Source organism: Corynebacterium sp. MSK032 (assembly GCF_030232065.1).
Lineage (GTDB): Bacteria > Actinomycetota > Actinomycetes > Mycobacteriales > Mycobacteriaceae > Corynebacterium > Corynebacterium jeikeium_D.
Window position 1 is genome coordinate 230686 of the sequence record NZ_JASPJR010000001.1, and the last position, 50580, is coordinate 281265.

45 protein-coding genes and 5 tRNA genes (1 of these 50 only partly in view) are annotated in these 50580 nt (G+C 59.8%); 39 read left to right on the forward strand and 11 right to left on the reverse strand.

From position 1 onward, the window contains the following. Together QP995_RS00995 and QP995_RS01000 are read left to right on the forward strand one after the other, a co-directional pair. Positions 1–1034, forward strand: partial view of an HNH endonuclease signature motif containing protein gene (locus QP995_RS00995; RefSeq protein ID WP_049190127.1) — the 3' portion only. It extends 496 nt beyond the left edge of the window; only the last 1034 of its 1530 coding nucleotides appear in the window; its start codon lies off the left edge, out of view; it ends in the stop codon at positions 1032–1034. A 68-nt stretch (positions 1035–1102) separates the two neighbouring features. After that, positions 1103–2119 carry a 3-isopropylmalate dehydrogenase gene (locus QP995_RS01000; RefSeq protein WP_284852834.1) on the forward strand — a complete coding sequence of 339 codons (1017 nt, stop codon included), beginning with the start codon at positions 1103–1105 and terminating at the stop codon, positions 2117–2119. Positions 2120–2149: 30 nt separating this feature from the next. Here the strand turns inward: QP995_RS01000 and QP995_RS01005 are convergent, their stop codons facing one another. Further along, the gene (locus QP995_RS01005) at positions 2150–2803 is read right to left on the reverse strand and encodes a mycothiol transferase (RefSeq protein ID WP_049172112.1); all 654 of its coding nucleotides are present in this window, start codon (positions 2801–2803) and stop codon (positions 2150–2152) included. A 61-nt stretch (positions 2804–2864) separates the two neighbouring features. Between QP995_RS01005 and QP995_RS01010 the strand changes: the two genes are divergently transcribed. The 3 genes from QP995_RS01010 (at position 2865) to QP995_RS01020 (ending at position 6188) form a co-directional block, all read left to right on the forward strand. Beyond that, the gene (locus tag QP995_RS01010; RefSeq protein ID WP_049172113.1) at positions 2865–4739 is read left to right on the forward strand and encodes a DUF294 nucleotidyltransferase-like domain-containing protein; all 1875 of its coding nucleotides are present in this window, start codon (positions 2865–2867) and stop codon (positions 4737–4739) included. A 40-nt stretch (positions 4740–4779) separates the two neighbouring features. Further along, a complete protein-coding gene (locus tag QP995_RS01015; protein ID WP_246821108.1) occupies positions 4780–5334 on the forward strand; it encodes a 3'-5' exonuclease in 555 nt (184 codons plus the stop codon). A gap of 65 nt (positions 5335–5399) precedes the next feature. Further along, positions 5400–6188, forward strand: a complete 789-nt coding sequence (locus QP995_RS01020; RefSeq protein WP_005509430.1) for a fumarylacetoacetate hydrolase family protein — start codon at positions 5400–5402, stop codon at positions 6186–6188. Positions 6189–6228: 40 nt separating this feature from the next. On the opposite strand, the gene QP995_RS01025 is transcribed toward QP995_RS01020, so the two are convergent. Beyond that, positions 6229–7461 (reverse strand): isochorismate synthase, encoded by a 1233-nt coding sequence (locus tag QP995_RS01025; RefSeq protein WP_070566860.1) that lies wholly within the window; start codon positions 7459–7461, stop codon positions 6229–6231. 56 nt (positions 7462–7517) lie between these two features. Further along, positions 7518–8240: an SDR family oxidoreductase gene (locus tag QP995_RS01030; RefSeq protein ID WP_284852824.1), complete on the reverse strand. Its 723-nt coding sequence runs from the start codon at positions 8238–8240 to the stop codon at positions 7518–7520. Between QP995_RS01030 and QP995_RS01035 the strand changes: the two genes are divergently transcribed. Together QP995_RS01035 and gltX are read left to right on the forward strand one after the other, a co-directional pair. Beyond that, positions 8239–8952 (forward strand): TIM barrel protein, encoded by a 714-nt coding sequence (locus tag QP995_RS01035; protein WP_241482128.1) that lies wholly within the window; start codon positions 8239–8241, stop codon positions 8950–8952. The genes QP995_RS01030 and QP995_RS01035 overlap by 2 nt on opposite strands. A gap of 56 nt (positions 8953–9008) precedes the next feature. Next, positions 9009–10496 carry a glutamate--tRNA ligase gene (gene gltX, locus QP995_RS01040; protein ID WP_048735378.1) on the forward strand — a complete coding sequence of 496 codons (1488 nt, stop codon included), beginning with the start codon at positions 9009–9011 and terminating at the stop codon, positions 10494–10496. Here gltX and QP995_RS01045 read toward each other — a convergent pair. Then, positions 10480–11889, reverse strand: a complete 1410-nt coding sequence (locus QP995_RS01045; RefSeq protein ID WP_246819689.1) for a hypothetical protein — start codon at positions 11887–11889, stop codon at positions 10480–10482. The two genes, gltX and QP995_RS01045, sit on opposite strands and share 17 nt — an antisense overlap. A gap of 283 nt (positions 11890–12172) precedes the next feature. On the opposite strand from QP995_RS01045, the gene QP995_RS01050 reads away from it, so the two are divergent. From QP995_RS01050 to QP995_RS01090, 9 genes are all read left to right on the forward strand, one after another. Next, positions 12173–12244 (forward strand) — tRNA-Gln (locus QP995_RS01050). Positions 12245–12293: 49 nt separating this feature from the next. Then, a tRNA-Glu gene (locus QP995_RS01055) sits at positions 12294–12366 on the forward strand. Between the two features lie 30 nt (positions 12367–12396). Beyond that, a tRNA-Gln gene (locus QP995_RS01060) sits at positions 12397–12468 on the forward strand. Between the two features lie 39 nt (positions 12469–12507). After that, a tRNA-Glu gene (locus QP995_RS01065) sits at positions 12508–12580 on the forward strand. Positions 12581–12656: 76 nt separating this feature from the next. After that, the gene (locus QP995_RS01070) at positions 12657–13436 is read left to right on the forward strand and encodes a tRNA threonylcarbamoyladenosine dehydratase (protein WP_284852825.1); all 780 of its coding nucleotides are present in this window, start codon (positions 12657–12659) and stop codon (positions 13434–13436) included. Further along, positions 13433–14218 carry a TatD family hydrolase gene (locus QP995_RS01075; RefSeq protein WP_246815101.1) on the forward strand — a complete coding sequence of 262 codons (786 nt, stop codon included), beginning with the start codon at positions 13433–13435 and terminating at the stop codon, positions 14216–14218. Before QP995_RS01070 ends, QP995_RS01075 begins: the two co-directional genes overlap by 4 nt. An 83-nt stretch (positions 14219–14301) precedes the next feature. Next, a tRNA-Glu gene (locus QP995_RS01080) sits at positions 14302–14374 on the forward strand. 110 nt (positions 14375–14484) lie between these two features. Then, entirely contained in the window at positions 14485–15441 is a 957-nt protein-coding gene (locus tag QP995_RS01085; RefSeq protein WP_070439677.1) for a lactate/malate family dehydrogenase, read from the forward strand. Positions 15442–15511: 70 nt separating this feature from the next. After that, the gene (locus QP995_RS01090) at positions 15512–16621 is read left to right on the forward strand and encodes an acyltransferase family protein (RefSeq protein WP_070595159.1); all 1110 of its coding nucleotides are present in this window, start codon (positions 15512–15514) and stop codon (positions 16619–16621) included. On the opposite strand, the gene QP995_RS01095 is transcribed toward QP995_RS01090, so the two are convergent. After that, positions 16615–17040, reverse strand: a complete 426-nt coding sequence (locus QP995_RS01095) for a carboxymuconolactone decarboxylase family protein (RefSeq protein WP_016422516.1) — start codon at positions 17038–17040, stop codon at positions 16615–16617. The two genes, QP995_RS01090 and QP995_RS01095, sit on opposite strands and share 7 nt — an antisense overlap. Beyond that, positions 17024–17926 carry a LysR family transcriptional regulator gene (locus QP995_RS01100; protein ID WP_016422517.1) on the reverse strand — a complete coding sequence of 301 codons (903 nt, stop codon included), beginning with the start codon at positions 17924–17926 and terminating at the stop codon, positions 17024–17026. The genes QP995_RS01095 and QP995_RS01100 overlap by 17 nt, the downstream gene beginning before the upstream one ends. 69 nt (positions 17927–17995) lie before the next feature. Between QP995_RS01100 and QP995_RS01105 the strand changes: the two genes are divergently transcribed. Then, positions 17996–18919 carry a TDT family transporter gene (locus QP995_RS01105; RefSeq protein ID WP_284852826.1) on the forward strand — a complete coding sequence of 308 codons (924 nt, stop codon included), beginning with the start codon at positions 17996–17998 and terminating at the stop codon, positions 18917–18919. On the opposite strand, the gene QP995_RS01110 is transcribed toward QP995_RS01105, so the two are convergent. Continuing rightward, entirely contained in the window at positions 18920–20110 is a 1191-nt protein-coding gene (locus QP995_RS01110; protein ID WP_049189543.1) for an MFS transporter, read from the reverse strand. It lies immediately after the preceding gene. After that, positions 20110–20835: an IclR family transcriptional regulator gene (locus tag QP995_RS01115; protein ID WP_049171587.1), complete on the reverse strand. Its 726-nt coding sequence runs from the start codon at positions 20833–20835 to the stop codon at positions 20110–20112. The genes QP995_RS01110 and QP995_RS01115 overlap by 1 nt, the downstream gene beginning before the upstream one ends. Positions 20836–20900: 65 nt before the next feature. On the opposite strand from QP995_RS01115, the gene leuC reads away from it, so the two are divergent. The 4 genes from leuC to QP995_RS01135 all read left to right on the forward strand — a co-directional run bounded on the left by leuC (position 20901) and on the right by QP995_RS01135 (position 26892). Next, positions 20901–22328 carry a 3-isopropylmalate dehydratase large subunit gene (gene leuC / locus QP995_RS01120; protein WP_049189542.1) on the forward strand — a complete coding sequence of 476 codons (1428 nt, stop codon included), beginning with the start codon at positions 20901–20903 and terminating at the stop codon, positions 22326–22328. Between the two features lie 62 nt (positions 22329–22390). After that, positions 22391–22981 carry a 3-isopropylmalate dehydratase small subunit gene (gene leuD, locus QP995_RS01125; protein WP_069358792.1) on the forward strand — a complete coding sequence of 197 codons (591 nt, stop codon included), beginning with the start codon at positions 22391–22393 and terminating at the stop codon, positions 22979–22981. Between the two features lie 48 nt (positions 22982–23029). Further along, positions 23030–24421, forward strand: a complete 1392-nt coding sequence (locus QP995_RS01130) for a 3' terminal RNA ribose 2'-O-methyltransferase Hen1 (protein ID WP_187404224.1) — start codon at positions 23030–23032, stop codon at positions 24419–24421. A gap of 2 nt (positions 24422–24423) precedes the next feature. Beyond that, entirely contained in the window at positions 24424–26892 is a 2469-nt protein-coding gene (locus QP995_RS01135; protein ID WP_284852827.1) for a polynucleotide kinase-phosphatase, read from the forward strand. Positions 26893–26895: 3 nt separating this feature from the next. Here QP995_RS01135 and QP995_RS01140 read toward each other — a convergent pair whose 3' ends face one another. Further along, on the reverse strand, positions 26896–27876 hold the full coding sequence (locus tag QP995_RS01140) for an NUDIX hydrolase (protein ID WP_172954645.1): 981 nt from the start codon (positions 27874–27876) through the stop codon (positions 26896–26898). 112 nt (positions 27877–27988) lie between these two features. Between QP995_RS01140 and QP995_RS01145 the strand changes: the two genes are divergently transcribed. Together QP995_RS01145 and QP995_RS01150 are read left to right on the forward strand one after the other, a co-directional pair. Continuing rightward, the gene (locus tag QP995_RS01145) at positions 27989–28987 is read left to right on the forward strand and encodes an NAD(P)H-dependent glycerol-3-phosphate dehydrogenase (protein WP_016422532.1); all 999 of its coding nucleotides are present in this window, start codon (positions 27989–27991) and stop codon (positions 28985–28987) included. 35 nt (positions 28988–29022) lie between these two features. Next, complete coding sequence (locus tag QP995_RS01150; RefSeq protein ID WP_049171570.1) at positions 29023–30126, forward strand: D-alanine--D-alanine ligase family protein; 1104 nt, start codon at positions 29023–29025, stop codon at positions 30124–30126. A 10-nt stretch (positions 30127–30136) separates the two neighbouring features. Here the strand turns inward: QP995_RS01150 and QP995_RS01155 are convergent, their stop codons facing one another. Further along, positions 30137–31117 (reverse strand): DUF3515 domain-containing protein, encoded by a 981-nt coding sequence (locus QP995_RS01155; RefSeq protein ID WP_284852828.1) that lies wholly within the window; start codon positions 31115–31117, stop codon positions 30137–30139. A 111-nt stretch (positions 31118–31228) separates the two neighbouring features. On the opposite strand from QP995_RS01155, the gene QP995_RS01160 reads away from it, so the two are divergent. The 16 genes from QP995_RS01160 to ftsY all read left to right on the forward strand — a co-directional run bounded on the left by QP995_RS01160 (position 31229) and on the right by ftsY (position 49468). Next, positions 31229–32185 carry a thiamine-phosphate kinase gene (locus QP995_RS01160; RefSeq protein WP_284852829.1) on the forward strand — a complete coding sequence of 319 codons (957 nt, stop codon included), beginning with the start codon at positions 31229–31231 and terminating at the stop codon, positions 32183–32185. Between the two features lie 37 nt (positions 32186–32222). Continuing rightward, a complete protein-coding gene (locus QP995_RS01165; RefSeq protein WP_070852362.1) occupies positions 32223–32888 on the forward strand; it encodes a uracil-DNA glycosylase in 666 nt (221 codons plus the stop codon). A 6-nt stretch (positions 32889–32894) separates the two neighbouring features. After that, a complete protein-coding gene (locus tag QP995_RS01170) occupies positions 32895–34421 on the forward strand; it encodes a DAK2 domain-containing protein (protein ID WP_284852830.1) in 1527 nt (508 codons plus the stop codon). A 4-nt stretch (positions 34422–34425) separates the two neighbouring features. Next, entirely contained in the window at positions 34426–36576 is a 2151-nt protein-coding gene (locus tag QP995_RS01175) for an ATP-dependent DNA helicase RecG (RefSeq protein WP_284852831.1), read from the forward strand. A gap of 24 nt (positions 36577–36600) precedes the next feature. Next, complete coding sequence (locus tag QP995_RS01180) at positions 36601–36873, forward strand: acyl-CoA carboxylase biotin carboxyl carrier protein subunit (RefSeq protein WP_049171558.1); 273 nt, start codon at positions 36601–36603, stop codon at positions 36871–36873. Next, entirely contained in the window at positions 36874–37440 is a 567-nt protein-coding gene (gene rsmD, locus QP995_RS01185; protein WP_048735471.1) for a 16S rRNA (guanine(966)-N(2))-methyltransferase RsmD, read from the forward strand. It begins immediately after the preceding gene. 45 nt (positions 37441–37485) lie between these two features. Further along, positions 37486–37959, forward strand: coding sequence for a pantetheine-phosphate adenylyltransferase (gene coaD, locus QP995_RS01190; RefSeq protein WP_016422540.1), 474 nt, complete (start codon positions 37486–37488; stop codon positions 37957–37959). A gap of 10 nt (positions 37960–37969) precedes the next feature. Then, positions 37970–38731 (forward strand): SPFH domain-containing protein, encoded by a 762-nt coding sequence (locus QP995_RS01195; RefSeq protein WP_049171555.1) that lies wholly within the window; start codon positions 37970–37972, stop codon positions 38729–38731. Between the two features lie 29 nt (positions 38732–38760). Next, entirely contained in the window at positions 38761–39321 is a 561-nt protein-coding gene (locus QP995_RS01200; RefSeq protein WP_048735478.1) for a YceD family protein, read from the forward strand. A gap of 42 nt (positions 39322–39363) precedes the next feature. Continuing rightward, positions 39364–40092 (forward strand): ribonuclease III, encoded by a 729-nt coding sequence (gene rnc, locus QP995_RS01205; protein WP_049189534.1) that lies wholly within the window; start codon positions 39364–39366, stop codon positions 40090–40092. After that, positions 40092–40955, forward strand: a complete 864-nt coding sequence (mutM, locus tag QP995_RS01210; RefSeq protein WP_049189533.1) for a bifunctional DNA-formamidopyrimidine glycosylase/DNA-(apurinic or apyrimidinic site) lyase — start codon at positions 40092–40094, stop codon at positions 40953–40955. Before rnc ends, mutM begins: the two co-directional genes overlap by 1 nt. Before the next feature lie 18 nt (positions 40956–40973). Continuing rightward, positions 40974–42434: an alanine/glycine:cation symporter family protein gene (locus QP995_RS01215; RefSeq protein WP_284852835.1), complete on the forward strand. Its 1461-nt coding sequence runs from the start codon at positions 40974–40976 to the stop codon at positions 42432–42434. Continuing rightward, a complete protein-coding gene (locus QP995_RS01220; protein WP_049171546.1) occupies positions 42424–42705 on the forward strand; it encodes an acylphosphatase in 282 nt (93 codons plus the stop codon). Before QP995_RS01215 ends, QP995_RS01220 begins: the two co-directional genes overlap by 11 nt. A gap of 256 nt (positions 42706–42961) precedes the next feature. Further along, on the forward strand, positions 42962–44278 hold the full coding sequence (locus QP995_RS01225) for an ammonium transporter (protein ID WP_284852832.1): 1317 nt from the start codon (positions 42962–42964) through the stop codon (positions 44276–44278). Between the two features lie 88 nt (positions 44279–44366). Next, positions 44367–47861 (forward strand): chromosome segregation protein SMC, encoded by a 3495-nt coding sequence (smc, locus tag QP995_RS01230; protein WP_284852833.1) that lies wholly within the window; start codon positions 44367–44369, stop codon positions 47859–47861. A 47-nt stretch (positions 47862–47908) separates the two neighbouring features. Further along, entirely contained in the window at positions 47909–49468 is a 1560-nt protein-coding gene (gene ftsY, locus QP995_RS01235; RefSeq protein ID WP_049171536.1) for a signal recognition particle-docking protein FtsY, read from the forward strand. 167 nt (positions 49469–49635) lie between these two features. Here ftsY and QP995_RS01240 read toward each other — a convergent pair whose 3' ends face one another. Next, entirely contained in the window at positions 49636–50385 is a 750-nt protein-coding gene (locus QP995_RS01240) for a hypothetical protein (protein WP_048735495.1), read from the reverse strand. Positions 50386–50580: the final 195 nt, after the last annotated feature.

Here is a 50580-nt window from a genome sequence, read left to right on the forward strand (position 1 = left end):
GGGTCCTGGCCCGGAATGTGGAGGCGACCGTAGATGCTGCAATTGATGCGGCGGCATACCAGGTCGAGGCGGATGGAGAGTCGGCGGATAATCCCGTGGAGTCGGAGGAGGTACGGGAGGTTCAAGCTGCGGCTCTCGACTACTTCGGCGATCGTATGACGGCTAAGGAGTTTATCGCAGTTGATGAACATGGTGACGCTGGAGTTACGACACTGACTACTGTCCTCGAGCGGCATCATGCAGTGGAAGCCCTTGCAATTATCGACGCAGTGGCTAAGAAGATGAAAGTGAGTCGCGCGGCAGCTTTCATGCATGCGTTACGCGGTACTTGTGAGGTGGAGGTGAATCTGGAACTCTTCCGAGTGCTCTCTCCCGGGGAGGATGGCGAACCGGAAAACACTCCAGTGTGGCTCGCTGGCGCAGGTTGGCTTTCTTCGCTGGTGGCCGAGTCTTGGCTGAAGCGGGTATCGACATTGCGGGTGCTGGGGGATAGTGCGGTTGAGGGGTATCGGCCCTCCGAGTCTCAGCGTGCATTCGTGCGTGCCCGTGACGGTGTGTGTAGTTTTCCTGGATGCGATGTCCCCGCGGAAAAGTGCGATATCGACCATATTGTGGAATTTGATCACAGCCTTTCCGGTGGTGAGCGGCAAAAGGAAGGGGTCACGCACACAGATAATCTCCATTGTCTCTGTCGAAGGCACCACAACCTCAAAACTGCCGGTATGTGGCGAGTTGTTCGAGGTGATGATGGGATCGAAGCTTGGACGTTCCTCTCTTGTGATGAAGGGCCGTTTGCGCAGTCGGAAAAAGAGCATACTGGGCATGGTCGTTACACCTTTGCCTCGCAGACTGAAAAGAAGACCGCTGCGCTGGCTGAGCACAATGAGAAACGTCGCAAATTGCATGACAATCTCCGCGGCCTAGTGGATAAGGTGCGGCGGGATATGGAAAAGGAGAGAGCAGTAGGCGGGGTGGATTGTGAAAACGATGGAGATGGTAAAAATCGCGCAGACAGTGACGGGGGTGAGCGCTAGGTTCTGCTACACTCATTTGTGTCCATATAGTGAGAAGGGTATCTCAAAAAATGACTGAGGCAGGAAAGCTGAAGATCGCCGTCATCCCGGGTGATGGCATCGGCACGGAAGTTACGGCAGAGGCACTGAAGGTGCTCAAGGCTGCTATCGGCGAGTTCGACACCACCGAGTACGACCTCGGCTCGCGTCGCTACTTGCGCAATGGCGAACTGCTTACCGACGCCGATCTCGACTCCCTGCGTGAGCACGACGCTATTCTGCTCGGTGCTATCGGTGACCCGGCGAACGTTCCTCCGGGTGTTCTCGAGCGCGGCCTGTTGCTGAAGATGCGCTTCGCGCTGGATCACCACGTCAACCTGCGTCCTTCCAAGCTCTTCCCGGGTGTCGAGTCACCGCTGAAGAACCCGGGCGAAATTGATTTCGTGGTCGTCCGCGAGGGAACCGAAGGTGCTTACACCGGTAACGGCGGTGCGATTCGCGTCGGCACGCCACACGAGGTTGCCAACGAGACCTCCGTCAATACCCGCTTCGGTGCTGAGCGCGTTGTTCGCTACGCCTTCGAGCTGGCTATGACCCGTCGTAAGAAGCTGACCCTTGTCCACAAGACCAATGTGTTGGTGCACGGTGGCGGTATGTGGCAGCGCACGGTCGATGAGGTCGCTAAGGAATACCCAGAGGTAGATGTCGATTACTCGCACATCGACGCTGTGACGATCTACCTCGTCACTAATCCTTCGCGTTTCGACGTCATCGTCACCGACAACCTCTTCGGCGACATCATTACTGATGAGGCTGGTGCAGTGTCGGGCGGTATCGGCCTGGCGGCGTCCGGCAACATTGACGCCTCTAATACCAACCCGTCCATGTTTGAGCCCGTTCACGGCTCCGCTCCCGACATTGCTGGCAAGGGGATCGCTGACCCGACCGCAGCCATTCTGTCGGGTGCCATGATGCTGCGCCACCTGGGTCGTGAGGAAGACGCTCAGCGCATCGAGGCTGCTGTGGAAGCTGACATGGCTACTCGCGGTAGTGGCCCGATCAAGACCGCTGAGGTTGGCGACCGCATTGCTGCTGCTTTGAAGTAGCGCAGTAAAAAATAGGGGGGGGGGAGAGGGCTAGGCAATCACAGTTTTGCCATCGACGGTAGTGATGTGAGTCTTACCGTCGGCGGTGTGCTCGATGAAGTCCGACGCATGTCCGACCTGGCGAAGTACATCGATGATGGTGTCAAGGGGGTATGGGGATGAGCTTCCTGCGCCGTTATCGGAATCATCCCCTCCCAGTCCTGCCACTAGCGCATCCCTCGTAATCTCCGCATGTCCCAGGTGCTGAGCCGCCTCGTGGAAGACATGCACAATCACGCCTTCGATGCTGCCGCACCACCAACGGTCCTTATCGGTAGGAATAACAGCAGGAGCACCAGCGCGGTCCACGCCTTGCAACTCCACCAGCGCGGATTCAATGGCCGCGCGGTCACGGTGGTAAATCTCCAGCCCTTCCGAAACACTGCAATGAGCAGAAAACTCCCCATCGCGATCACGGACATAATCACGCCCAAGGCAGACGCGCTCGAGCCAGTACCTCGCGGATCCGGTCACGTGTCGTAACAGCACGGCCAGGGAGTTAATGGCTGGGATGGGGAGGGTTGCGTTGAAGGTGTCGTCGTCAAGCGTCGCGACGAGTGCCGCGAGCTTGTCCATCCTGCCGAGGATGTGGGCGTCGAGCGGCCATTCGGGATTTATTGAAGCGCTGTGTGTGGAATTGGTCATAAGGTCGAGTATTCCCGCAAATCAGTCCTATTGGGAGCAAAAATAGGGGATAATTGACCCCATGACCGTCGAGCTTGCGGAAATCGCAGACTTCCTCAGCCATACTCGCCCCTTTTCGGACCTCAACGATGAAGAGCGCGCGACTATCCCACCGCTTTTGACCATGCGCTATGCCCGTCGTGGAACGGAGATTATCCGGGCGGGTGCGGATAACAACAGCTGTTTCATTATTCGCTCCGGCATGGTGGATCTCTTTGACCCAGCTGGCACGCTGTTGGACAGGCGAGATGTGGGAGATCATTTCGGCTATTCGACGCTGCTGAGCAGTGACCCTTCGCTATACACGATGACGGCAGTGGAGGACTGCGTATTCCTAGTGATCTCCAAGGAGGTTTTTGACCAGCTCAATGAGCAGTTCGTAGAGGTCCGGCGCTATTACGGCGGTGAGAACGCGCGCATTCGCGCAGTGGCATCGAAGCTGCGGAGTACTGCGGCATCGGAGTCATTGCGCACACGGGTTGCGGATCTGATGGAAACATCGCTGGTGACCTGCAGTGCTGATGCGACAGTACAAGAGGCGGCGCAGATTATGACGGAGCGGAATGTCTCCAGTTTGCTCGTAATGGAGTCTGCAGGCGCCAACCAGAGCCCGCTCGTCGGCATCATCACTGACCGTGACCTCCGTCGTCGAGTGCTGGCAGAGGCGAAGCCCGCGGCGACGCTTGTAAGCGAAGTGATGACCGGGAACCCGGAAACCATCAGTCCCGACCTGCTGGTTTTTGAGGCCATGCTGCTGATGGCTGAGCGCGGTTACCATCATCTGCCGGTGCACGACGGGACGAGAGTGGTCGGCATGATTGTCATTGGTGACCTGCTGCGCAGTCTGCACACCGATCCCGTGTACGCGACGGCGACGCTGGCGCGGAAGAGCGATATCTCGGAGATTGCGGAGATTGCTCAGAACGCGCGGCGGATTGTCGGCCGGTTTATTGACCGAGGTGATTCGGGGGAGGAGGTCGCCAAGCTGCTGACTGCCGTGGCCGATGCTGTCACCCGACGCCTGGTTGCGCTGGCGGAGGAAAAGCTTGGGCCGCCACCAGTCAGCTACGCCTTTGCGGTACTGGGTTCGCATGGGCGCGGGGAGATGGGGCTCGCGTCCGATCAGGACAATGCGCTTGTTCTCGCCGACGACTACGACGCCGACGCTCATGCTGACTATTTCGCCGCGCTTAGCGACGAGATTTGCACCAACCTCGACCGAGTCGGTTATCCGCTCTGTCCAGGGGACATGATGGCCAGCAATCCTGCGTGGAGGATGACCAAGTCGCAGTGGCTGCGCACGTTCCACGGGTGGATTACGGCACCGGAGGCAGAGGCCCTGTTACATGCACAGACCTTCTTCGACATGCGTGGGGTAGCGGGCGACGTGCAACTGGTAGAGAGCCTTCGTGCGGCCTACCTGCCGCTGGCTCAGGGGTCGCAGCGCCTGCATGCGCACTTGGCCAAGCTCGCGGCCTGGCGGGAGCCGCCGCTCGGCTTCTTCCGGGGCCTAGTGCTGGAAAAGGGCGGCGATCACGCAGAGACCCTGGACATCAAAAAGGGGGGAACTGCTGCTGTGGTGCAGATGGCGCGTCTATTTACTGTGGCGGCCGGCCTGCCACAGCTGTCGACGCGTGAACGCTTGGCGGCGAGTGCGGGTGCCGGAAGCGTGAGCCGTCAGGGTGCGCAGGATCTGGCGGATGCGTTCGAGTTCCTGTGCACGGTGCAGCTTCATCACCAGCAGGCCCAGTTCAACGCTGGCGAGCAGCCGAATAACCACATCTACCCGAAGCGTCTCTCCAGCCTGGAACGCGAGCACCTGCGCGATGCGTTTGGTGTTATCCGCAAGTTGCAGCAGAGCCTCGGGGCGAAGTATCCCATCCGGGCGATGTCGTGAGCGCGCAATGTTGAAGTTTTTCAAACCCCGCAAGAAACTCTTGGACGCACCTATCCGCGACAATGCTTGGCTCGCGGTCGATGTGGAAACCACCGGTCTGGATCCCTCCAAAGATCAGTTGCTTTCCATCGGTTGGGTTGCCGTCGAAGGCCGCGACATCGTGCTGGAAGAGTCGGGTCACCTTCTCATTCGCCCAGAGCGCGAGGAGGTGAGCGTCGGCGAGTCGGCGACGGTGCATGGGCTTACCGACGACATGGTCGCAACCGGGGTAGAGGCAGAGGTGGCCGTCGGCAAGCTGTTAGAAGCTCTACGGGGACGGAAGCTGCTGGCGCACTACGCGCGGATGGAAGTTGGTTTCCTGGATCCGTTGTGCCGGAAGTACTTTGATGCGCGCTTTGATGTGCCGGTGGCGGACACGATGACACGCGAGTACGACGCAATTCTGCGAGCCAACCGCGAGCCGGTCCGTGATGAGCTGCGGTTGTGGTCACTGTGCGACAAGTACGGCATTCCCCGTTTTAAGGCCCATCATGCGTTCAACGATGCGCTGGCTTGTGCGTTGGTGTGGCTTGCGCAGGAATCGCGCGGAGTTTAAATCGTACATGTTTGAGAGTGGGGGTCGTTGCATAATTATCGCAATGTGACGTGTACCCTACTTTTATGCGTATTGCTCGAATCGCCCACCCAGAGGGCATGTGCTTCGCGCTCGTTGAGGGCGAAGGCAATGAAGTTACTTTGCACGAAATCGAAGGGCACCCTTTCGGTCAGCTGAATAAGACAGGCCGTTCCTGGCCGCTTGCCGACGTACGTCTGCTCGCCCCAATGCTGCCGTCGAAGGTCATCGCTATTGGTCGTAACTACGCTGACCACGTCGCCGAGGTGTTCAAGAAGTCGGCAGAATCGCTGCCGCCGACGATGTTCATTAAGCCGCCGACGGCCGTCATTGGCCCGGAAGCGCCGATTCGCATTCCGGATTTCGCCACCAACGTCGAGTTTGAGGGCGAGCTGGCACTGGTTATTGGTAAGCCGTGCAAGAACGTCAAGAAGGAAAACGCTCACGATGTGATCTTCGGATACACCATCGTCAATGATGTTTCTTCCCGTGACCTGCAGTTTGCCGATGGTCAGTGGGCGCGCGCAAAGGGCATCGATACCTTCTGCCCGCTTGGTCCGTGGATCCAGACGGAGCTGGACTACAACGAGCTGCCGATCAAGGCGCACCTGACTCACGAGGGTGTTACCGAGACCAAGCAGGATTCCAACTCCAACCAGATGATTATGTCCATCCCGGAGATTATCGAGTTCATCACTGCCTCGATTACGCTGCTGCCGGGTGATGTCATCTGCACCGGCTCCCCGGCCGGTACCGCTGCGATGTTCCCGGGTGACCGCATCGAGATTGAGATCCCGGGTATCGGCAAGCTGGCCAACCCTGTGGAGCGGGCTTAAGCTGCCAGGGCTTAAGCTGCTAGGGCCTATGCGCCCTGGCTTAAGCGCCCTTAACTCCAAAAGCGCGGAGTACAGTGCCCATCTTGGCGCTGGTCTCCGTGACTTCTTCTTCTGGGTCGGAGTGCGACACAATGCCGCCTCCGGCCCATAGTCGTGCCACGGACCCCTCAGTGTCGATTTCGGCACAGCGAATGGAGACCACGAACTCACCGTCGCCATTCTCATCGCACCAGCCGACAGCGCCCGAGTAGAAGCCGCGGTTGGTCTCTACGGCCTGAATAACGCCGAAGGCGGATTCCGTCGGCGTGCCACAAATGGCTGGTGTCGGGTGCACCACCAGCGCCAAATCCAGCGCGGACAGCGACGGATCCTTCAACCGACCGCGGATATGCGTGGCCAAGTGCCACATCTCGGCGGTGCTCATCAGCTCGGGGCTGTCCGGAACATCCAGCGAACTGCACAGTGGCGCCAAGTTGTCGGCGATGTCGTCGACGACGAAGGCATGCTCGTCTAGGTTCTTGCGCGAGTCCGCTAAACGACGGGCCGACGCCCGGTCCACCTCTTCATTCCGGGACCTCGGCAGCGACCCGGCCAAGGGAAACGCCTCAACGATGTCGCCCGTACGGCGGACCAGCATCTCCGGGGAGGAACCGATGAGCAACTTGCCCTCATAATCGGAACCGGCGGGGGAGAGATCCACGACAAAGCCATCGCGGTTGGGGGATCCGTCGATCAGCCGCGATGCGAGTAGGAGCGGGTCAATCGGGGGATCGATTTCGAGTTCCACGGCGCGCGCGAGCACGACCTTTTCCAGCGCCGAGTACTCGATTGTGCGGATGGCTGCGGCGATGCGCTCAGCGTGCTCGTCGAGCGGGGGATCGTAAGCGACGATGTTGGCGTGGGGCTTCGGTGCGTTCCAACGGTAGTGCGCGGGTGGCTCCAGCGGCTGCGAGGAGCGGATGACTTCCCGGGGAACGGTCAGGGCGGCGGGCTTGTCCAAGTCGAAGGGCAATGCGCCGACTACCATCTTGTGAATGCCCGAGTGCAGTCCCTCGGCCGCGAGCCAGGGGTCGGAAAGCTGCTCTTCAATACCTTGCGTGCGGATGGAGCCGTGTGCCCGGGAGAGCAAAAAGTCCGGGGCGGTGGTCGGGCGGGACGTATCCCAGCGCGTCGAACGCTTCGGAGTCGCTGCAGGCTCGTTCGACGGGTGAGAATTCTCCTGCTTCTCTTCTTCGTTTCCGCCGCCCAGAGAGGGGTGGTTTTCCATGGACATAGCCCTAACCCGCCTCCTCAATCTAAACCCAGTTGTGCTTCAGTTTAAGGGGCAGGCTAACCCCTACCCAAAAAGGGCATACCCGCAGCGGTAATCGTCAGCTGATCGATGACTGCGCTCGCCGGCAGATTCGCGGCGTAGAGGAAGGTCTCCGCAGCCTGCTTGGCATCGAACATTGGCTCGCTGCCTGTGAACGTCCCCAACAGGTCAGTCTGCGCATTGCCAATGTCAATGCGCGTTGCCGTAATGCCATACTCGCGTCCGTCCAGGGCAAGCACATGGGTCATTCCGGCAAGCGCGCTTTTCGACGTCGCGTACGCCGCCGTATGGGCTCTCGGCACCTGCGCCGCGATAGAGCAGTTGACCAGGATTCGGCCGCCTGCTTGGTCCGCCTTCCCATCACGCCCCGGCTTCATCCGCGCGAACGCCTCGCGTGCGCATAGGTACGAGCCGACCACATTCGTATCGATGACCGCCCGGAAGTCCTCAATGTCGGTCTCTCCGAACTCTGCGGGCGTGCCTGGCAGCCCCGCATTGAGCACCGCAACATCGATGGTTCCCGTAGTCATCTGCGCGTCCTCAAACATCGTACGGACCTGCTCGGGGTCGGTGATGTCACACCTGGAGTAGGTGATGTTGTCCGCCTCGGCGGCAACGGCCTCGAGCGCGTCGATACGCCTGCCGCAGATGTGCACGTGCCAGCCATCGGCGGCAAAAGCCAGAGCAATTTCGCGACCAATGCCCGCGCCGCCACCAGTTACTACTACCGTTTTGGTCATGAGCACTATTATTAACTGTTCTACGGTCTACGCACACATGTCCCCGCACGACGCCGTCAACGCCGCGCGTGACGACGGCTACGCGGCCGTGGAATTCTGGTGGCCATTTGGCCTCGCAGTGCCCGCACCCGATGAGGTTTCCGCTTTTTGTGACCTCTTTGACGACAGCCTTGGTCTTTATGCCATGAATCTGTGGGGAGGGGACATGGCAGCGGGGCAGCGAGGAGTGCTCGATACAGATGGGCTGCCCGCGGGGCACCTGGAGGCAGTGAGCCAGATTGCGCGGGCCACTGGGCTGAAATGCTCGAACGTGTTGCTGGGGCGCTCGGGGGAGCTGACCGATTTGCAGGTGCAAAGACTGACTGAGATTACTGCCCAGCTGGAGCTCAGTGGGGTTCGCGCGTTGATTGAGCCACTGTCCGGGATGAGTGATTATCCCATTACAGATCCGTGGCAAGCCGAGGAGTTAGCTCAACAGACTGGTGCTGGTGTGCTCGCGGACTTTTACCATTTTGCAGCTAATGGCGTCGACGTGGATGCTTGGCTCACTGAGGTGGAGACTGGAAGAGTGAGCCTGCCGGCGCACGTCCAGATTGCCGATTTCCCAGGCCGCGGCGCGCCGGGCACCGGTGAGGCACCACTGCGCAGCTGGGTTGAGCGGCTGCGCGCCGCCGGATACGCCGGCGAAGTGGCCGGGGAGTGGGCTCTGTAACCCTATGCAAACCCTATGCATGCCTGCAGGTGGGAGGGCGGGTATCGTGGGAAAGCATGTCAGATGTTCGCGTACGCTTTTGCCCGTCGCCAACCGGTACCCCGCACGTTGGCCTCATCCGCACCGCCCTGTTCAACTGGGCATATGCCCGTCACACTGGTGGCAAGCTGGTCTTCCGCATCGAAGATACCGATGCCGCTCGCGACTCCGAAGAGTCTTATCAGGCAATCATCGAGGCCCTGAATTGGCTCGGTATTGACTGGGACGAGGGCATCGATGTCGGCGGTCCGCACGGTCCGTACCGCCAGTCGCAGCGCAAGGACATCTACGCCGATGTATTGCAGCGCCTCATTGACGCCGGTGAAGCGTACGAGGCCTTTTCCACCGCTGAAGAGGTTGAGGAGCGCCACAAGGCCGCGGGCCGTGACCCGAAGCTGGGCTACGACAACTATGACCGCAACCTCACCGAGGAGCAGAAGGAAGCCTTCCGTGCAGAGGGGCGCAATCCGGTGATTCGCCTGCGTATGCCGGACGAGGACATTGTCTTCGATGACCTCGTTCGCGGTCGTATCGAGTTCAAGGCCGGCCTGGTTCCGGACTTCGTTATTGCCCGCTCCAACGGTGAACCGCTCTACACCCTGGTTAACCCGGTTGATGACGCTCTGATGGAGATCACTCACGTCCTGCGTGGTGAGGATCTGCTGCCATCGACCCCGCGCCAGATCGCTCTCTACGAGTCGCTGAAGCGCATCGGTGTCGCCAAGTTCACCCCGGAGTTCGGTCACCTGCCGTTCGTTATGGGCGAGGGTAATAAGAAGCTGTCCAAGCGTGACCCGCAGTCCAATCTCTTCATCCACCGCGATAACGGTTTCATCCGCGAGGGTCTGCTGAACTACCTGGCACTGCTGGGGTGGTCTATGGACGGCGACCAGGACATCTTCACGATGGACGAGATGGTTAAGGCCTTCGATATCCACGATGTGCTGTCCAACCCGGCTCGCTTCGATCAGAAGAAGGCCGACGCTATCAACGCGGACCACATCCGCATGCTCGATCCGAAGGACTTCGAGCAGCGTCTGCGCACGTACCTGGAAAGCCACTTTGACTTCCCGGCCGACTACCCGGCGGATAAGTTCGCTTTCCTGGCAACGCTGCTGCAGACCCGTGTGAAGACGCTTTCCGACGCCTGGGACCTCTCGAAGTTCCTGGTTGTGGAAGAGGACGAGTTCACCTTCGATGAGCGCTCGGCACGCCGTAACTTCAAGGAAGACGCCGTCGCTGTCCTGGAGGCCTCCATTGCAGCTGTGGAGCCGCTCAGCGAAGAGGACTTCGTCACCGAGAAGCTTGAAACTGCACTTCAGAAGGCCCTCATCGAGGACCTGGAGCTGAAGCCACGCAAGGCTTTTGGCCCGGTGCGCGTGGCCGTGACTGGTGCGCAGGTATCGCCGCCGCTGTTCGAGTCCATGGAGCTGCTTGGTCGCAGCCGCAGCCTGGGCCGACTGCGCAAGGCGCTCGAGGTCACTCCTTTTACTGCTGCTCAGTAAAGAGCGCGAGCTGGGCTGAGCGAAGCAGGTTCGTGTAAGAGCCCGCTTCCTTGCCCACCTTCTGTGGGTCGCGGTTCAGCATATTCATGGAGGTTTCGCGGTAATCCTTGACCAGCGACCCCATGTGGTTGTTGAAGAACTCGTGCCAGTCGGTTCCCCAGTGGACCGTGCCGTCCTCGTTTCGCTTGAGCAGTGCGGCAAAGGCGTACACGAGCGGGTAGATGAACCCGTCCGGAATCGCGTAGCCGATGGGCTGGCGGTAGAACTTCGAGTACTTCTGTGGAGTCTTGCCGGTCCGCGGATTCTTCTTATTGGCCTTGTCAACAGCATCAATGCCGCCGAATTTACCGCCGCTCTTGTTGTAGAGATCGGGTAGCTCTGCGTTGATGCGCTCGAAAATATCGATGAAGTCACGCGTGAGGTTCAATGCGCTGCGGACCTTCTCGTTGTAGAGAACGACCTCTTCGGTGCGCTCATTGATGCTTTCAGTGCTGGGCTTAGTGACCTCCGGTGAGCTCATGACATCCTCGAAGCGGTCAAGCAGCTTGGCCTTGCCGGAGTAGAGGCTGGTGGGGGTCGGTGCTTCAATCTGCTTCCCGTCGGCATCCTTCGGCAGGTCAATACAAGACAGCGGAATCCACGCCATAGCGATGACATCGCCCACCTTTAGTCGACCAGTATCGTTGGTGCGCCACTGCACGTTGTCGCTAATTCCCTGAGGCAGGGCATGCTTCAGATCGTCAAAGTAGCCGGCGCGATTGAGCTTTGCTTCCGCCTTGAGCTCCGCATTGTTGTTGCGGGCGGCACAGATATCGAGCAGTGCATCGGAGAAGTCCTGCACAGTGTCCTCGTCCCGAGCACCGGGCACGAGTACCTCTACCGGAACACGGGCATCGAGCTCGGTGAGGCTTTCGTCGGCAAGCAATTCCTCAATTTCTTCCGTACGCTCCGACCAGACCTCCTTCATTTCGGACCACGTCTTGATTTTGCGGCTAGGTGGTGGAGTGAGCTTGCCCAGAACGAATAGTGCGATAGCCAGCGAGTTGTGACCGCCGTCGAGGATGCCTTCGATGCGACGGTTGCTGAAGGTGAAGCGGTAGAGATTGTCTTCACTGGTGAACTGAGTGGAGGCCAGGAGCACACCCTTGGACTTGTAGGCGAAGAGCTCCGGCGTGGTGTCGATGGTTTCCATGATGGCATCGGTGATGCGGCCGGTGCGGGACACGCGTGGGTTGGCGTCGAGGTTGAGGGCCGAGATGATTTTTGCGAACTGACGGATAGTGACAGTGCCGATGACGCGACCGATGGTGCCGTTCATTTGCTCCGTGATGTCGGAGAACTCCAGCTCGAGCGTGATGGGGGCGGTTGTTGCCGTCGTTGTTGGGGAAGTCATGGTGCCTGCCTTTCAGGTCTGGTTTTTTGGTGTGTGTCGGCTGTTTACCAGCCGCTTCACCACGAAGTGTCTCCTGAAGGGCGGATCAGCTTTGAGCTGCGATCGAATGGGCTTTCGATCTGGGACTGCGTTAGTTATATGCACTGCATTAGTTATGCATTAGTTATGCGCACTGCTGAGGTGGGCTGTGGGGAACTCGCGAATTTAAACGAGCCTTTGACCAGGTGATTTGCTCTTGTTAGCGCGAATTGGCTATATTATTCCTCGTTGCGTTCAGCAGCGATGGCCTATGGTGTAATTGGCAACACTACGGTTTCTGGTACCGTCATTCTAGGTTCGAGTCCTGGTAGGCCAGCAGTGAAGAAGTTCATTGTTGAATGTATTCACTAACTGCAAAGTTCTAAGCCCCGTTCGTCTAGCGGCCTAGGACGCCGCCCTCTCACGGCGGTAACACGGGTTCAAATCCCGTACGGGGTACAAAGATAGCGTGAAAGCGCCAGTCTTTATTGGCCTATGGTGTAATTGGCAACACTACGGTTTCTGGTACCGTCATTCTAGGTTCGAGTCCTGGTAGGCCAGCGGAATTCGCTCACTCAGTTGAGTTGGATTCAGTTCTAAGCCCCGTTCGTCTAGCGGCCTAGGACGCCGCCCTCTCACGGCGGTAACACGGGTTCAAATCCCGTACGGGGTACAAAGTTACTCCCCAGTCAGTCGGCTGGGGAGTTTTTGTTTTTTAAGCATCGAGGCGACTATGACCAGGGGCGACTATGACCAGTGAACGTTTCGCACGACTGAAGCTTCTCCTAGGGGAGGAGGGGCTAGAAACGTTGGCTGAATCTACCGTCATGGTTGTCGGACTCGGAGGCGTGGGGTCGAGTTGTGCCGAAGCTCTCGCCCGAGGCGGCGTGGGCAACCTCATCTTGATCGACGGTGATGTCGTGGAGCCGAGCAATCTCAACCGTCAGGCGCTGGCTTTTGTCTCCACGATTGGCCGGGTCAAAGCCGAGGTCATGGAGGCGATGGTTGCCGATATCAACCCGGATTGTACGACCTATGCCCGCCAGTTTTTTCTCACACGCGAAAACCTGGCGGAGACCTTCGAGCAGTTCCCGCGTCCGGATTACATCATCGACGCTATCGACGATGTCACCGGCAAGATTGAGATCGCGCAGTGGTGCGCGGAAAATCGTGTCCACCTCATTTCCGCTATGGGCGGCGGAAATAAGCTCGACCCAGCTCGGCTGACTTTCTCGAAGATCAATAAGACTAAGGTCTGTCCGCTGGCGAAGGTCGTCCGTCAGGTGTGTATCCGCCGACGCATTCGCGGTCTTGAGGTGCTGTACTCATCCGAAGAGCCAGTGAGAATTGCGGACAAGGGCAGCGGTACCAAGGCGGAAACCCTCGGTACCATGAGCTACATCCCGCCAATCATGGGGCAAATGCTGGCCGGAAAGGTCATTCGCCGTCTGCTCGGGTTCGAGGAAACCCCGCTGGCCCCGCGCATCGGCGGTCCGGCCGACGAAAACCAGCCACCAACGGAAAAATGATGCGGCTCATCGATACCCACTTTCACTACGATTTCCTGCCACCGGCTTCGCGCGAGTGCTTCAAAGCCGATATTGCGCAGGAAGGCGTGGAGATCATCGCGCAGACAGTCCGCCCCTCCGGATTTGTCGAGCTAGAGCGCGAAAATCTCCCCATGGCCGCAGTCGGCTATCACCCGTGGTATATCGACGGCAACTACGAGCGCGAGCTTGAGATATTTCGCGAGGCCCTTCCACGCACCCGTTTCGTCGGTGAGATTGGCTTGGACTTCGCGCCCCGCAGGCTTGACGACGTTCCCGCCGAGACCCAAATCCACGTCTTCACCGGCATCCTCGATGCTGTCCAAGCTTCGAGCCAGTCGCATATCCTGTCCATTCACACAGTCCGCAGCGCCGATACAGTGCTTGATCTGCTGGAACCACGCTTGGACTCCGACAAAGGGGTAGGGCTCGGTCAGAATCTCGTGCCCATCTTTCACCGTTTCGGTGGCACCAGCGATGAGCTGACCAGGCTTATCCGAGCCGGTGGCTATATCTCCGTCAATCCGCTCATGTTGCGGACCAAACGCGGACGGGCCTATGTGTCGCAGGTGCCCGTCGATAGGCTTTTGCTGGAAACTGACCTTCCGCACGAGCCTGGAAGCGGCTACGCGGCGGAGGCGGTCTCTGCCGAGGTCGTCGCGGCCTTGCGGGACACTGTCGCCGAGGTTGCGGCTCTGCGAAAAATGGATGAAGCGGAGCTTAAAAACGCACTGGCAAAAAATGTGGAAGCACTTGGAATTTAGCGCCTTGACCGGGCGATTTGCAGTTACTATCCACGTCTAGTGTATTGTTTAACAAGTCCGCAGCGCGCGGATGAAAGTTCTAAGCCCCGTTCGTCTAGCGGCCTAGGACGCCGCCCTCTCACGGCGGTAACACGGGTTCAAATCCCGTACGGGGTACAAAGATATACAGAGACAAGAGCCTTCACTCGTAATCGAGTGGAGGCTTTTGTCTTTCTGCTCACCCCTCCACCGCGGCACTGGATTTCCACAGTCCTAGTATCGAAACTATGAAACATTCAAAGCTCGTTTGTATTGGTCTCGGTCACGTCGGTTCGTATGTCCTGACATATGCCATGGAATCCGGGCTGTTCGCTGAGATTGCCACAATTGACACAGCACCAGGCGTCGCGCATGGCGAGGCTCTGGACCAATCCCAGTCCACTGGTGTTCCCGGCACGGACTATGTCAATGTGCATGCTGGCGACTACAGCGATTGTGCCGACGCGGATATGATTATCGTCGCTGCTGGTGCGTCCATTCTCCCTGATCCGGACGACCCGGATTCCCGTCCGGACCGTGCCGGATTAGCCAAGCTCAGCGGGGAAGTGGTTCGCGATGTCATGCCGGGAATCGTGAAGCATACGCACGATGCGATTGTCCTATTTATTACTAATCCGCTCGATGCGGTGGTGCACTTGGCACATACCGAGTTCGATTACCCCGCGGAAAAGCTCTTTGGCACCGGCACGATGCTAGATTCGGCCCGACTGCGGTGGGTAGTTGCCAAACAGCTCGGTATCGACCCGAAGTCAGTTACTGGCTACATGATGGGTGAGCACGGGCTTACGGCCGTCCCAATTTTGTCCACGCTGAACGTGCAAGGTGTGAGGTGGACAGAACTGGAAAAATGGCATGGCACGCAGTTGCCTTCACCGCAAGAAATTCAAGATGCCGTAGTCGGGGCAGCTTACGATGTTCTCAATGCCAAGGGCTGGACTAATGCCGGTGTTGCACGCTCCGCTTTGGAAATTGCCCGCGCGGTGATGCTGGATCAAAACAGCGTCCACCCGGTGTGTACACGCTTGGATGGTGAATACGGGTTGACGGATGTCTCGCTGTCGATGCCAGCGGTGATCGGCCGAGGTGGAATCATTCGTCGTATGCCGCCACAGCTAAACAGCTGGGAGCTGGAGCGACTGCGTGAATCTGCTCAGTACATCTTGAGCACCGTCGAGAACATGTAGAAGAAATTATGTAGATTCCACTTTTGCCGAAATAACACGGGGAAGTACTTTGCGCTCCTAAAATATTGCCATGAATTCGGCCAAGTCCACCTACGTTCCGGAGCTGACCAGCATCCGAGCCATCGGCGCGTTCGGCGTCCTGCTCACGCATGCCGCGTTTTGGACGGGCAATTACACCGGCGATTGGTGGGGGCGCCTCAACGGTCGATTCGAAATTGGCGTCACCATCTTCTTCGTGCTCAGTGCGGTTCTGCTCACAGGGCGCTGGCTCGGTTCGCCTGACGACGTCCCCGCGAACCGACCGGACTTGCGGAAGTATTTCACCAGCCGTGCGAAGAGAGTCCTGCCGGCCTACTGGATTGTGGTCACTGCGGCCTTTCTCATTCACACCGCAGACGACCCACCACCATCTGGTGGAGGGCTACAGGGCTGGTTGCGCACGATGTCGTTTACCCAGACGCTCCAATTCGGCTGGATTCACCCGGGCTTGCCGCAGATGTGGTCGATGGTGGTGGAAGTCGGCTTCTACTTGGTATTGCCGCTGGTGGGGCTTGGCATCTGGACGATCACAAAGGGGCGGCTACGGCCTGGTCCAACGTTGGCCATCATTATTGGTTTTGGCCTCATTGGCCCGGTCTGGACCGTGCTATCGCACCAGGAAAACCTGCTGCCGGTGGTGGCACGGCTGTGGCCGATGGCGTATTTCGACTGGTTCGCCATCGGTATGCTGCTGGCCTACGGTCGAAAGGTCGGATGGCGCGTTAATCTGGCCGCCAGCTGGTTGATAGCTCTGGTGCTGTTCGTTCTATCCACTACTACGCATGTGGGGCCGGCTACCTTGGTGCCAGATGATGTTGACCAGGCTTTGTGGAAGACCACGCTGTATGGCTTGTCCGCAGGCGCATTCGTGGCCCCGATTGCGCTGGGCACGGAGGTAAGGTGGCTTCGTCATCCAGCCTTGATGTGGTTGGGGGAGGTCTCCTACGAGTTCTTCCTCGTCCACGTGTTGGTCATGGACTGGGTAATGAGCTTGATGGGTTATCAGACCTTCCAGGGCTCGATGTTGGCAGTGGCAATTGTCACCACTGCCATCGCCCTGCCATTGTCGTGGCTGCTGCGCCGCATCACTGATGTACTAACGCGGAGGCCAGGGCCTGATAGCCCGTGGGCTGCCTACTGATCGTCGTCGTCAAGCGGGCCGAGCTCAGCGACGAGCACTTCCTGCGCGACCTTCATCGCGGACAGTGCGGCCGGTGCGCCACAGTAACCAGACGCGTGGACGATGGCTTCGGTGATTTCGGTGCGGGTCAGACCGTTGGCGAGAGCGCCCTTGATGTGGCCGCGCAGTTCCTCGGTGGCTCGCAGGGCCACGAGCATTCCAATGTTGAGCAGGGATCGATCACGCTTGGCCAGTCCTTCGCGGCTCCAGACAGAACCCCAGACTGTGGCGGTGATGTGCTTCTGCAGGGTCTCTCCGTCGGAGCCGGCGTTGCGAGAGAGGGCGGCATCGACGAATTCGTCGCCCATTACCTCGCGACGGATTTGGATACCGGCATCGTAGCGGTCGGAGGAAAAGAGGTCATCATTGGGATTGCTCATGCTTGCTAAGTATAGGACTAGAAATGCGGATAAATTCCGAAATGTCCCCACTAGCTTTACTGCCACGACGCATAACCACGCTGAGGTTGCGAGTAAAAACGGTGTCGGTGGGGACGATGACGATGCGCCCGAGCGTTACCTGATCGCGAATTGCGCCGCGGGCGATGATTGTCGGCGCTGCCAGCGCAATCATGCCAGCGCGCTGTGCCGAAAGGGAGCCAAATTCTCCGGCGGGTTCGGTGAGAGTGCCCAGTGCATCTTCCACCACCTGTCGGCTACCGGAACCCGGTTCGCGAATAACGAGTGGCGTCGCGCGCAGTTCTTCGACGGATATCTCGGCCCGCTCAGCCCACGGATGGCCAGTCGGCACGGCGAGGACCAATTCGTCGGTGCCGATGATTCGTTCTTCGAGGTCGTGCCGACCAGCCTCGCCCTCTACCAGCCCGAAGTCCACCGCACTGTCGGCTACTAGTTGCCGCACCTCACGGGAGTTTGCCTGCACCATCGAAAGCTTGACTGCGGGATGTTGCCGGTGGAACTCTGCGGCCCAGCCGGGGTAGTAGAGCTCAGCGACAGTGTTGGACACCGCAAGGGTGAGGTGGCGGGGAACATTGTCGGAACGCAAGCTGGCGGCAATGCCCGAAAATCTGTGGCAGGCGGCGAGGAGATCTGGGAGGGCGTCGATAAGCACTTGCCCTTTTTCTGTAGGGGAGACGCCGTAAGGGGAGCGTTCGAAGACGGTGATTCCCAGCGCTCTTTCCGCCCGTGCGATGCGTGCGGACATGGTCTGCTGGTTGGTGCCGAGCTCACGCGCGGCCTTCGAGATCGACCCCGCACGGGCGACGGTGAAAAGTGCTTCGAGTTCGGCCACAGCGGAGGGGTACATGCGTCAATGGTACCCCTCACAGAGTTTCGTGATAGCGGTGACTGCAGCAAGCGCAAATACGGTATGGGCATGACCAACTCTCCTCGCAGTGATGTGCTTGCGCCCGCCGGGCCTGCGTGGGCAGGATCGCTGATGGGCACCTCCATCTTCGCCACGCTTACGCACATTCATGATGTGCCGGTGGTTCCGGAACTGCTTCTCGTCGTGGCAGGTGGCATTCTCGGTTTCATAGTGGTCGGTTGGTTGCGATTTCGAAACCCGGCTTTTCACTCGAAGTTGCAGGCGCCGTGGGGCATGTTCGCGATGGGCATTATGTCTCTCGGTAGTGCCGCAAGCTCGTTGTTTAACGATTCTGTGTGGCAGCTGGCGTCCTGGTGGATTGGCGCGCCGCTGGCAATCTACGTCAGTCTTCGTCAACTGCGAGGATTCGAAGGCGAGCCGACTTTTCAGTGGGGTCTTGCACTGGTCGCCCCGATGGTGGCGGCGACAAGCGGCGCGCAGCTGAGCGTTGACTACGGCACGTTCTATCAGGTCTGCGCACAAATACTCTTCTGTATAGCGCTGATTACAGTTCTGCCGGTTTTCGTACGTTGCTACGTCGCGCTGTTCTCCGGCACCATGCGTATCCCCGATTCCATCGCCGGTACTGCCTGGATTCCGCTCGGATTGGTCGGTCAGTCCACGGCCGCTGCCCAGCTGCTTTTCAACCGAACCTTCGCTGTCGCTTACGGTACCACCGTGCTCATTGTCGGTGTCTTCCTCGCTGCCATTGCTTTACGACGATTCCCCCGCGCCGTAATCCGTTGGGCGGGATACAGCCCTGGTTGGTGGGGTGCAACCTTCCCCGTGGGCACTCTGAGTCTTGGTACGCACAACCTGGGTGGCACTATCGGCGCGCAGTGGCTGTACGCCGTTAGTGCCGGACTGCTGTGTTTATTGGCTGTGCACTGGGTAGCGTGCGTGGCTCGATTTGGTTGGTGGATGCGGAGCTAGCTAGTCAAGCTCGACCCGCACCCGCCCGTTGCGGTTCTGGTCTTCTCGTGGCGCAATACCCAGCGCGGCGGCGGGGAACAGAGCCGTGACGGCAAACAGCGCGGGGAAGCCCGCAGCGGCCACAATCGCACCCGAAACCGGAGGCGTTGCAGCGTAGATAATGTTCTGGAACGTGTTCTGCGTACCCATAGCGCGTCCGGACCAGAAGGGGCCTGCGTATTCAGCAACTGCGGTGAAGGCGAGTCCATTCGGGCTGACCACAGCAACGGCCAGTGCGCAGACCAGCAAAGTTCCAAGCGTGCGCCAATCAGCCCAGCTGGCAATCATCATTGCGACAGCCAAAACAAAGGTCGCACCCGAGACCCAGCGGTAGGGGCGGATGCGAGATCGCACTCGGTCAGAGACCACACCCATCAGTGCTCGCGATCCGGCACCGAGCAGCTGCGAGACCATCACAATTGTGCCCGCCGTGCCATCGGAGTACCCCACAGACAGCAACCACACCAGAATGTAGGCACCCATCATCGACTGCGGCCAGGACAGCAGCGCCGAGGCGATGTGGATGCGCACGAGGTACTTGCCGTCCCGGTAGGGGCTGGCCGTGACGGTGGGGTTCGAGGCATCAGGGCGAGGGGGATTCTTCACGCCTATCAGTACAAGCAACGCCAGCACGGCGCACAGGATTGCGGGCATCGCGAGTGCGACTCCGATGCTGTAATTCTGCGCGAGAGGGTGCAGGGTTACCGCTGATAGTGCAGCGCCGAGGGGCTGAGCCATTTGGCGAATGCCCATCGCAGTGCCGCGCTGATGCGGTGGGTACCAGCCCGACACCACGCGGCCGGATGCCGAATTCACGCTCGCCGCCGCACACCCGGCGAGAAAGAGCGTGGCCCCGAGCAGAGCCGGGCTTGACGACGAAGCTAGCGCCGCAAGCCCCGTCGTTAAGGCAGTAGAGGTCAGGCCGGCGAACAGAGCTGCGCGTTCGCCATAGCGGTCGACAAACCAGCCCCAGGCGATGAGCGTGAAGACAATACCGGCCGCCGGCATTGCTGCGACGAGGCCGGCGGCGGAGAGGCTTAAGCCGTTTTCCTGTAGGGATGGGATGAGAAAAGGCACACCCATGTGAACGACGGACGAACCGACCGCCGCGAACATGGACAGAAGAAGGACAAGGTGACGGTAAGCGGGCATTACAGTCGGGAGCTCATCTCTTCAGCGGCGCCGAGAACCTTTGCGCCCCAGCATTCGTAGGGCGACGGAGTCATGCGCTCCACGGGGCCGGAGACGGATAGGACTGCAATCATGCGCTGGTTGCTGTCGAAAACCGGGGCGGAGACGGAGGCAAGTGCGGGGTCGCGCTCACCCATGGACTCGGACCAGCCGAGACGTCGGCAGTCGTCGAGGTCCTGTTGGTTGAAGTCGGCGTCGGGAAGCATTCGCTCAGCGAGGTTGGCCGGGCCAAAGGCCAGGAGAACACGTGCGGCGGAGCCGGCGGTTAGCGGCATGCGAGAGCCAACTGGCACGGTGTTGCGCAGTCCGGTGGCGGGCTCCATGGAGGCAATACAGGTGCGGGTATCGCCGGTGAGACGGTAGAGCTGCACGGACTCTCCGGTTACCTCTACTAGCTTCGGCAGGATGTGCGCTGCGGCGTCGGCAAGCAGGTCGGTTGTGACAGGCGTGATCTCGGTGAGGCCGGGGCCCGTCGTCCAGCGGCCGTCCGGAGTGCGGGTGACAAGGCGGTGTACTTCCAACGCCGTGGCCAGCCGATGGGCGGTGGCGCGGGGCAGGCCGGTGTCGTCACAGAGCTCGGCGAGGGTGCGTGGAGTTTCTGCAACAGACTTGAGAATGAGTACCGAACGGTCGAGAACCTTAATGCCACTTAGAGCTGGCGTCTCGGATGTGCTAATCTGTCCCATGCCATGATATTAACATCTCATTCCTTGAGATAAAAGAGATATATCCGGAAGGCGGCTCACCCACTATGCGCACCACGGACACCAGCCCGAAGACTCTGGCCGAGAAAGTCTGGCATGACCACGTAGTCAAGCAAGGCGACAACGGCGAACCAGATCTGATTTATATCGATCTGCACCTCGTCCACGAGGTTACCTCGCCGCAGGCTTTTGATGGCCTCCGTCTGGCAGGGCGCAAGGTACGCCGCCCGGATTTGACCATCGCAACCGAGGACCACAACGTTCCGACCACTGTCGCCGGCGGCAAAATCAATCTGATTGAGGAGCCGACCTCTCGTACCCAGATTGCCACACTGCGCAAGAACGCCGAGGAGTTCGGTATCCGCCTGCATCCGATGGGCGACCGCGAACAGGGTATCGTGCACGTCGTCGGCCCACAGCTGGGCCTGACTCAGCCGGGCACCACCGTCGTCTGTGGTGACTCGCATACCGCAACCCACGGTGCTTTCGGTGCTATGGCCTTCGGTATCGGTACCTCGGAGGTTGAGCACGTTCTGGCTACCCAGACCCTGCCGCTGAAGCCTTTCAAGACCATGGCGGTCAACGTCACCGGCGAACTGCAGGATGGTGTTACCGCCAAGGATTTGATTCTGGCGATTATCGCCAAGATTGGCACCGGCGGTGGTCAGGGCCACGTTATTGAGTACCGCGGCGAGGCCATCGAGAAGCTGTCGATGGAAGCCCGCATGACCATTTGCAACATGTCCATCGAAGCCGGTGCCCGTGCCGGCATGATTGCTCCGGACGAGACCACCTTCGAATACCTGAAGGACCGCCCGCACGCGCCGCAGGGCGAGCAGTGGGACGAGGCAGTCGAATACTGGAAGTCCCTGGTTACTGACGAGGACGCGAAGTTCGACAAGGTCGTTGAAATCGACGGTTCCGCGCTGACTCCATTCGTTACCTGGGGTACTAACCCTGGCCAGGGCGTGCCGCTGGGGGAGACCGTGCCAGATCCGGAGTTCATCGCTGAGGACTCCGACCGCATCGCGGCCGAACGCGCACTGGAGTACATGGATCTGAAGCCGGGCACCCCGATGCGCGACGTCAAGGTCGACGTGGTCTTCGTAGGTTCCTGCACCAACGGCCGCATCGAGGACATGCGCGCCGTCGCCGACGTGCTGAAGGACCGCAAGGTTGCCGACGGCGTCCAGATGCTCATCGTGCCGGGCTCCGCAAAGGTCCGTGCGCAGGCTGAGGAAGAGGGACTGGGCAAGATCTTCGAAGAGGCAGGCGCCGAATGGCGTATGCCGGGCTGCTCCATGTGCCTGGGCATGAACCCGGATCAGCTGACCCCGGGCCAGCGTTGCGCTTCGACCTCCAACCGCAACTTCGAGGGCCGTCAGGGCAAGGGTGGTCGTACCCACCTGGTCAGCCCGGCTGTCGCCGCAGCCACTGCCGTCGCCGGTCACTTCGCAGCACCGGCTGATCTCTAACTGACTCTCACTGCCGATCTTTGTACAACAGACCCAAGCAGAACTTCTAAGGACCTTTCACTATGGAAAAGTTTGATACTCACACCGGCGTCGGCGTTCCCCTGCAGCGATCCAACGTCGACACTGACCAGATCATCCCGGCTGTCTACCTAAAGCGCGTCACCCGCACCGGATTCGAGGATGGCCTGTTCAGCAACTGGCGCAACAACGAGTCCGACTTCGTGCTCAACCGTCCGGAATACGCAAAGGGCTCCGTCCTCGTAGCAGGGCCGGACTTCGGTACCGGTTCTTCCCGCGAGCACGCCGTGTGGGCCCTGATGGACTACGGTTTCCGCGTCGTCATCTCCTCCCGCTTCGCCGATATCTTCCGTGGCAATGCCGGCAAGGCGGGGCTGCTCGCCGCACAGATGCAGCAGTCCGATGTCGAGCTGCTGTGGAAGCTGCTGGAGGCTAACCCTGGCATGGAGCTCACCGTCAACCTGGAGACCCGCACCGTCGAGGCCGGTGAGCAGGTCTTCCCGTTCGAGGTCGACGACTACACCCGCTGGCGTCTGATGGAAGGGCTTGACGACGTCTCCCTGACCCTGCGCAACGAAGCGGACATTGTGGCCTACGAGAAGAGTCGTCCGGCCCACAAGCCGAAGACGCTGTAGGTCAAAAAATGCTCTAGTCCAATCCGCGGTAGGCGTTAGACTTGCCGTATGTATCTGGCAATCACTAAACACTCTCGGCTCGGTGAATCTTCGCCTGCTGAATCGGCACGCGATTTGGGATTTATTTTGCGAAAGCATCCCGATCGCGTGCATGAGTCCGAGTTAAAGTTCGGTGTTGCCAGAGTCTTTTTCCCCACGGCTACCGATGCCGAATGCACGGCAGCCCTTTGGGTTGATATTGACCGCGATGAGCTGCTGAAACTCAAGCAGTACCGCGCTGATACGTTCAATCTGACCGGCTACATCAATGACCGGCAATGGGCCGCGTCATCGCTTATGACAGTGGCGCTGAAGTCCGTCTTCTCCACGGCGATGGTCATGGAAAAGCCCTCGCCTTACGACGAAACCCCGAGCGACCTCACCGCGACAGTCGCCGCGGTACCCGGCACCGAGGAAGAAATCCGGGCTCTGTTCGAACCGCTGGGGTGGAACGTCGCCTGCGATTTTTCGAACAATATTGCCGGCCAGAAGTTCTCACCGACGATAACGCTTTCGGGTAGGGCAACCGTCCGCGATTTGCTCAATCACCTGTATATTCTGCTGCCCGTCCTCGACGGTGGGAAACACTATTGGGTCGATGACCGGGAAATCGACAAGCTCGCCGCGCGTGCGCGGGACTGGCTACCGGAGCACCCACAGCGGGAGAGAATCCTGGGGCGCTATCTTGCGGATCAAAAAGGCCTGGTCAACGAGGCCGTCGTGAAGCTTGCTGGGGAAGCCGCTGCAATCGAACTGCCCCGCGGTGACCAGCCAGCCAAGCCACTTAATCGACAGCGCCAAGAGCGAGTACTGCGTGAAGTACTTAGCCTGCGCCCGCGCAGTGTAGTCGACATCGGCTGCGGTTCCGGCGTGCTACTGGGGCCGATGCTGGAGAATCCGCGAATCGCGCAGATCGTTGGTACCGATGTTTCTGTGGGGGAGCTTCGTAAGGCGCACAAGGCGCTGAACCTAGATCGCATGCCGGAGCGCCAAGCCGCGCGGGTTGAGCTTTTCCAATCCTCGGTCACCTATGCCGATGAGCGCATTGCGAACATGGACGTGGCAATCCTGATGGAGGTCATCGAGCACATTGATGCCGACCGGCTGCCCGCGTTGGAGAACAACGTCTTTGGGCTCGCACGCCCGCAGTATGTCATCGTCACCACCCCAAATAGTGACTACAACGCTTGCTACCCAAACCTAGAGCCTGGACAGTTCCGGCACCTCGATCACCGTTTCGAGTTCAGCCGCGCGGAATTTCGTCAGTGGGCCAGGGGCGTGGCCGAGAAGTTCGGTTATCTGGTGGACTTCGACGGTATTGGGGACGTGCACGAAACTTACGGCCAACCTACACAAATGGCGGTCTTTTCCTACGACTTCACCGCAGCAGAGGAGAGCTAACTATGAGTACCATCTCACTTCCTAACCTCAGCTTGGTCATGCTGGTCGGTGTCTCTGGCGCTGGAAAGTCGACGTTTGCGGCACGGCACTTCGGCCCGTTTGAAGCCGTATCCTCGGATACTTGTCGCGGCATTGTTTCCAACGATCCGAATAACCAGGCGGCGACGGCGCCTGCTTTTGAGCTGCTGGAGACGATCGTCGGCAAGCGGCTGGAAGCAGGCTTACTCACCGTGGTCGATGCGACGAATGTGAAACCGCAGGACCGCGCCCGGCTCGTGAAGCTGGCGCGCAGACACCATGCGCTCAGTGCTGCTATCGTTTTGAATCTTCCGTTGGCGGAGGTGAAGGAGCGGCACAGGCAGCGCACTGACCGCAACTTCGGAGTAGAGGTGTTGGAGCGCCAGCACCGTGACCTGCGCCGAGGGCTCAAGCACCTGAAGCGCGAGAAGATTCACAACGTTTTCATCTTGAATTCCGCGGAGGAAATCGACAACGTCACCATTGAACGTGTGCCGCTGAAGGTCGATCGCAGCGATCTCCACGGCCCTTTCGACATCATCGGCGATGTCCACGGTTGCTTCGACGAGCTGACCGCACTGCTGGAGAAGCTCGGCTACGAGCTCTCGGCGGATGGCAGCAATGCTCATCACCCAGATGGCCGCAAGGCCATTTTCGTTGGTGACCTCGTTGACCGCGGCCCCAATAGCCCAGCCGTCTTGAAGCTGGTCATGGGGATGGTCTCGGACGGCAATGCTCTCTGCGTGCCCGGAAACCACGACTCTAAGTTGGTGCGCGCCCTCGACGGCCACAACGTCACCACGGGCCACGGGCTGGCCGAAACGCTCACTCAGCTCGCAGGCGAAAGTGAGGAGTTCCGGAAGGACGTCCGCGACTTCATCGACCACCTGCCTGTGCACTACGTGCTTGATGACGGAGCCCTGGTCGTAGCCCACGCGGGACTGCCTGAGCACCTCCATGGCAGGGCCTCTGGAAAAGTCCGCGAGTTCGCGCTCTACGGTGCGACTACTGGCAAGCTCGATGAAAATGGCCTGCCAGAACGTCTGGATTGGGCGGCGGACTACCGCGGTGCCGCCCGTGTTGTCTATGGCCACATGGAAGCGGACCGTCTGCGCTGGGTCAATAACACCATGTGCATCGACACCGGTTGCGTATTCGGCGGTAAGCTCTCTGCACTGCGCTATCCCGAACTAGAGAACGTGCAGGTCGATGCAAAGCAGACGTGGTGGGAGGCCCCATCCCGCAAGACCACCAACCGACCGGAGTCCGAGCTGCGTATCACTGACGTGTTAGACGTCGATGGTATCCAGACTGGGCGCCATGGACGCATCCGCATTGATAGTGACCGCGCGGCTGCAGCGCTGGAAACCATCAGCCGTTTCACGCTCGCGCCCGAGGGAATTCCTTACCTGCCACCGACCATGTCACCGGCGCCGACCTCGCAGCGAGAGGGATTCCTGGAACACCCGGAGGAGGCATTCCGCTACTACGCTGAACACACTGACCAGGTCATTTGTCAGGAAAAGCACATGGGTTCCCGAGCTGTGCTCTGCCTGATTCGGCCAGGAGCAAAGACCCGTTTCGGTGCTAGCACCTACGCATATACCCGGACGGGGCGTGCCTTCTTCGACGGTAAGAATCTAGCACTCGACGAAATGACCAAGGCCGCAGAGCGCGCCGGGCTTTTCGACCAATTCGGCGACTGGGTCCTGCTCGACGGCGAAGTATTGCCTTGGAATCTCAAGGCGCAAGGGCTTATCGACGACATCTATGCACCCACTGCTGCCGCCGGTATTGGTGCTGCCAGACAGCTCGCGGCCGCTCTGCAGGCAGCTACCGGCAGGAGAATAGAGGTCGGCGGTCCCGCTCCAGAACAGACTCTGGACGAGCTCGAGAAGTTCCGCGCTGCTTACAACCGCTATGTCGACAGCGACAACAAGATTCAGTTCGCACCCTTCCAAGTGCTGGCAAGTGAGGATGCCACCTGGCACTACAAGCCGCACTCATGGCACTTGGATATCGCGAACCAGCTGGTAGCAGCTGACAGTAAGATCTACCGGCAGACGCGCTGCTTCGTCCTCGACCCCAGTGACCCGGAACAGGTGGAGGCCGCATCGCAGTGGTGGTTGCAACTGACAGAGTCGGGCGGGGAGGGGGCCGTCGTCAAGCCAATGGAAAACGCGGCAGTGGACCGCCAGGTGCAGCCCGGCATGAAGGTGCGGGGGCGGGAGTATCTGCGCATGATTTATGGGCATGACTACCTGCACCCGCAGCGTCAAGAGCAGTTGAAGCGGCGAAATCTGCAGCACAAGCAGTCATCGGCGCTGCGCGAGTATGCCCTCGGCATTGAGTCGCTGGAGCGTCTAGCGGCGGGCGAGCCTCTGCATCGAATCCACGTCCCTGTCTTCGGCGTGTTGGCGCTGGAGTCAGAGCCGATGGATCCGAGGTTGTAGGGGTTACTTCACCGGCAGCGCCGAGGCGTAGTAATCAGCCGTGGTCATCACACCGTCGTTGAAGCCCAGCACCCAGGCAGAGCCCTTCTTGCACAGGATTTCCTCGTCGAAGGGCAGGGTACCCTCAGCGGACCAGGCGGCAAGCAGGTCTGGGATGGTGATGCCCTGAGAGCAGATGACGCTGACTCCGCCTAGCGCGACAATGTCTTCGAATGCCTTCTTGGACTCAACCTGGTTGGCAATCCAGTGCTCGTCGCCAAGCCGTTCGTCGACTGTGACCTGCATGCCCAGCTCTGCGGCGAGTGGCGCGACGGTGTCCTGGCAACGCACGGGCTCGGCGGAGTAGATCCGCTCGGGGCGGAAGCCTTCCAGGGCAGAGACGAGCAGTTCCGCTTGACGACGTCCCTTCTTATCCAGTGGTCGCAGTGCATCATTGCCGTTCCAGTTGGTGCGACGGTGCGCACGCCCATGGCGAACCAGAATGAGACGGGTGTCCGGTTCCTTGTTCATGCGCTTGCGGGCCTTGACCAGCACGTCGCGGTCGAGGTCGTAGGACAGCAGCTCCTCGGCTTCGTCCCAGGAGACCCAACGAAGCTCGTTGACCTCGGAGTTCTGTTCGAACTCGCCGTCTAGAACCTCAGCGGTCCAGTACCAGACCAGCTTCGTGCGTCCGGCGACAGGGTAAGAGACGTTGCCGACGAGCTTGCCCAGACGGACGCGGTAGCCGGTCTCTTCCCAGATTTCGCGGACAGCGGTGGCAATGAGGTTCTCGCCGGCGTCGAGCTTGCCTTTCGGCAGCGACCAGTCGTCGTAGGAGGGACGGTGAATCACGCAGATTTCAGGGTTGTGGACATCGCCGCGCCATAGAACCGCGCCGGCCGCGAAGGTCGGCTTGGTGACATCCTGACCTGGCTTCGTTGGAATCTGGCGCAGGCGACCGGTCACGGAGGTATCGCCCTTGAGGTCCTTGTCCTCTTCGTGCATCATCGTGAATTCCCTTTCAATCCTTTGTCGCCGACCTAGTTTAGTATCGCAGTGTGAGAACGTCTCGCTAGACTTGTTGGAGATTAGAGACTAACGGAGGAAGGTCGCGGCGATGGTGCAGGTTTCAGTGATGGGTGCGGGCTCGTGGGGCACGACGCTCGCCAAGGTTTTTGCTGATGCGGGCAATCCTGTACGGCTGTGGTCGCGACGTGCGGAGCAGGCACAGCGTATTCAGATCAGCCGCGAAAACCACGACTACCTGCCTGGTCTGGGGCTGCCGCGCAACATCGAAGCCACCTCGGATGCAGAGGCCGCGCTGAAGGGCGCGGATGTGGTGGTGCTGGGCGTGCCCTCGCAGACTCTGCGTGACAACCTCAAGGTCTGGAAGGACTTCATCGGGCCGGAGACGATTCTGCTCAGCCTGGCCAAGGGTGTGGAGCGCGAGACACATCTGCGCATGAGTGAGGTCATTGCGGAGGTCACAGACCTGCCAGCAGAGCGTATTGCGGTGCTGTCCGGCCCGAACCTCGCCCGCGAAGTTGCGATGGAGCAGCCAGCGGCAACGGTGATTGCTTGCGCCGATGAGAACAACGCCAAGATGATTCAGGCGGCAGTTGCCACTAATTACTTCCGCCCGTACACCAACACCGATGTGATCGGCTGCGAAATCGGCGGTGCCTGCAAGAACGTCATTGCGTTGGCCTGCGGTATGGCCGCTGGTCAAGGATTGGGTGAGAACACGCTGGCAACCATTATCACCCGTGGCTTGGCGGAAATCACGCGTCTGGGCGACGCGGTTGGTGCAGAAGATAAGACTTTCGCGGGATTGGCGGGCCTCGGTGACTTGGTGGCCACTTGTTCCTCGCCGCTGTCGCGTAACCGTACCTTCGGCGATCGTCTCGGTCGCGGTGACACGATGGAGCAGGCGCAGCACGCTACGCGCGGTCAGGTGGCTGAGGGTGTGATTTCTTCAATCTCGGTCCGTGACCTCGCTCGTCGCAATGGCGTGGAAATGCCAATTACTGAGGCCGTTTACGCCGTCTGCCACGAAGGCGCGAAGGTCGATGAGACAATTCGCAAGCTGATGGGGCGCAGCCGCAAGTCGGAGTAACCACTTAAACGAGGTCGGGGCTAAACTTAGTCACCATGACTTCGTCGAATAGCTCGTCTGCAGATCGCATTTCCGTCGCCGTGATCTACGGTGGTGCAAGCCCTGAGCACAGCGTCTCCTGTGTCTCGGCCGGCGCAATTATGGATCACCTGGATGAGGACCGCTTCCGAGTGGTTCCCATTGGTATTACCAAGGATGGTGTCTGGACCGTCGGTACGCGTGAGACGGATACGCTGCGCACGCAGGGGCGTACGATGCCGGAGGTCATCCCGGGCGAGGAAGTTGCGCTGAGCACCTCGCCGTCACGCCGCGGTGAATTCCGCTTCGTCACCGGTGATCGCGCCGGCGAGGTTTTCGACACCGTCGACGTTATCTTCCCGGTCCTCCACGGTCCGCACGGCGAGGACGGCACGATTCAGGGGCTCTTTGAGCTTTCCGGCATTGCTTATGTCGGCCCGGGCGTGCTCGCTTCCGCTGCGGGAATGGATAAGGAACGCACGAAGAATCTCTTGCAGGCAGCGGGGCTTCCTATTGGCAAGCAGGTTGTTTTGCATGTCGGCGAGTCGCTTTCCGACGAGGACAAGGAGACCCTTGGCCTGCCGGTGTTCGTTAAACCTGCCCGTGGTGGATCGTCGATTGGTATCTCCCGCGTCGATGATTGGGCGAATCTGGATGCGGCGGTAGAGCTGGCCCGAGAGCACGACTGGAAGGTCATTGTAGAGGCCGGTGTAGACGGCGCCGAAGTGGAGATTGGTGTGCTGCAGCGCGCTGACGGCAGCCTGCAGGTATCAGTTCCGTCGTTGCTGCGTGGCACGGAGGACTCTGACGAGGGCTTCTACGGTTTTGAGACCAAGTACTTGGATGATGTCGTCTCGGCGCAGATCCCGGCTGAGCTGCCGGAGGATGTTTTGAAGGCACTGGACACGGATGCTCGTCGGGCGTTCAGGGCACTGGGCTCTGATGGGCTGACTCGCGTGGACTTCTTTGTCACGGATAATGGCCCGATTATCAATGAGGTCAACACCATGCCGGGCTTTACCCCGATTTCGATGTACCCGCAGATGTTTGCGGCTTCCGGTGTTGCCTACGAGGAGCTGCTCAGCGCCCTGATTGAGCGGGCGCTGGTAGCTCGTCGATAGAAGTTGGTTCTTACTTTTCTTCGCTCGGCGAGATGTTCTCCAGGTTGTCAGCGATGACCGAGGAGAGCACCGGCATCAGTGAGCTGGCCTCCGACATCGGCATTTCAACGGCGACGAAGCGCTCCCGGCCCATGGCGTACCAGGTGGCGGAGGTACCGGAGGAGAGCGTTGGTTCGTTGAACCAGACAATGTCGCCAACCTGCGTCAGCTGCTGCGTGGTGGTGCTATAGCCAGCCGGCTCGTCGACACCACAGCGCAGCACCACCGGATCGGCTGGGGTGCCGCCCCAAATGACCATGTCCTTCGGCATGTCAGCCGGCATTTCCTCTGCGCTCAGAAGGTGACGGTTGCCAAGCTCGCGGGGGAGGGCAGCCTCCAAGCCGCTGCAGCGCTTATCAGCTTCCGGAGCTGCCAATTCTGCCAGCGGGACGCCGCCGCGCTCCGGCTTGTTCTTGTACTCGGAGTCCGGGCGCAGCGCCTCGGCGAGGTCACTCAGGGCATCCTCCGCCTCTGCATTTCCTTCGGCGGTAATCGCAACAACCGGTTCGCGCCCGACGGTGAACCAAGTCGCCAAAGACTCGTCGGTACTGTCGACCACGCGCAGCCACGAAATGCCCTTGACCTCTTCGGTCTTAGCCAGTTCGTTGTACTGGCTAGGTACGTTCGCGCCACAGCGCAGCGTGATGCGGTCTTGTTCCAAGTTTCGGTACACAGCGGCGCCTTCTGGAGCCGGCTCTGCAATGTCGGCGCGAACCAGACCTGCGGCGCGATCTGGCAGTCGGTCGAGCAGTTCCGCACACTCGGGCGAGTCATTGGCGGGAAGCTCCGGATTGGAAATCGCGACTGGCTTTGTCGCCTGATTATCCTGGTAAATCTTTGCGGCAAAAATAATGCCGAGGATAGCGATAATGGCGATAGCGAGTGCGATGCCCGCGCGTGTCCGGCTACCCTTGGACTGAACTGTTTCTCCCGATGGGGGTGCGTCTACCATGGGCCTGATTCTACGTTGTCCGGTACCAACTCCAATTGGTTGGGGGCACTACCGAGACGGGTTCCGCTATTAACGGTTAACCATCGACTATTAGGAATGTGACTCGACACTGTGACTGAATTGACCATTGGCGATATTGGCGAGTTTGGGGTCATTGAGGCCATCCGGGCTATCGCCCCGTCGGCACGCAATGGCGACGATGCCGCCGTCTTGACGCAGACAACCCCCAACGCCCGTTTTGTCACTTCCACCGACATGTTGGTGGAAGGGCGCCACTTCCGCCTGGACTGGTCGACACCTCAGCAAGTTGGAGCTAAGGCCGCAGTACAGAATTTCGCCGATATCGAATCGATGGGTGCGCGTCCAACGGCCATGCTTTTCGCCATCTCAGCACCGTTGCATACTCCGGTGAGTGTGGTCACCGGTATCGCCGAGGGATTGTGGCAGGAAGGCAAGCAATGTCCGGCGGAACTCGTCGGTGGTGACATGGTCAGCGGAGATTCTCTGGTGATTTCCATCAGTGCGATGGGCGAACTCGGTGGGCTTGGGCGGCCGCTGCTGCGCTCAGCAGCACGCGCGGGGGATACGGTGATTGCGTCGGGACGCATCGGCTACTCTGCTGCGGGCCTTGCGCTGCTGCAGCACTGCGGAAGCCCGGCAAAAATTCCAAGCGAGTTTGCGCAGCTGGTGGCCGCACACTGTACGCCCGAATTTGAATATCGCAGGGGTGCTACGGCGCGAGCCACAGGCGTGCGTTCACTGACGGACAATTCCGATGGACTGGTGGTGGATCTCCGTGCTATTGCGCAGGCCTCCAGGGTTACTTTGGAAGTTGACAGCAGTGCGATTGCGCCCGATGAGTTGCAGATTGCCGCTGGCGAATACCTCGACGTCGATCCATGGGAGTGGGTGCTCACCGGCGGGGAGGACCACACACTGATTGGTTCGACACCGGGGGAGCCTCCGACGGGGTTCCGCGCTATCGGCACGGTGTCGAAGGAAAAGTTCGATTCGGTGCTTATCGACGGCAAACCTCCTGCCCGCGATGCCGGTTGGGTTTCCTTTTAAGAGTTCGACGAGGTTTTGAGAAGAAAGGCTGCATGACATGGATCCGTTGCCGGTCGAAGAAGGGTGGCAGAAGGCGCTGGAGCCAGTGGCCGATGACATCCACCGGATGGGGCAGTTCCTGCGCGAGGAAAACGCGGCCGGCTACGGCTACCTGCCCGCGGGCACCGATGTGCTACGCGCCTTCACTTACCCATTCGATGAGGTCAAGGTGCTCGTCATCGGCCAGGACCCGTATCCGACCCCGGGGCACGCGATGGGGCTCAGCTTCTCGGTCCAACCGGATGTGAAGCCGGTACCGCGGTCGTTGGCGAATATTTTTAAGGAATACTCCTCCGACCTGGGGCTCCCGACTCCCTCCAACGGTGACCTCACTCCGTGGAGTAGGCAGGGCGTAGCTCTGTTCAACCGTGTGCTGACCGTGCGCCCGGGTGCTGCTGCCTCGCACCGCGGTAAGGGCTGGGAGGCAATCACGGAGCATGCCATCAAAGCATTGGTCGCTCGGGACAAGCCTCTCGTGGCAATTCTGTGGGGACGCGATGCGCAGAGTTTGCAGCGTTGGCTCCCGGGCGTGGACTGCATCTGTTCGCCGCACCCGTCACCGCTGTCGGCATCCCGTGGGTTCTTCGGGTCGCGCCCGTTCAGCCGGGCCAATGAGTCGCTGATTCGTCAGGGAGCTACCCCTATCGACTGGACGCTAGAATAGGAATTCATGTCTTCGCAGATTGGTTCTGCCGCGATTGTCGGCTGGGTTGCCCGGGGAATTGATGCGCTTCAATCCCGCCGCGATGAGATTAACAGTCTCAATGTCTTCCCAGTACCGGATTCCGATACCGGGTCGAATATGCTCGCGACGTTGAGTTCGGCCTATGAGGAAGCGCAAAAGGCTGACGCTTCCGATGTTCGCGCAGTCACCGCGGCCCTAGCTGCCGGTGCAGTGCGCGGTGCCCGCGGTAATTCGGGCACTGTGCTCTCGCAGGTTTTTCGCGCGGTGGCTGAGGCTGCCTCCGGTAGTGGCATTGGCGTTGAGTCGGTACAACACTCGCTAAAGCTAGCTGTGCAACATGTTTCCCAAGCGATTGCCAATCCGGTGGAGGGCACGATTCTGACAGTCCTGCAGCACGCCGCGATTGCCGCGGAGGAATTTGAGGGCGACTCGATTGAGGAGCTCGCCGACACGATCGCGGATGCCGCTCGCGATGCGCTGGCGAAAACCCCCAGCCAGCTCCCGGCACTGCAGCAGGCGGGCGTGGTCGACGCCGGCGGCGCGGGGTTGGTCATTCTGCTCGACGCGCTTGCCGACGAAGTCAGCGGCCGCGCAGCCGCACCGGTCGATTTGCATGTCGACGCGCCACACGTAGCCACCGTTGAGATGGAGGTCATGTACCTGATTTCCTTGGCGGATACCCAGGCGGTGGAAGCGCTGCGAGAGCGGTTGAACCCGCTGGGCAATTCGCTCATCATCGCAGGTGATGCTGGTAATGCGGAGACCGCGCAGTACATGGTGCACATCCACACAGTGGAGCCGGGCGCGGTTATCGAGGCAGCACTTGACTTCGGTCGTCCGGAACGCATCCGTATCGAGGTGCTCGATGAGCCGGAGACAACACCTGAGTCCACTCGCATCCTCATTGCGGTAGTGCCGGACGGTCCGCTGAATGATCTCATCACCTCCTCTGGGGCGATTGCTATCAGCCCGACCCCCGCTCCGACTCCCACATCCACTCCCACAGATCGAGCAGCCATCGCCGACCAGGAGTTCGCTGACAATGTGGTCACCAAGGCACTGACTGCCATGAGGGGCGCGGACGAGGTTATCCTGCTGCCAAATGGGCTGGTCAGCGACCAGGAATTGGCGGATATCGAATTCGCTGCTGCCGCGGCTAATCCGACGCTCGCGGTAGTGTCCACAGTCTCCATTCCGGCTGGCCTTGCTGCCTTGGCCGTGCATTCGGCTGAGCTGCCGCTGGCGGTTGCTGCGTATGCGATGGGAGAGGCTGCCAATGGCACGCGAACGGCTGTAGTCGCTGCGGACGTCGATAAGCCCCTGACTGACGCGCTCACAGAGACCATCTCAGACCTGTTGGCTGGCGGCGGGGAACTAGTGACTCTGCTGCTCGGGCGCGGAGCTGAGGGCGTGGACATAGCGCAAGTGCGGGCGCGGCTGGACAAGCCTGTGGAGGTCGTAGCCTATGATGCGACCGGCATCGATGAGCTGGTGCAGGTAGGAATCGAGTAGCGCGATGCTCGGATGGCTCGGCTCGGATTATGCGCGCACGCCCCTGAATATCGTGGTGGGGCCAAAGATTGCAAAGAAGCTGCATACGGCTTTTGGTATGGAGACCGTCTCGGATGCGCTGACGAATTTCCCGAAGCGCTACGTGGCGCAGGGTAAGAGCTTAGATGTGTCATTTTCCGACATTGGCGACACCATCACCACAGTCGTGGAGGTGCACAGCATTTCGCCAGCGCCCGCCTTCGCCGACCGACGCAAGCCACTGAAAATCTATGTCAGCGACGGCGTGCGCATTCTTCCGGCCGCGATTTTCGGTGCCGAATGGCTGCGCAATATGCTGCACCCCGGTGTGCGTCTACTCATTGTTGGCACGCTCAGCGAGTTCCGCAATGAGCTACAGCTGAAGAATGTTGATTGCATGGTGCTTAAAGCCGATGGTTCGGTAGGCGCAGCCACTGGCAAGCTGGCCACACTGACGAAGACAGCCAAGGGGATTGCGGAGATGCAGCGGCTGCTCACGCGCCCCTATCTGCCCATTTACCGTGGCCGTAAAGGAGTAGCGGGTATTCACCTGGCTCTGTACATGCAGCGCATCCTCGAATGGTTACCGCTGCAGCCAGACCCATTGCCCGCCACGCCGGAGGGACTTACCGATTTCGACTCCGCACTGCGTGGCGCACACTTTCCCTCCATCGCGGGCCCCGATATTGCGCTTGCCCGTCTGAAGTACGACGAAGCGCTTGAGCTCCAGCTCGCCGTTGGTGCACGCAAGCGTACTCAAGCGAGCCTCACCGCGCCGGCCTGCATGGAAGTCGCCGGGGGACTTCGCGACGAGCTACGCCGGGGGTTGCCGTTTTCGCTTACCGACGGTCAGGTCGCGGTCGCAGCCGATATTGCGCACGATATGGCGAGGCCTAACCCAATGAACCGCCTGCTAGCAGGTGAAGTTGGCTCGGGTAAAACCGTGGTGGCCCTGCTGGGAATGCTGCAAGCAGTCGATGCCAGCAGGCAGTGCGCGATGCTGGCGCCGACGGAAGTCCTGGCCCAACAGCACTACCGATCGCTGACAGCGATGCTGGAGCAAGCTGGAGTAGCAGTGACTGTACGACTGTTGACGGGATCGATGTCGACGAAGGAGCGCCGGGCAACCCTGTTGGAGGCAGTCAACGGGGAGGCTGACATTGTCGTCGGCACGCATGCCCTGCTCAGTGAGGGCGTGGAGTTCTTCGATCTCGGGCTGGTGGTCGTCGATGAGCAGCACCGCTTTGGTGTGCGCCAGCGCGATCAGCTGCGAAGCAGGGGACGGGGTGGAATGACACCGCATCTGTTGGTGATGTCGGCAACCCCGATTCCGCGCACGGTAGCGATGACCATTTTTGGCGACCTCGCAGTTTCGCAGTTGACGGAATTGCCACGGGGACGTCAGGAAATCCAATCCTTTGTCGTACCGACGCTGGAAAAGCCGCGCTGGGAGGCACGAACCTGGGAGCGGATTGGGGAAGAAGTGGCCAAGGGCAACCGCGCCTTCATTGTCTGTCCCCGCATTACCCGCGACGAGGAACAGTTCCTCGACGAGTCCGTGGAGGCGGTGTTCGACCGAGCGAGGAAAAAACTGCCCGGTATACGTATCAGTCAGTTGCACGGCAATATGGCACCGGAGGACAAAGACCGCGTGATGCAGGCCTTTGCCACAGGACAGCTGGATGTGCTGGTGTCCACCACAGTTATCGAAGTCGGCGTGGATGTACCAGAGGCCACGATCATGATGATTCGCCGCGCCGAGAGCTACGGTATCTCGCAGATTCACCAGCTGCGCGGTCGTGTCGGCCGTGGTGACCGTGGTGGCCTGTGCTTCCTATGTACACACACGCATTCGCAGACACCGGAGCGCACCCGGCTGGACCGCATTGCCGCCACCACCGACGGCATTCAACTGGCGGAGCTGGACCTGGCCACGCGTAGTTTCGGCGATCTGCTCGGCGATGACCAATCGGGACTGGCAACCGGCCTCGGCCTGGTGGACCTCACCACCGACGGCGAAATCATCGAGCGCACCCGACATGATGCCATGGCTCTTCTCGATGTTGATGAGAGGCTTGTGGGAGAGCTTATCTCCGATATCGATGAAGAGCAGTCGAACTACTTGGACCGCTCCTAGTAAGACCAAAGTAGACTGTTGGGCATGGTAGATGTCTGTGCACCTTTTGCAGGAGTAGTCCGCTGGGAGGTCGCCGAGAAAGACTCGGTGACGACCGGTCAGGTTATTGCGGTCGTGGAGGCCGTCAAGCTAGAAGCGCCGGTTTTAGCGCCCTGCCCGGGCACGGTCGCGGAGGTGGCGGCAGATCAATTTGTGGATGTCGAAGGCGGTCAGCTGCTGGCAAGAATCACGCCAGCAACTCACAGCGCCACGGCACAGCACAACGGCAACGAGAACACATCGCACGAAGGGAAGTAGATGACCCGCATTATTGCAGGTGAGGCACGCGGTCGTAGGCTAGTCGCGCCTAAGGGAGAGACCACTCGGCCAACTAGTGACCGCGCGAAGGAAGCCATCTTTTCCTCCTGGTCAACACGCTTTGGGCTAGAGGGAACTCGCGTTCTCGACCTGTTTGCTGGCTCGGGCGCGCTCGGTTTGGAAGCGGCTTCTCGCGGCGCGCGTTCCGTCGTGTTGGTGGAAAACGATCCGAACGCCATTGCCGCTATTGAAAAGAACATTCGCACCGTGGGGCATCCTGATGTGGCCGTGTCTCCGATGAAAGTGTCGTCGTACCTTGCGGGCGCGCCGGGCGAGCCTTTTGACCGCGTTATTGCGGATCCGCCCTATGAGCTGGCGGGGGAGGCCGTTACAGAGATGCTGGAGGCGCTGCGCAGTTTCCTCGCGCCGGGCGCGGTCGTGACTGTGGAGCGTCACCGCGATGACGAGGAGACGCAGTGGCCCGAGGGCTACGAACAGCTCCAGCAGAAGCTGAAGCGTCGCATTCACGGTTTGGCGCGCTTCGACACCGCTATCTACAACGCTTAACGTTCTTCTTTACGCTTTACGACGGCCAAAGGTGGTTTGACCTCTATGACTCACGCATGCTGCCCCGGTTCCTACGATCCCATGACCTCTGGTCACCTCGATGTGATTGAGCGTGCCGCGCGCCAATTCGATCAGGTGACCGTGCTGGTTACCCACAACCCGAATAAGCAGGGCATGTTCAACGTCGAAGAGCGCATGGACCTCATTCGGCAGTGCACGCAGCACTTGGACAATGTGCAGGTGGACTCCTGGTCGAAGCTGTTGGTTGACTACACCTCCGCGCAGGGTATCACCTGCCTGGTCAAGGGTCTGCGCTCGGCGGCGGACTACGAGTACGAGGCGCCCATGGCGCAGATGAATCGGCGCATGACGGGCATTGAGACTCTCTTTGTGGAAGCTGATCCGAAGTACGGTCATGTGTCGTCGACACTGATGAAGGAAGTTGTTCGCTACGGCGGTTCGGTGGAAGGGCTAGTTCCTGAGCCTGTCTTGCACGCCCTGCAGCGCCGACTGAAGTAGCATGTAAGTCATGTTTCGCGTCTTCGAATCTCTTGATGAACTGGTCCAGATCCTAGAAGAGGCACACGGCGTGCCACTGTCGGCCAATTGTATGGTTCCGCGTCAGCGTGTTCTCGAGTTGCTCGATGAGCTGAGGGATGCTTTCCCGGCTGAGCTCGATGACGCGCAGGATGTCTTGGACCAGCGGGATGAGATTATCAACGATGCTGAAGCCCGGGCGAACAACACCATTTCGACTGCGGATGAAGAAGCCCATCGCATTGTCGACGAGGCCGAGGCCCGCGCTAACCACACCGTCGAGGATGCCAATGCCCACGCAGCTGGCACCGTCGCGGCCGCTGAGGACGACGCCCGTCGCCTCCGCGAGGATGCTCAGCACGAGTACGACAGCATTGTGGATCGTGCTTCTGCCGAGTCCGATCGCCTGATTCACGCTGGTAACGAATCCTACGAGCGTTCCGTTGCGGAAGGCCGCGAGGAGCAGGCTCGCCTGGTCGCTGAGTCAACGGTCGTCCGCGAAGCCAACGACGAGGCGAATCGTCTGCTTTCCGACGCACACGCGGATTCCTCTCGCCTCCGTGAAGAGTGTGACCGCTACGTTGATTCCAAGCTCGCCGAGTTTGAACAGACTCTCCAGGAGACCCTGCGTAATGTCGGTCGCAATCGCTCGGTACTGCGTTCGGGGGCCGGTGCCGTCGGCGGTGGTGCAGGGGCACAGAGCGCGCCGTCTTCCTTCTCCGAGGGGCAGGAACGCCGCCGGTACGAGCGTTAGCGCATCTTCGGGGTAGACTGAGGTCTATCATGACTGACTCATCCCCATTTGTTCTGGACGTTTCGACATGTCTGCAGGGCGGCATGCCCGAGCAGTTCCGCAAGGTAGGCGATAGCCCCGTCCGCGTTGGTGTCGAGATGATTGGCATCGCCGCTGGCGAGGAGGTTGTCGTTGACGGCATTGTCACGAACCTCGGCAGTGGTGTCATGGTTGACGCGACTGTGACTGCCAAGGCCACCGGCGAGTGTGTCCGCTGCCTAGCCCCGCTGAATCCGGAGCTCAGCTTCCACATTTCGGCTGTCTTTTCCAACAACGAGGACTTCATCACAGGCGACGATGCCGAGGAAGAAGACCTTGAGGACGAAGTTGGCCAGATCGTCGACAATACGGTGGATATCACTCAAGCCGTCATCGATGAGGCGGGCTTGAATCTGCCCTTCAATCCGACCTGTCTGGATTTCGATTCCAGCTGTGCTGAGTCGGACTCAGAAGTGCCGGAGCCAGACGGCATCTCGGGTGAAGAGGAGCGCATTGATCCGCGTTGGGCTGGCCTGGCGGAAAAGTTTGGCTCGCTCGGCGACGAGAAGTAATCGACGACGACTTAGACGAAGACTTTAAAGGAGATATAACGGATGAGCCGCAAGCGTCGGCTAACCGGTGAGGCGGCTAGAAAGGCGGCTTTCGAGGCCGTCGATCACGCCCCGCTGCTGGAAAAACTCGGTGTTGAGCTATCAGAGGAGTCCCTGAAGCTCGCTTTGACCCACCGCAGTTTCGCGAATGAAAATGGCATGCTGACCAATAACGAGCGGCTAGAGTTCCTGGGCGACGCCGTGCTGGGCATGTGCGTTGCTGAAGAACTCTACCGTCGCTTCCCGGACCGCGCTGAGCAGGATATTTCCAAGATGCGCGCAGGTGTCGTGAACATGTACGCGCTGGCTGACCTGGCCCGCAGTATCGGATTGGGGGAGCACATTCTCCTCGGTCGCGGTGAGAAGGCCACCGGTGGTGCGGATAAGCACTCAATTCTCGCTGACACCACCGAGGCGCTGCTGGGTGCCATTTACCTGCAGCATGGCTTTGAGGTTGCCCGCGAGACCGTTCTTCGCCTGTTTAACCAGATGATTGACGATGCCCCGACGGAGTCTCGCGGTCGTGACTGGAAGACGCTGTTGCAGGAGCGCCTGGCAGCCAAGCAACTACCGGCTGCTGAGTACACCGTGCGCACCACCGGCCCCGACCATGACCTAACTTTCTACGTTGACGTGCTGGTTGACGGCGTGGTTAAGGGCAGCGGTACCGGCGCCACGAAGAAGGAAGCCGAGATGCACGCCGCGCATCAGGCGCATACTGCACTGGCATAATGCCCGAGCTTCCTGAAGTCGAGTCCGTACGCCGCGGTCTCGACGCTTACGTCGTCGGTGGCCGCATCGAGGACACTTTCGTCTACAACGCTCGTGCCGTGCGGCGCCAACCCGGTGGTGCCGCAGAGTTTATCGGTCGCACGCGCGGGCGCACGGTTATCGCTACGGATCGCCGCGGCAAGTTCATGTGGCTCACGCTTGACGACGACTCCGCAATTGCCATCCACCTGGGTATGAGCGGCCAATTGCGTGTGGAAGCTCCGTACACGCCCGATACGCTGCCCGGACGCCACACCAGGGCCGCATTTGACATAGCCCTGCCGGACGGCGCTCGGCACCTTATCAACTTCAACGATCAGCGCACCTTTGGTTGGGTCTGGGCCTGTGAAATGGTCGAATCCCACGGTCGCTTTGTTCCGGAACCCGCAGCCAAGATCGCGCCCGATCTATTGGAGCCAACTGTCGATGTGGTTGCACTTGCACACCGCATGATGAAGTCGCGTTCGCCGATTAAGGCCGTATTGCTCAACCAGAACATTGTGTCGGGTATCGGTAACATCTATGCCGACGAAATGCTTTGGGCAGCGAAGGTCGATGGGCGCGTGCCGGCGTGTGACCTTTCGGTCCGTCGTTTAGCGAAACTTTTGCGCGAGGGGCAAGCGGTACTTCAGCGGGCGCTAGCGGCGGGTGGCACGAGCTTCGATGCGTTATATGTGCATGTCAACGGCGAAAGTGGCTATTTCGAGCGGAGCTTGAACGCCTATGGCCAAGCGGGGGAGCCGTGCTCGAGGTGTGGGCGCGCAATTGTCCGTCTGCCATTTGGGAATAGATCGAGTTATCTGTGTCCCACCTGTCAGCGCTAGAATTTCCTTATGAGCTTCATGGAACAAGCGACCGATTGGGTCAACGCCTGGAATGACAAGTACTGGCTGTTCATGATTCTGCTACTCAGCGGTGCAGGCCTGTACTTCTGCTGGCGGACCATTGTGGTGCAGCTCCGGTACATCCCGGAGATGTTCAAGGCAATTACCGAAAAGCCGTCTGACATCTCCGAGGGGGTCAAGGGCATCTCGGCCTTTAAGGCCTTCACAATCTCTGCTGCCTCGCGTGTCGGTACCGGTAACGTCGCAGGTGTGGCGGTGGCAATCACTACGGGTGGGCCAGGTGCCGTGTTTTGGATGTGGCTGCTCGCTGCGATTGGCGGTGCTACCAGCTTCGTGGAGTCGACGCTGGCGCAGCTGTACAAGGTGCGGGATAAGGACTCTTACCGAGGAGGGCCCGCGTACTACATCACCAAGGGGCTGGGAGAGAACTGGCGCTGGATGGCGTCGCTCTTCGTCATCGCTATCACGGTGACCTACGGTTTTGTGTTCAATGCGGTGCAGTCCAACTCAATCACGGCGGCTGTGGCTGAGTCGACTGGTCAGGGAACGCCGATCTTTAAATTCTGCGTCGGCATTGTGCTGGCAATCTTGGCCGGCGTCATCATCTTCGGTGGTGTGCAGCGCATTTCGGCGGTGACGCAAATTGTCGTACCGATCATGGCCGTGGCCTACATCATCCTCGGTCTGATTGTGCTGGCTCTCAATATCACTGAAGTGCCGGGCATGATCAAGCTCATCTTCGAGCACGCCTTCGGTATCCGTGAGATTGCTGGTGCTGCCGTCGGTACCGCCATGATGCAGGGTATTCGCCGCGGTCTGTTCTCCAATGAAGCCGGTATGGGTTCCACTCCGAATGCGGCGGCGACGGCATCGGTGTCGCACCCGGTCAAGCAGGGCCTCATTCAGACCATGGGCGTCTACTTCGATACCTGGGTCGTCTGTACCATCACCGCGGTTATCATCCTGCTGTCCGACCCGACTTTCGGCGGCGATGTAGAGGGCACCGCGCTGACTCAGACTGCGCTGTCAGCGCAGGTGGGTACGTGGGCTATCCACGCGGTTACGGTTATCATCTTCTTCCTTGCGTTCTCCTCGCTGGTGGGCAACTACTACTACGCCGAAGCAAATATCCCGTTCCTGTCTAAGAGCAAGGCTGTCCTGAACACCGTGCGTGTCCTGGTCATCCTGTGCGTGATTGGCGGAGCTGTCGGTTCCGTGCCGCTCGTCTGGTCGCTTGCAGATACTTTCTCCGCACTCATGGCCACCATCAATATCATCGCCATTCTGCCGCTGGGCGGCGTAGCTGTCGCCCTACTAAAGAATTACTCCGAGCAGAAGTCCAAGGGGCTTAATCCGGTATTCCACCGCGATGATCTGCCTAACGTCCGCGGCCACGACAAGATTGAGTGCTGGGACGGTTCCGACCCGATGACAGTGCGTGAGTCCGATGTTGCTTAACGACGTCCGCCTCACCGCGTGGGTACACGGTCGTGTTCAAGGTGTTGGTTTTCGCTGGTACACCCGCGCGACGGCTCTGGAGTTGGGGTTGGTTGGTTACGCCCAGAACTACCCGGATGGTCGGGTGTTAGTTGTTGCTGAAGGGCCACGGGCAGACTGTGAGAGTTTGCTCGCTTGGCTTGAGGGGCCGAATACTCCGGGCGATGTGACGGCAGTGGTGCCGTTATGGCAGGAACCGAAGGGTGCATTGAGCACGTTTGACCGTCGTTAAGCGGGTGCCAACTGCCTTCCTCCCCCCCCATGTCGGTGTAGGAATCCGAAAAATTCGAATACGTTCTATCCCTCGCTCTATGTCATTGTTTTTGCGCAGTTGGCGGGGGATTTTTCGTGTCTTGAGGTAGTCGATTGGTGCGTTGTAGAGGTCTCAGAGCGCTAAAAACCTACGCAACCGGGAAAACGAATACGTAAATACGAAAGGCGAGTGGATTAAGTTAATAACTACCTACTGACAGGCAGGGGAGGCACATATGACGCCTGAAGAAGTAATTGCACAGTCTGGAAACTCAGCGTGGATGCTGATTTCGGCTTCGTTGGTTTTGCTGATGACACCGGCGCTCGCGCTGTTCTATGGCGGCATGTCGCGACAGAAGTCGGTGCTCAACATGATGATGATGAGCTTTGGTGCTGTCGGCGTTGTCGGTGCCATTTACGTGCTGTGGGGCTGGTCGATGTCCTACGGATCGCAGTCGATCGGTGGTGTTTTTGCCAACCCATTCGAGTTCTTCGGTCTGCGTAACTCAATCACGGATGGCGACGGCAACTACATTGCGAGTGCGAACGGTTACCCAAACATCATCGACATTGGGTTCCAGCTCACGTTCTGCTCGATTTCTGTAGCGCTGATCTCTGGGGCGCTGGCCGAACGCGTGAAGTTCTCCACCTGGTTGATTTTCGTCGGCTTCTGGACGACGCTGGTGTACTTCCCAATGGCCTTCATGGTCTGGGGCGGTGGCCTGCTGAGCCACTCGGCAGAGGGGCTGTCGGCAAAGCTGTTCGGTACCGCTGACGGTGAAGCATTGATCGCTCCAATTGACTTCGCTGGCGGTACGGTTGTGCACATTGCTGCTGGTACTGCCGCTTTGGTGCTGGCGATTATCGTCGGTAAGCGCAAGTCCATCGATGGCAGCCAGCATCGCCCGCACAATCTGCCACTCGTCATGCTGGGTGCTGCACTGCTGTGGTTCGGCTGGTTCGGCTTCAACGGCGGTTCGGCATTTGCGGCCGACGGTGTCGCTGGTCTGGCATGGCTGAATACGACGGTGGCAGCGTGCGTGGGGATGCTCGGCTGGATTTCACTCGAGCGTATTCGTGATGGACATCCCACCTCGCTGGGCGCCGCTTCGGGTGTCATCGCAGGGCTTGTGACTATTACTCCGGCCGCAGGAGATATGAACCCAGTGACGTCAATCATTCTGGGCTATATCGGCGGTGCGCTGGCTTGCTGGGGAGTGGGCTTGAAGTACAAATTCAACTTCGATGACACCCTGGATGTGGTTGGTCTGCATCTGGTTGCAGCTATGTGGGGAACGATTGGTGTTGGCCTGCTGGCTAATGATCGCGGACTGCTTACCGGCGGTGGCATCGACGGGCTGAAGTTGTTTGCCATCCAGATCATTATTGCTGTCATCGCAGCTGTGTTCTCGGGCGTGCTGACGTACATCATTGCCCGAGTCCTGAAGGCAACCGTCGGTTGGCGTATCCACGGCGAGCAGGAACATTCTGGTATCGACGTCGCTCAGCACGGTGAGTCGGCCTACACGTCGGCCAAGCAGGCGGCTGTGTAAACGGCGCCGTGTAAACAAGGCTGTGTAAATGAGTGAGTGCTTGGGGTAATTCAGCTCCAAACCGTAACTACGGGTAAGATATTGCCCCATGTATTTGAAATCGCTGACTCTGAAGGGCTTTAAATCCTTCGCTTCGGCGACGACGATGAAATTTGAGCCCGGCATCTGCGCAGTTGTCGGCCCGAACGGATCCGGAAAGTCGAATGTCGTCGATGCCCTCGCGTGGGTTATGGGTGAGCATTCCGCCAAGACCCTCCGTGGCGGCAAAATGGAAGATGTCATCTTTGCGGGTACCTCCGGGCGAAAGCCCTTGGGGCGCGCGGAGGTTACTCTTACCATCGACAATTCCGATGGGGCACTTCCCATTCAATATAAGGAAGTCTCTGTCACGCGTCGCATGTACCGCGACGGCGCAAGTGAGTACGAAATCAACGGTTCTCGCGTCCGCCTCATGGATGTCCAAGAGCTCCTCAGCGACACCGGTATTGGCCGCGAGATGCACATCATCGTCGGCCAGGGCCGGCTTTCGCAGATTCTGGAGTCGCGGCCAGAGGAGCGTCGTGCGTTTATCGAAGAAGCAGCGGGTGTGCTCAAGCACCGCCGCCGCAAGGAGAAAGCGCAGCGCAAACTCCAGTCGATGCAGGCTAACCTCGACCGTCTGCAGGATCTGACAGGTGAGCTTGCCCGTCAGCTCAAACCGCTGAAGCGTCAGGCTGAGGCCGCCTCTCGCGCCCAGACTGTGCAGGCAGACCTGCGCGACGCCAAGTTGCGTTTGGCTGCCGCGGACTTCGTGGATTTGCAGGACAGCCTCAATGACATTGCTGGTCAAGCCAAGCTCATTGAGGAAAAGGTGGAGGCCGCCACGGAGCGAGCCGAGATTGCCGCTGAGCGCACTGCAGAACTCGAAGCCGAACTGGAGGACATCACTCCAGCTGCCGATGCTGCCCGTGATTTGTGGTTTCGTCTCTCCGCACTCGGTGAGCGTATTCAAGCGACGGCCCGCATCGCCGCCGATCGCGCGGCCGACCACTCCGTCGCTCCGTGGGTAGGCCCAGACCCGGACTTCCTGGAGCAGCGTGCCGACGACGCCGCCACCGAAGAAGCCACGCTCGCTGAGGCTGAGGCAGAGGCCCGCGAAAAACTGGAGGAAATCCGCGAAACGCTCTTCGATGCCGAGGAGACTTTCCGCGAAGCCGAAGCGGAGCACCTCGCGGCCGTTCGCGCAATCGCCGACCGTCGCGAAGGCGTGGTTCGTCTCATTTCCGCAGAAGAATCTCTGCGCACCCGCTTGGAAGCCGCCGAGGCCGAAGCTGCACGCCTTGCCGAGCAAACCAATGAGGCCGACGAACGCCGTGCCGATGCCACCGAAGCTGTGGAAAACGCCGCGCAGGAGCTAGCCGAGGCAGAATTCGAAGGTCCCGAGCTGCAGAGTGCTTATGAACAGGCCAACCGGGAAGCAGAGCTGGCCTCTACACGGTTGAAAGAACTCCGCGCTGACGAGCGCGACCTCGAGCGCAGCGTCTCAGGTCTTTCCGCCCGCATCGAAGCTCTGGAGACCGCCCGCACCGCCGCTGCCAACGACGGCACCGCGTGGCTACGTGAAAAGCACGAGCTCGGCGTTCTCTCTGAAGTCATCGATGTCGACGCTGGCTGGGAAAAAGCGCTCACTGCCGCCCTCGGCGCGGCCGCCGAAGCACTGGTCAGCGAGGGCAGTGGAGATTCGCTTATCGACGAGCTGGTGGCCACGGGCAAGGGCAGTGCCGTTGTTATCAATTCTGCGGATGCATCCGACTCTTGGCGCTTGGACATCACTCTGCCCGCACAGGCATCCTGGCTGCTCGATCATGTGACAGTGCCCGCGGAGCTTTCGGGTTCGTTGACCTCTCTGCTCGTTGACGTCGTGGCCTGCGACGACGAGCACGTCGCCCGTGAGCTGGTGACCCAGGATACTCGACTGCGCGTTGTTGACCGCGATGGTGTGCTGCGTGGCTCTGGTTGGGTAGCTGGCGGTGCTGGTGGCACTGCATCAGGTGTGGAAATCGCCGCCGACATTGCTAAGACTCGCGAAGAACTAGCAGAAGCACAGGTGCGTTTGAGTGACCTCGGTGGTGTGCTCTCCGGTGCACAGGCCGAAGAAGAGGACCGCCGCACGGACGCGGCGGCCGCCCGTGCTGCGCTGCGTGAACACCAGAGTCGTATGAAGGTCCTCACGGATGCCCGAACTCGGGCCACAGCGCAGCTGTCCGGCGTGGTGCATGATGCCGAACGCGCTGAGCAGCGCGGAGCCGAAGCCGCGGACCGAGTAACGAAGCTCCAGAAGGAGTTGGCGGAGGTCGCAGACCGCTTAGCTCGCGTTGACCGTGACCCCGAGGAGGGGGAACCGTCGACAAGCGAACGTGACCGTGCCTCGGAGGCGCTGACGGCTGTGCGCGCCATGGAAACAGAGGCGCGTCTGTCGCTGCGTACGGCAGAGGAGCGACTGTCGAGTGTACGAGGCAAGGCCGAGCGGCTCCGTCGCCAGGCTGCATCGGAGCGCGTAGCGAAGGCCCGCCATGAGCAGGCGCAGATGGCGAAGGTTGCCCAGCGCGAATTGGCAGAAGTTGTCGCGGAGCTGGCTGAGGATTTGCATGCGAAGGTCAACGTGTCGTTGGCGCGGGCAGAGGCCGATCGCGACGATGCCGAGGCGCAGAAGAAGACAGTGTCGCAGGCACTATCAGCGGCCCGGACGGAGGCAAATGCGGCGCAACGTGAGCTGGCACAGCTAACGGATTCCGCGCACCAGGGCGACATCGCCCGTGCGCAGGCGCAGGTCCGCGTGACCGAGGCTGCAGAGCGCATCGTCGACCAGTTGGGGCTGTCTGTCGATGACCTGCTCGCGGACTTTGCTCCTGATGAGAACTTCGACCGCGCAGCCGTGACGAAGCAGCTCAAACAGGCGGAGAAGGATCTGCGTGTGCTCGGCCGCGTCAACCCGTTGGCGCTGGAGGAGTATAAGGCGATGGAGGAGCGCTACTCTTTCCTATCCACGCAGCTCGATGATGTCCTCAAGGCCCGCCAGGACCTCACCGATGTTGTCGAGGAAGTCGATGCCACGATCCTGCAGCTCTTCACAGACGCGTGGAACGATGTCGAGGCAGAATTCCCCGCGGTCTTTCAAACGCTTTTCCCGGGCGGCGACGGACGACTGGTTCTCACTGAGCCGGACAACCTTCTCACGACAGGTATCGAGGTTGAAGCCCGCCCGCCGGGCAAAAAGGTTAAGCGGCTGTCGTTGCTCTCCGGCGGCGAGAAGTCGCTGACGGCGCTGGCAATGCTCGTCGCTATTTTCCGCGCGCGCCCGAGTCCCTTTTACGTACTCGACGAGGTTGAAGCCGCGCTTGACGACGTTAACCTGCGTCGCCTTATTGCGCTGCTCGAGGAACTCCGCGCGACCAGTCAGCTGATTGTCATTACGCACCAGAAGCCAACAATGGACGTTGCGAATGTGCTCTACGGCGTGACCATGCGGGGCGATGGTGTGACTCGAGTAATCTCGCAGCGAATGTCACCGGCATCCGCAACTCCGTCGACAGGAGCGGAGTAAGCGCGGAGTAAGTGAGGAAGAGTCGTTGATACTGCATAATGAGAGTTATGACTCCAACTCAGTGGATACTCCTTGTCGTCGCGATTGTCGTTATTATCGCGCTGCTCTTTGTTGTGGGCTATGTCCGCAGGAAGAACCAGCGCATTTCCTTTGCGAAGGAAGATACTAAGGAACTCACCCAGCAGGAGAAGTCTGGAAATTACCAGGCCACTAGTGGTTTTAACTTCGCTCCGGCCGGTGGTGGGACTGATACCCGCGAGAAGCAGCCGGTTGAAAAACCGATGCCGAAACCGGCGGAAAAGCCGATTGAAAAGCAGGCCCCGGAGCCAGAGGAAAAGCAGGCTGATATACCTGCCGATCAGCCGGACGGTTCACTGCTGAAACCAGAAGGTCGACTGGTTATTCCGGATAACCCCACCGAAATGGAGGGGGATTATGACCGCGTAATGCGGGAAATCCCAATCGATTTGCCAACGGCCGGGGAAGAGGAATCAGAGCCCGAGCCGGAACCACAACCAGAGCCCGAAGCAGAGCCTGAGGTAGAGGTAGTTCCTGCTCCTGAACCGGAGCTGGAGCCGGAGCCGACTCCCGAACCAGAACCGACGCCAGAGCCGGAGCCGGAAGCTGCGCCGGAGCCGACGCCAGAGCCAGAAGCAGAACAGCAGATTGACTCCATCGACCCGGCTGAGGGACGTCTGGGCCGCCTGCGCGGTCGTCTGTCACGGTCGCAGAATGCAATTGGCCAGTCTGTGCTCGGGATCTTGGGCGCGGGTGACCTTGATGAGGACGCGTGGGAAGAGGTTGAAGACATCCTGGTTATGGCTGACCTCGGTGCGGCTGCGACGCAGCGTGTCGTCGATAAGCTGCGCGAGCGTATTGCCAGCCAGAAGGTGAGCACGGAAGAGCAAGTGCGCGCCCTGCTGCGTGAGGTGTTGATTGAGGAGTGCAAGCCTGAGATGGACCGCTCCATCCGCGCACTTCCGCACGAGGGCAAGCCCGCAGTGATTCTGGTAGTCGGTGTCAACGGCACAGGTAAGACCACGACGACGGGCAAGCTGGCTCGTGTACTGGTCGCCGGTGGCCACCGTGTTGTTCTCGGCGCAGCGGATACCTTCCGTGCTGCTGCAGCCGACCAGCTGGAGACCTGGGGGCGACGCGTTGGCGCGGAGACCGTTCGCGGCGCTGAAGGCGCCGATCCTGCTTCTATTGCATTTGAGGCAGTTGCTCACGGTATCGAGTCCGGCGCTGATGTGGTGCTCATCGACACCGCCGGCCGCCTGCACACCAAGGTCGGTCTGATGGACCAACTGGACAAGATTAAGCGCGTGGTGGAGAAGAAGGCTCAGGTTGACGAAGTCATCCTGGTTTTGGACGCGACGGTTGGCCAAAATGGTCTACTGCAAGCTCGTACGTTCCGGGATGTAGTAGACATCACCGGCGTTGCCCTGACCAAGCTGGACGGTACCGCGAAGGGCGGCATTGTATTCCAGGTGCAAAACGAGCTCGGTGTGCCGGTGAAGTTGGTTGGCCTTGGTGAAGGTGCTGACCACCTGGCGCCGTTTGAGCCGGAGAGCTTCGTAGACGCACTGCTCGGCGGCCGCAAATAGTAACTAACATCGATGAGTGAATTTTCCATCGATTGGTGAGTACAGCGTCGCCCGTTGCCCCCGGCAAAAATAAAGGCCTCGGAGCCACCGCGTAGATTTCTGTAGAGGATACGCGGGGCTCCGGGGCCTTTAATGTTGAGGTGCTAGGAATCTAGCGGAGAGTTGTGCTAGGAATCCTTAGAATTCTTGCGTGCGAGGCGGGTAGCTGCCACGCCACCGACCAAGAGTGCAAGAGCGGCACCGCCGAGGGCAGTCGCCTGAACACCAGTGACTGCTAGCCCAGTGTTCTTGGTCCCGGTTTGCTTACCGTCATTCTTAGGGGTGTCGGGCTTGTCGCCTGGATTTTCCTCCCCAGGATTCTCGTCCTCCCCGGGCTGTTCGTCACCTGGGTTTTCATCGTCGCCCGGAGCGTCATCGCCTGGGTTCTCATCGTCGCCCGGAGTTTCGTCATCGGAGGTCGGACAGTAGCCGTAGACTCCGGTTGCCGGGTCGATCTTGCTCATATCACGCGGGGAACCGTCGGGGCACGTTGCGGTGTCATCAACTCCCGGCGGAATTCCGTCATTTTCTGGGGCATCTTCATCAGGCTCCGGAGTTGGGCCGGAATCATCTGAAGTGCCACAAGCACCGTAAGCCCCGGTTGCCGGGTCAATCTTACTCATGTCACGCGGGGAACCGTCGGGACAGGTCTGGGTGTCCTCAACGCCCGGTGGAATGCCATCGTTCGATGAACCTCCTGGATCCGGATTTGCAGCGTCATCTACACACTGGAAAGTACCGCCAACATTTTCAAAATGTTGACCGGCGGGGCATTCCGACGGGGCGGGGTCAGGAATCTGTGCGGTGGCGGCGCCAACGCCGATGAGCATGCCGGCTGAAGCGGCAGCGGCCACCATGGTCGAAGAGAGCTTCTTCATTTGGAAACCTCACAATGTCTATAGGAAAGCCCTGCAATCAAAGGACTTAAGGGGGAACACTGTTCACACTTTTGATTCTAATAACTAATTACAGTCTTTGGTGGTATGGGTTTGGGAAGGGGGGTGTCCCTATGTTTTTGTCAAGTGTCAGGCCGATGTTGGCGAGTACAGTCTTGGGGGTAGTTTCTTAGGCGT

What these genes read in the sequence shown, in the direction of transcription:
- QP995_RS01155 (WP_284852828.1), bottom strand. Translation starts at nt 31,117, where the DNA reads ATGGTAGACGCACCCCCATCGGGAGAAACAGTTCAGTCCAAGGGTAGC.
- QP995_RS01020 (WP_005509430.1), top strand. Translation starts at nt 5,400, where the DNA reads ATGCGTATTGCTCGAATCGCCCACCCAGAGGGCATGTGCTTCGCGCTC.
- QP995_RS01195 (WP_049171555.1), top strand. Translation starts at nt 37,970, where the DNA reads ATGTTTCGCGTCTTCGAATCTCTTGATGAACTGGTCCAGATCCTAGAA.
- coaD (WP_016422540.1), top strand. Translation starts at nt 37,486, where the DNA reads ATGACTCACGCATGCTGCCCCGGTTCCTACGATCCCATGACCTCTGGT.
- QP995_RS01165 (WP_070852362.1), top strand. Translation starts at nt 32,223, where the DNA reads ATGGATCCGTTGCCGGTCGAAGAAGGGTGGCAGAAGGCGCTGGAGCCA.
- QP995_RS01145 (WP_016422532.1), top strand. Translation starts at nt 27,989, where the DNA reads ATGGTGCAGGTTTCAGTGATGGGTGCGGGCTCGTGGGGCACGACGCTC.
- QP995_RS01085 (WP_070439677.1), top strand. Translation starts at nt 14,485, where the DNA reads ATGAAACATTCAAAGCTCGTTTGTATTGGTCTCGGTCACGTCGGTTCG.
- leuD (WP_069358792.1), top strand. Translation starts at nt 22,391, where the DNA reads ATGGAAAAGTTTGATACTCACACCGGCGTCGGCGTTCCCCTGCAGCGA.
- QP995_RS01180 (WP_049171558.1), top strand. Translation starts at nt 36,601, where the DNA reads ATGGTAGATGTCTGTGCACCTTTTGCAGGAGTAGTCCGCTGGGAGGTC.
- QP995_RS01150 (WP_049171570.1), top strand. Translation starts at nt 29,023, where the DNA reads ATGACTTCGTCGAATAGCTCGTCTGCAGATCGCATTTCCGTCGCCGTG.
- QP995_RS01170 (WP_284852830.1), top strand. Translation starts at nt 32,895, where the DNA reads ATGTCTTCGCAGATTGGTTCTGCCGCGATTGTCGGCTGGGTTGCCCGG.
- QP995_RS01095 (WP_016422516.1), bottom strand. Translation starts at nt 17,040, where the DNA reads ATGAGCAATCCCAATGATGACCTCTTTTCCTCCGACCGCTACGATGCC.
- mutM (WP_049189533.1), top strand. Translation starts at nt 40,092, where the DNA reads ATGCCCGAGCTTCCTGAAGTCGAGTCCGTACGCCGCGGTCTCGACGCT.
- QP995_RS01030 (WP_284852824.1), bottom strand. Translation starts at nt 8,240, where the DNA reads ATGACCAAAACGGTAGTAGTAACTGGTGGCGGCGCGGGCATTGGTCGC.
- QP995_RS01075 (WP_246815101.1), top strand. Translation starts at nt 13,433, where the DNA reads ATGATGCGGCTCATCGATACCCACTTTCACTACGATTTCCTGCCACCG.
- QP995_RS01225 (WP_284852832.1), top strand. Translation starts at nt 42,962, where the DNA reads ATGACGCCTGAAGAAGTAATTGCACAGTCTGGAAACTCAGCGTGGATG.
- QP995_RS01105 (WP_284852826.1), top strand. Translation starts at nt 17,996, where the DNA reads ATGACCAACTCTCCTCGCAGTGATGTGCTTGCGCCCGCCGGGCCTGCG.
- QP995_RS01140 (WP_172954645.1), bottom strand. Translation starts at nt 27,876, where the DNA reads ATGCACGAAGAGGACAAGGACCTCAAGGGCGATACCTCCGTGACCGGT.
- QP995_RS01115 (WP_049171587.1), bottom strand. Translation starts at nt 20,835, where the DNA reads ATGGGACAGATTAGCACATCCGAGACGCCAGCTCTAAGTGGCATTAAG.
- QP995_RS01215 (WP_284852835.1), top strand. Translation starts at nt 40,974, where the DNA reads ATGGAACAAGCGACCGATTGGGTCAACGCCTGGAATGACAAGTACTGG.
- QP995_RS01220 (WP_049171546.1), top strand. Translation starts at nt 42,424, where the DNA reads ATGTTGCTTAACGACGTCCGCCTCACCGCGTGGGTACACGGTCGTGTT.
- QP995_RS01200 (WP_048735478.1), top strand. Translation starts at nt 38,761, where the DNA reads ATGACTGACTCATCCCCATTTGTTCTGGACGTTTCGACATGTCTGCAG.
- leuC (WP_049189542.1), top strand. Translation starts at nt 20,901, where the DNA reads ATGCGCACCACGGACACCAGCCCGAAGACTCTGGCCGAGAAAGTCTGG.
- gltX (WP_048735378.1), top strand. Translation starts at nt 9,009, where the DNA reads ATGTCAGATGTTCGCGTACGCTTTTGCCCGTCGCCAACCGGTACCCCG.
- QP995_RS01045 (WP_246819689.1), bottom strand. Translation starts at nt 11,889, where the DNA reads ATGACTTCCCCAACAACGACGGCAACAACCGCCCCCATCACGCTCGAG.
- QP995_RS01090 (WP_070595159.1), top strand. Translation starts at nt 15,512, where the DNA reads ATGAATTCGGCCAAGTCCACCTACGTTCCGGAGCTGACCAGCATCCGA.
- QP995_RS01130 (WP_187404224.1), top strand. Translation starts at nt 23,030, where the DNA reads ATGTATCTGGCAATCACTAAACACTCTCGGCTCGGTGAATCTTCGCCT.
- QP995_RS01110 (WP_049189543.1), bottom strand. Translation starts at nt 20,110, where the DNA reads ATGCCCGCTTACCGTCACCTTGTCCTTCTTCTGTCCATGTTCGCGGCG.
- QP995_RS01135 (WP_284852827.1), top strand. Translation starts at nt 24,424, where the DNA reads ATGAGTACCATCTCACTTCCTAACCTCAGCTTGGTCATGCTGGTCGGT.
- ftsY (WP_049171536.1), top strand. Translation starts at nt 47,909, where the DNA reads ATGACTCCAACTCAGTGGATACTCCTTGTCGTCGCGATTGTCGTTATT.
- rnc (WP_049189534.1), top strand. Translation starts at nt 39,364, where the DNA reads ATGAGCCGCAAGCGTCGGCTAACCGGTGAGGCGGCTAGAAAGGCGGCT.
- QP995_RS01070 (WP_284852825.1), top strand. Translation starts at nt 12,657, where the DNA reads ATGACCAGTGAACGTTTCGCACGACTGAAGCTTCTCCTAGGGGAGGAG.
- QP995_RS01240 (WP_048735495.1), bottom strand. Translation starts at nt 50,385, where the DNA reads ATGAAGAAGCTCTCTTCGACCATGGTGGCCGCTGCCGCTTCAGCCGGC.
- QP995_RS01175 (WP_284852831.1), top strand. Translation starts at nt 34,426, where the DNA reads ATGCTCGGATGGCTCGGCTCGGATTATGCGCGCACGCCCCTGAATATC.
- QP995_RS01100 (WP_016422517.1), bottom strand. Translation starts at nt 17,926, where the DNA reads ATGTACCCCTCCGCTGTGGCCGAACTCGAAGCACTTTTCACCGTCGCC.
- smc (WP_284852833.1), top strand. Translation starts at nt 44,367, where the DNA reads ATGTATTTGAAATCGCTGACTCTGAAGGGCTTTAAATCCTTCGCTTCG.
- QP995_RS01010 (WP_049172113.1), top strand. Translation starts at nt 2,865, where the DNA reads ATGACCGTCGAGCTTGCGGAAATCGCAGACTTCCTCAGCCATACTCGC.
- QP995_RS01005 (WP_049172112.1), bottom strand. Translation starts at nt 2,803, where the DNA reads ATGACCAATTCCACACACAGCGCTTCAATAAATCCCGAATGGCCGCTC.
- QP995_RS01035 (WP_241482128.1), top strand. Translation starts at nt 8,239, where the DNA reads ATGAGCACTATTATTAACTGTTCTACGGTCTACGCACACATGTCCCCG.
- QP995_RS01025 (WP_070566860.1), bottom strand. Translation starts at nt 7,461, where the DNA reads ATGTCCATGGAAAACCACCCCTCTCTGGGCGGCGGAAACGAAGAAGAG.
- rsmD (WP_048735471.1), top strand. Translation starts at nt 36,874, where the DNA reads ATGACCCGCATTATTGCAGGTGAGGCACGCGGTCGTAGGCTAGTCGCG.